The sequence below is a fragment of the Plantactinospora sonchi genome, from assembly GCF_036422035.1.
Lineage (GTDB): Bacteria > Actinomycetota > Actinomycetes > Mycobacteriales > Micromonosporaceae > Plantactinospora > Plantactinospora sonchi.
Genome location: NZ_JAZGQK010000006.1, coordinates 1 through 55,773, shown reverse-complemented (window position 1 = coordinate 55,773; position 55,773 = coordinate 1). Strand labels below are relative to the sequence as shown.

The 55,773-nt window shown below is 71.7% G+C and carries 57 protein-coding genes (1 of these 57 only partly in view); 35 read left to right on the top strand and 22 right to left on the bottom strand.

Annotated features, from left to right (window positions below; all coding sequences use genetic code 11):
• The 4 genes in view from V1633_RS06690 to V1633_RS06675 are tightly spaced (at most 2 nt apart) and all read right to left on the bottom strand, a layout consistent with a single transcriptional unit that may run on beyond the window.
• A protein-coding gene (locus V1633_RS06690; RefSeq protein ID WP_331213306.1) for a ParA family protein crosses the window boundary here: on the bottom strand, nt 1-357 show its beginning. The gene continues 444 nt to the left of window position 1, outside the view; 357 of the gene's 801 nt are visible here — the first part of the coding sequence; it begins with the start codon at nt 355-357; its stop codon lies beyond the left edge, outside the window.
• A gap of 2 nt (nt 358-359) precedes the next feature.
• Nucleotides 360-1,016: an SAF domain-containing protein gene (locus V1633_RS06685; RefSeq protein ID WP_331213305.1), complete on the bottom strand. Its 657-nt coding sequence runs from the start codon at nt 1,014-1,016 to the stop codon at nt 360-362.
• Nucleotides 1,013-1,933, bottom strand: a complete 921-nt coding sequence (locus V1633_RS06680) for a hypothetical protein (RefSeq protein WP_331213304.1) — start codon at nt 1,931-1,933, stop codon at nt 1,013-1,015. Before V1633_RS06680 ends, V1633_RS06685 begins: the two co-directional genes overlap by 4 nt.
• Complete coding sequence (locus tag V1633_RS06675) at nt 1,927-2,442, bottom strand: hypothetical protein (RefSeq protein ID WP_331213795.1); 516 nt, start codon at nt 2,440-2,442, stop codon at nt 1,927-1,929. The genes V1633_RS06680 and V1633_RS06675 overlap by 7 nt, the downstream gene beginning before the upstream one ends.
• A 674-nt stretch (nt 2,443-3,116) precedes the next feature.
• On the opposite strand from V1633_RS06675, the gene V1633_RS06670 reads away from it, so the two are divergent.
• The 3 genes from V1633_RS06670 to V1633_RS06660 all read left to right on the top strand — a co-directional run bounded on the left by V1633_RS06670 (nt 3,117) and on the right by V1633_RS06660 (nt 6,722).
• A complete protein-coding gene (locus V1633_RS06670; protein WP_331213794.1) occupies nt 3,117-3,827 on the top strand; it encodes a prepilin peptidase in 711 nt (236 codons plus the stop codon).
• Between the two features lie 106 nt (nt 3,828-3,933).
• Complete coding sequence (locus V1633_RS06665) at nt 3,934-5,178, top strand: LPXTG cell wall anchor domain-containing protein (RefSeq protein ID WP_331213303.1); 1,245 nt, start codon at nt 3,934-3,936, stop codon at nt 5,176-5,178.
• A 389-nt stretch (nt 5,179-5,567) separates the two neighbouring features.
• Nucleotides 5,568-6,722 carry an LPXTG cell wall anchor domain-containing protein gene (locus V1633_RS06660; RefSeq protein WP_331213302.1) on the top strand — a complete coding sequence of 385 codons (1,155 nt, stop codon included), beginning with the start codon at nt 5,568-5,570 and terminating at the stop codon, nt 6,720-6,722.
• Between the two features lie 63 nt (nt 6,723-6,785).
• On the opposite strand, the gene V1633_RS06655 is transcribed toward V1633_RS06660, so the two are convergent.
• Both V1633_RS06655 and recD2 read right to left on the bottom strand, forming a co-directional pair.
• The gene (locus V1633_RS06655) at nt 6,786-7,364 is read right to left on the bottom strand and encodes a CGNR zinc finger domain-containing protein (RefSeq protein WP_331213301.1); all 579 of its coding nucleotides are present in this window, start codon (nt 7,362-7,364) and stop codon (nt 6,786-6,788) included.
• A gap of 117 nt (nt 7,365-7,481) precedes the next feature.
• Nucleotides 7,482-9,710 carry an SF1B family DNA helicase RecD2 gene (recD2, locus tag V1633_RS06650; protein WP_331213793.1) on the bottom strand — a complete coding sequence of 743 codons (2,229 nt, stop codon included), beginning with the start codon at nt 9,708-9,710 and terminating at the stop codon, nt 7,482-7,484.
• Between the two features lie 130 nt (nt 9,711-9,840).
• Between recD2 and V1633_RS06645 the strand changes: the two genes are divergently transcribed.
• The gene (locus tag V1633_RS06645; RefSeq protein ID WP_331213300.1) at nt 9,841-10,152 is read left to right on the top strand and encodes a hypothetical protein; all 312 of its coding nucleotides are present in this window, start codon (nt 9,841-9,843) and stop codon (nt 10,150-10,152) included.
• Between the two features lie 56 nt (nt 10,153-10,208).
• Here V1633_RS06645 and V1633_RS06640 read toward each other — a convergent pair whose 3' ends face one another.
• Together V1633_RS06640 and V1633_RS06635 are read right to left on the bottom strand one after the other, a co-directional pair.
• On the bottom strand, nt 10,209-10,871 hold the full coding sequence (locus V1633_RS06640; protein ID WP_331213299.1) for a response regulator transcription factor: 663 nt from the start codon (nt 10,869-10,871) through the stop codon (nt 10,209-10,211).
• 123 nt (nt 10,872-10,994) lie between these two features.
• Nucleotides 10,995-12,122 (bottom strand): sensor histidine kinase, encoded by a 1,128-nt coding sequence (locus V1633_RS06635; RefSeq protein WP_331213298.1) that lies wholly within the window; start codon nt 12,120-12,122, stop codon nt 10,995-10,997.
• Nucleotides 12,123-12,264: 142 nt separating this feature from the next.
• Here V1633_RS06635 and V1633_RS06630 point away from each other — a divergent pair, with 142 nt between their 5' ends.
• The 3 genes from V1633_RS06630 to V1633_RS06620 are packed head-to-tail and all read left to right on the top strand — an operon-like array spanning nt 12,265 to nt 15,506.
• Complete coding sequence (locus V1633_RS06630) at nt 12,265-13,254, top strand: carboxymuconolactone decarboxylase family protein (RefSeq protein WP_331213297.1); 990 nt, start codon at nt 12,265-12,267, stop codon at nt 13,252-13,254.
• Nucleotides 13,255-13,263: 9 nt separating this feature from the next.
• Nucleotides 13,264-13,716, top strand: coding sequence for a DUF6220 domain-containing protein (locus tag V1633_RS06625; RefSeq protein ID WP_331213296.1), 453 nt, complete (start codon nt 13,264-13,266; stop codon nt 13,714-13,716).
• Nucleotides 13,713-15,506, top strand: a complete 1,794-nt coding sequence (locus tag V1633_RS06620; protein WP_331213295.1) for a multicopper oxidase family protein — start codon at nt 13,713-13,715, stop codon at nt 15,504-15,506. The genes V1633_RS06625 and V1633_RS06620 overlap by 4 nt, the downstream gene beginning before the upstream one ends.
• Nucleotides 15,507-15,740: 234 nt before the next feature.
• On the opposite strand, the gene V1633_RS06615 is transcribed toward V1633_RS06620, so the two are convergent.
• The 3 genes from V1633_RS06615 to V1633_RS06605 form a co-directional block, all read right to left on the bottom strand.
• Nucleotides 15,741-16,520, bottom strand: a complete 780-nt coding sequence (locus tag V1633_RS06615) for an ABC transporter ATP-binding protein (protein ID WP_331213294.1) — start codon at nt 16,518-16,520, stop codon at nt 15,741-15,743.
• Nucleotides 16,521-16,546: 26 nt separating this feature from the next.
• Complete coding sequence (locus V1633_RS06610) at nt 16,547-17,257, bottom strand: ABC transporter permease (protein ID WP_331213792.1); 711 nt, start codon at nt 17,255-17,257, stop codon at nt 16,547-16,549.
• 268 nt (nt 17,258-17,525) lie between these two features.
• On the bottom strand, nt 17,526-18,542 hold the full coding sequence (locus tag V1633_RS06605) for an ABC transporter substrate-binding protein (protein WP_331213293.1): 1,017 nt from the start codon (nt 18,540-18,542) through the stop codon (nt 17,526-17,528).
• 396 nt (nt 18,543-18,938) lie between these two features.
• Between V1633_RS06605 and V1633_RS06600 the strand changes: the two genes are divergently transcribed.
• The 13 genes from V1633_RS06600 to V1633_RS06540 all read left to right on the top strand — a co-directional run bounded on the left by V1633_RS06600 (nt 18,939) and on the right by V1633_RS06540 (nt 34,442).
• Nucleotides 18,939-19,652 carry a GntR family transcriptional regulator gene (locus tag V1633_RS06600; protein WP_331213292.1) on the top strand — a complete coding sequence of 238 codons (714 nt, stop codon included), beginning with the start codon at nt 18,939-18,941 and terminating at the stop codon, nt 19,650-19,652.
• A 76-nt stretch (nt 19,653-19,728) separates the two neighbouring features.
• Nucleotides 19,729-20,664 (top strand): DUF6282 family protein, encoded by a 936-nt coding sequence (locus V1633_RS06595; protein ID WP_331213291.1) that lies wholly within the window; start codon nt 19,729-19,731, stop codon nt 20,662-20,664.
• Nucleotides 20,665-20,740: 76 nt separating this feature from the next.
• Nucleotides 20,741-21,460 (top strand): PIG-L deacetylase family protein, encoded by a 720-nt coding sequence (locus V1633_RS06590; protein ID WP_331213290.1) that lies wholly within the window; start codon nt 20,741-20,743, stop codon nt 21,458-21,460.
• On the top strand, nt 21,457-22,110 hold the full coding sequence (locus tag V1633_RS06585; protein ID WP_331213289.1) for a 4-carboxy-4-hydroxy-2-oxoadipate aldolase/oxaloacetate decarboxylase: 654 nt from the start codon (nt 21,457-21,459) through the stop codon (nt 22,108-22,110). The genes V1633_RS06590 and V1633_RS06585 overlap by 4 nt, the downstream gene beginning before the upstream one ends.
• Before the next feature lie 324 nt (nt 22,111-22,434).
• Complete coding sequence (locus V1633_RS06580; RefSeq protein ID WP_331213288.1) at nt 22,435-24,054, top strand: fibronectin type III domain-containing protein; 1,620 nt, start codon at nt 22,435-22,437, stop codon at nt 24,052-24,054.
• A 274-nt stretch (nt 24,055-24,328) separates the two neighbouring features.
• The gene (locus tag V1633_RS06575) at nt 24,329-25,360 is read left to right on the top strand and encodes a LuxR C-terminal-related transcriptional regulator (RefSeq protein ID WP_331213287.1); all 1,032 of its coding nucleotides are present in this window, start codon (nt 24,329-24,331) and stop codon (nt 25,358-25,360) included.
• Nucleotides 25,357-26,409, top strand: coding sequence for a hypothetical protein (locus V1633_RS06570; RefSeq protein WP_331213286.1), 1,053 nt, complete (start codon nt 25,357-25,359; stop codon nt 26,407-26,409). The genes V1633_RS06575 and V1633_RS06570 overlap by 4 nt, the downstream gene beginning before the upstream one ends.
• A 176-nt stretch (nt 26,410-26,585) precedes the next feature.
• Entirely contained in the window at nt 26,586-27,569 is a 984-nt protein-coding gene (locus V1633_RS06565) for a helix-turn-helix domain-containing protein (RefSeq protein WP_331213285.1), read from the top strand.
• Nucleotides 27,570-27,668: 99 nt separating this feature from the next.
• A complete protein-coding gene (gene lon / locus V1633_RS06560) occupies nt 27,669-30,011 on the top strand; it encodes an endopeptidase La (RefSeq protein ID WP_331213284.1) in 2,343 nt (780 codons plus the stop codon).
• Nucleotides 30,012-30,318: 307 nt separating this feature from the next.
• Nucleotides 30,319-32,220: an ABC transporter ATP-binding protein gene (locus tag V1633_RS06555; protein ID WP_331213283.1), complete on the top strand. Its 1,902-nt coding sequence runs from the start codon at nt 30,319-30,321 to the stop codon at nt 32,218-32,220.
• 41 nt (nt 32,221-32,261) lie between these two features.
• Entirely contained in the window at nt 32,262-32,837 is a 576-nt protein-coding gene (locus tag V1633_RS06550; RefSeq protein WP_331213282.1) for an RNA polymerase sigma factor, read from the top strand.
• Entirely contained in the window at nt 32,830-33,852 is a 1,023-nt protein-coding gene (locus V1633_RS06545) for a hypothetical protein (protein WP_331213281.1), read from the top strand. The genes V1633_RS06550 and V1633_RS06545 overlap by 8 nt, the downstream gene beginning before the upstream one ends.
• Before the next feature lie 47 nt (nt 33,853-33,899).
• Nucleotides 33,900-34,442, top strand: coding sequence for a hypothetical protein (locus V1633_RS06540; RefSeq protein WP_331213280.1), 543 nt, complete (start codon nt 33,900-33,902; stop codon nt 34,440-34,442).
• Nucleotides 34,443-34,525: 83 nt separating this feature from the next.
• Here V1633_RS06540 and V1633_RS06535 read toward each other — a convergent pair whose 3' ends face one another.
• A complete protein-coding gene (locus V1633_RS06535) occupies nt 34,526-35,071 on the bottom strand; it encodes a TetR/AcrR family transcriptional regulator (RefSeq protein ID WP_331213279.1) in 546 nt (181 codons plus the stop codon).
• 237 nt (nt 35,072-35,308) lie between these two features.
• On the opposite strand from V1633_RS06535, the gene V1633_RS06530 reads away from it, so the two are divergent.
• A complete protein-coding gene (locus V1633_RS06530; RefSeq protein WP_331213278.1) occupies nt 35,309-36,391 on the top strand; it encodes an aldo/keto reductase in 1,083 nt (360 codons plus the stop codon).
• Between the two features lie 80 nt (nt 36,392-36,471).
• Here V1633_RS06530 and V1633_RS06525 read toward each other — a convergent pair whose 3' ends face one another.
• Nucleotides 36,472-37,152, bottom strand: coding sequence for a class I SAM-dependent methyltransferase (locus V1633_RS06525; RefSeq protein ID WP_331213277.1), 681 nt, complete (start codon nt 37,150-37,152; stop codon nt 36,472-36,474).
• A 215-nt stretch (nt 37,153-37,367) separates the two neighbouring features.
• Here V1633_RS06525 and V1633_RS06520 point away from each other — a divergent pair, with 215 nt between their 5' ends.
• Nucleotides 37,368-37,706: a cupin domain-containing protein gene (locus V1633_RS06520; RefSeq protein ID WP_331213276.1), complete on the top strand. Its 339-nt coding sequence runs from the start codon at nt 37,368-37,370 to the stop codon at nt 37,704-37,706.
• Between the two features lie 84 nt (nt 37,707-37,790).
• Here V1633_RS06520 and V1633_RS06515 read toward each other — a convergent pair whose 3' ends face one another.
• Nucleotides 37,791-38,573, bottom strand: coding sequence for an MBL fold metallo-hydrolase (locus tag V1633_RS06515; protein WP_331213275.1), 783 nt, complete (start codon nt 38,571-38,573; stop codon nt 37,791-37,793).
• A gap of 76 nt (nt 38,574-38,649) precedes the next feature.
• Between V1633_RS06515 and V1633_RS06510 the strand changes: the two genes are divergently transcribed.
• The 3 genes from V1633_RS06510 (at nt 38,650) to V1633_RS06500 (ending at nt 40,237) form a co-directional block, all read left to right on the top strand.
• Nucleotides 38,650-39,096, top strand: coding sequence for a MerR family transcriptional regulator (locus V1633_RS06510; RefSeq protein ID WP_331213274.1), 447 nt, complete (start codon nt 38,650-38,652; stop codon nt 39,094-39,096).
• A 51-nt stretch (nt 39,097-39,147) separates the two neighbouring features.
• Nucleotides 39,148-39,573 carry a DUF6924 domain-containing protein gene (locus tag V1633_RS06505; RefSeq protein ID WP_331213273.1) on the top strand — a complete coding sequence of 142 codons (426 nt, stop codon included), beginning with the start codon at nt 39,148-39,150 and terminating at the stop codon, nt 39,571-39,573.
• A gap of 91 nt (nt 39,574-39,664) precedes the next feature.
• The gene (locus V1633_RS06500; RefSeq protein ID WP_331213272.1) at nt 39,665-40,237 is read left to right on the top strand and encodes a hypothetical protein; all 573 of its coding nucleotides are present in this window, start codon (nt 39,665-39,667) and stop codon (nt 40,235-40,237) included.
• On the opposite strand, the gene V1633_RS06495 is transcribed toward V1633_RS06500, so the two are convergent.
• Together V1633_RS06495 and V1633_RS06490 are read right to left on the bottom strand one after the other, a co-directional pair.
• Nucleotides 40,163-41,284, bottom strand: a complete 1,122-nt coding sequence (locus tag V1633_RS06495) for a GlxA family transcriptional regulator (RefSeq protein ID WP_331213271.1) — start codon at nt 41,282-41,284, stop codon at nt 40,163-40,165. The two genes, V1633_RS06500 and V1633_RS06495, sit on opposite strands and share 75 nt — an antisense overlap.
• A complete protein-coding gene (locus V1633_RS06490) occupies nt 41,281-41,718 on the bottom strand; it encodes an ankyrin repeat domain-containing protein (RefSeq protein WP_331213270.1) in 438 nt (145 codons plus the stop codon). The genes V1633_RS06495 and V1633_RS06490 overlap by 4 nt, the downstream gene beginning before the upstream one ends.
• Before the next feature lie 96 nt (nt 41,719-41,814).
• Here V1633_RS06490 and V1633_RS06485 point away from each other — a divergent pair, with 96 nt between their 5' ends.
• Nucleotides 41,815-42,318 carry a hypothetical protein gene (locus tag V1633_RS06485; RefSeq protein WP_331213269.1) on the top strand — a complete coding sequence of 168 codons (504 nt, stop codon included), beginning with the start codon at nt 41,815-41,817 and terminating at the stop codon, nt 42,316-42,318.
• Nucleotides 42,319-42,330: 12 nt separating this feature from the next.
• Here the strand turns inward: V1633_RS06485 and V1633_RS06480 are convergent, their stop codons facing one another.
• Nucleotides 42,331-44,253, bottom strand: coding sequence for an AfsR/SARP family transcriptional regulator (locus V1633_RS06480; protein ID WP_331213268.1), 1,923 nt, complete (start codon nt 44,251-44,253; stop codon nt 42,331-42,333).
• Nucleotides 44,254-44,363: 110 nt separating this feature from the next.
• Between V1633_RS06480 and V1633_RS06475 the strand changes: the two genes are divergently transcribed.
• The 3 genes from V1633_RS06475 (at nt 44,364) to V1633_RS06465 (ending at nt 46,905) form a co-directional block, all read left to right on the top strand.
• A complete protein-coding gene (locus tag V1633_RS06475; protein ID WP_331213267.1) occupies nt 44,364-45,818 on the top strand; it encodes a peptidoglycan DD-metalloendopeptidase family protein in 1,455 nt (484 codons plus the stop codon).
• Nucleotides 45,819-46,007: 189 nt separating this feature from the next.
• Nucleotides 46,008-46,466, top strand: coding sequence for an AraC family transcriptional regulator (locus V1633_RS06470; protein ID WP_331213266.1), 459 nt, complete (start codon nt 46,008-46,010; stop codon nt 46,464-46,466).
• Between the two features lie 10 nt (nt 46,467-46,476).
• Complete coding sequence (locus V1633_RS06465; RefSeq protein WP_331213265.1) at nt 46,477-46,905, top strand: VOC family protein; 429 nt, start codon at nt 46,477-46,479, stop codon at nt 46,903-46,905.
• 37 nt (nt 46,906-46,942) lie between these two features.
• Here V1633_RS06465 and V1633_RS06460 read toward each other — a convergent pair whose 3' ends face one another.
• Complete coding sequence (locus tag V1633_RS06460; protein WP_331213264.1) at nt 46,943-47,443, bottom strand: nuclear transport factor 2 family protein; 501 nt, start codon at nt 47,441-47,443, stop codon at nt 46,943-46,945.
• Between the two features lie 77 nt (nt 47,444-47,520).
• Nucleotides 47,521-48,423 (bottom strand): LysR family transcriptional regulator, encoded by a 903-nt coding sequence (locus V1633_RS06455; RefSeq protein ID WP_331213263.1) that lies wholly within the window; start codon nt 48,421-48,423, stop codon nt 47,521-47,523.
• A 95-nt stretch (nt 48,424-48,518) separates the two neighbouring features.
• Here V1633_RS06455 and V1633_RS06450 point away from each other — a divergent pair, with 95 nt between their 5' ends.
• Complete coding sequence (locus V1633_RS06450; RefSeq protein ID WP_331213262.1) at nt 48,519-49,385, top strand: oxidoreductase; 867 nt, start codon at nt 48,519-48,521, stop codon at nt 49,383-49,385.
• Here the strand turns inward: V1633_RS06450 and sepF are convergent.
• Complete coding sequence (gene sepF / locus V1633_RS06445; RefSeq protein ID WP_331213261.1) at nt 49,382-49,624, bottom strand: cell division protein SepF; 243 nt, start codon at nt 49,622-49,624, stop codon at nt 49,382-49,384. The two genes, V1633_RS06450 and sepF, sit on opposite strands and share 4 nt — an antisense overlap.
• Nucleotides 49,625-49,727: 103 nt before the next feature.
• Between sepF and V1633_RS06440 the strand changes: the two genes are divergently transcribed.
• Nucleotides 49,728-50,378, top strand: coding sequence for a hypothetical protein (locus tag V1633_RS06440; RefSeq protein ID WP_331213260.1), 651 nt, complete (start codon nt 49,728-49,730; stop codon nt 50,376-50,378).
• Nucleotides 50,379-50,423: 45 nt separating this feature from the next.
• On the opposite strand, the gene V1633_RS06435 is transcribed toward V1633_RS06440, so the two are convergent.
• Complete coding sequence (locus tag V1633_RS06435) at nt 50,424-50,792, bottom strand: hypothetical protein (RefSeq protein ID WP_331213259.1); 369 nt, start codon at nt 50,790-50,792, stop codon at nt 50,424-50,426.
• 52 nt (nt 50,793-50,844) lie between these two features.
• On the opposite strand from V1633_RS06435, the gene V1633_RS06430 reads away from it, so the two are divergent.
• The 3 genes from V1633_RS06430 (at nt 50,845) to V1633_RS06420 (ending at nt 53,944) form a co-directional block, all read left to right on the top strand.
• Nucleotides 50,845-51,432: a SigE family RNA polymerase sigma factor gene (locus V1633_RS06430; RefSeq protein ID WP_407951974.1), complete on the top strand. Its 588-nt coding sequence runs from the start codon at nt 50,845-50,847 to the stop codon at nt 51,430-51,432.
• A complete protein-coding gene (locus V1633_RS06425; protein WP_331213258.1) occupies nt 51,429-52,664 on the top strand; it encodes a hypothetical protein in 1,236 nt (411 codons plus the stop codon). The genes V1633_RS06430 and V1633_RS06425 overlap by 4 nt, the downstream gene beginning before the upstream one ends.
• Before the next feature lie 134 nt (nt 52,665-52,798).
• Nucleotides 52,799-53,944 carry a MalY/PatB family protein gene (locus tag V1633_RS06420; RefSeq protein WP_331213257.1) on the top strand — a complete coding sequence of 382 codons (1,146 nt, stop codon included), beginning with the start codon at nt 52,799-52,801 and terminating at the stop codon, nt 53,942-53,944.
• Between the two features lie 48 nt (nt 53,945-53,992).
• On the opposite strand, the gene V1633_RS06415 is transcribed toward V1633_RS06420, so the two are convergent.
• Nucleotides 53,993-54,211, bottom strand: coding sequence for a hypothetical protein (locus tag V1633_RS06415; protein ID WP_331213256.1), 219 nt, complete (start codon nt 54,209-54,211; stop codon nt 53,993-53,995).
• 276 nt (nt 54,212-54,487) lie between these two features.
• On the opposite strand from V1633_RS06415, the gene V1633_RS06410 reads away from it, so the two are divergent.
• Nucleotides 54,488-55,318: an alpha/beta fold hydrolase gene (locus V1633_RS06410; RefSeq protein WP_331213255.1), complete on the top strand. Its 831-nt coding sequence runs from the start codon at nt 54,488-54,490 to the stop codon at nt 55,316-55,318.
• Nucleotides 55,319-55,773: the final 455 nt, after the last annotated feature.

Genomic DNA, 55,773 nt, shown 5'->3' with positions numbered 1-55,773 from the left:
CCTGCCGAGTTCGGTGAAGAAGTCGGCGAACCGTTGCCAGAGCGGGATGACGCTGCCGGCCTGGGCCGGATCGACCACACCGGGCAGCAGCAGCCGTTCCCGTTTCGGTGCGTCGAGGTCGACGAGCTGCGACCAGAACGCCTCCTCCAGGTTGCCGTCCCGCAGCTCGCCCACGGCCAGTTCGCCGATGCCCCGTGGTCCGGGCAGCCCACCGCCGAGGTAGCCGGCCAGCACCGACCCGCCGGCCGGGTCGCACTCGGCGAGGATCACCCGGTGGTGCCAACTGAGGGTGCAGGCGAGGGCGGTGGTGGTGACACCCGGGGACCCCTTGGCCGAGACGAGGGCGATGATGGCCATGGTCAGGCTGCCGCGTTCAGGACGACCGCGATCCGTCCGTCGCTGGCCAGGGCCACCACCGCCGGTACGTCCTTGGTGTTCAACGCGAGGTAGAGGACGACCGTGTTGCTGGCCGGGGTGGCCATGTCGATGACGGTGGCCTGGAACCGGGTCGGCGGGGCGTCGCCCGCGTCGTCCCGTCCGGGGGTGGAGAGCAGCAGGACCTTGTCGCCGGGGCGGAGCCGTTTCGCCGGCACCTCGGCGGGTTTGAGTCCGAGGGAGATCTGCTGCTGTCCGGGGCCGAGCAGCGGCTTGTCGGTGAGCTGCGCCATGGTGAGCAGGGTGCCGGGGGTGAGGGTCACGGTGGCCCGCTTGCCGAGCACCTCACCGATCCGGTCGGCCGGCACCGGGTTGAGCCCCTGGCCACCGGCGACCTGCACGGTCAGTACGTCGTCGGCGCTGAGGGTGGCACCGACCTGCACGGTACGGGCGACCGCCAGGTAGCTGCCGGTGGCCCGTACCGAGGTGACCGCGAACGCCGAGCCGAGGCCGCCGAGCGCGACCAGCAGCACGGCGAGCCCGAGCAGACCGGGCCGCATCCGACGCTGCCGGACGATCCGGGGTGGGCTGACCGGCGCGTCGACCGGCCCGCCTGTGGTGGTTGTCGTCGCCACGGTCACCGGGTCACCACCTGGAGTTCGTCGATCTGAATCGTGGTCTGGGAGATCGGCGACTCGGCCTCGATCGGGTCACCCTCGCCGCCGATGTTGCTGCCCCAGCGCACCGTGTAGTGCTTGATGGCGGTGATCCGGTACTTTCCGCCGTCGACCCCGCTGCTCGGCTGGCCGTACTCGTAGCTGCAGGCGCCGCCGGGGGGCCGTCGGGGGTCGTGGACGTCGGCCCGGAAGGCGACACCCGCGCTGCGGCAGGTACGCCGTTCCCCGTCGCCCATCGTCCAGACGATCCGGGTCGGGCTGGCCTCGATCCAGACGGTGACCCCGCCGATCGGTCCGTCGTTCGCTTCGACCGGATCCCAGCCCGAGGCGTCGTACAGCCAGACCGGTACGCCGACCAGCCCGGGTGCGTCGGCCGGGGCGGTACGGATGTCCGGCGGGGTACGCAGCACCCGGCCGAGCAGGTCGCGGGCCAGTTCCTCGGGGTCGGGCGGGTCGAAGCCGGGTGGCGGGTCGTCGAGGTAGACGATGCTGGCGTTCACCGATCCGCCGTTGCCGCAGCTCTTCAGGTAGGCGGTCTGGCCGGGCGGGGTCTCCGGTGGCTGCTGCGGCCCGTAGACCTTGTAGTAGCAGTCGTCCGCGCTGTTGAACCAGCCGCGGAGGTCGTCGAAACAGGGCACCACGGTGCCGTCGTCCTTCTTGCACTCCCGGGGGCCGCCACCGCCGCCGCTGCCGTTGCCGGAGCCGTTGCCCGAGCCGCCGCCCCCGGTGTTGCCGTTCTCGTTGTCGAAGACGTCGCAGTTGTCCTGCCCGGGTGGGCAGTTGGCGCCCGGGTCGGCGCCGGCCGGGCCGCCGGTCGTCAGGGTCGCGGCCAGCACCAGCACGGTCGCGGCGCCGATGGCGAATGTCCGCCGGGTCAGCACGGCTGGTCCTTGTGTACGGCGCCCTCGCTGATCAGCCACCGGCCGTCGGCGTACCGGACGGCGGTGGCGGTGGCGACGTGCCGGCCGCCGGCGGAGCCGCGTACCACCTTCCGGCTCTCCCGGTTGACCAGCCGGTATCCGGTGGAGTCGAGGCAGTCCTGGATCTGGACGGTCGCCGGTACGGTGTCGAGACTGACCTCGGTCACCGTCGGGTCGGATACGAGTTTTCCGGTACGCATCGCGCCGTGCTCCTTCGCGTCGCGGATGGCCAGCCTGACCCGGGTGAGCAGGGGATCGGCCAGATAGTCCGCCAGTCGCGGATCGTGCGGGTCGCCGTCCGACTCCGCTTTCCGTAGGGCGTCGAGATAGCCGGCGTAGGCGGCGAGGACGGCTTGTTCCGCCTCCGCTTTCCGGGTGTCCGCGCTGGCCGCGGCCACCGCTCCGGGCGGTGCGGCGGTGGGGCCGGCGGGACCGCCGCAGCCGGCGGCGAGCACCAGCATCGCGACCATGGGCAGGGCGACCGGGAGAATGGCCGGTTGCCGGTTTCGCAACGGTTTCTCCCTCCTGCTGCGCTGCCGCAGGATCGGTCCTGGACGCCGGTCCGCCCGGGTCGTCCCGGTGGGCCCGGGGCGGGAAGGTGGGGCACGGCCGCTCCGCCCCGAGGGTCCCTGACGGGACCCGGCGCCGCCGCGTCCACATTCGATCGAGTCGATCTGGAATTCGGGTCGGGTGGTGTGGATTGATCGGTGTGCTGGGATTATGTCGACGGCTGCGCGCCGTCCAAGGGGCGAGCATAGGCTGACCGGCGACGATTCAACAGAGGCTATTCCAGGGAATACGTACGGTTACGATCTCCGTAGTCGATCACCAGGAAGATCATATGACGACAATCGATATGTCCTATGTGATCAATAGTTTGTCGATCCGGCGAGGGTGCGGATCCTTCCGGTCTGATTGTGCCGGTGAGCTGGGGTGAATTGCCATGGATGACGGTGATCTGACAGCTTCCGTACCCGGCCGTTCCGGGTCGCCCGCTGTCGGGGCCGGCCGGACCGCTCGGCGGCCGCCCATCGTCGACGAGGCGCCCGGTCCACTCCCCGACGACCAGCGAAGATCAGATCTCGGCGATCATGGAGTCACCCTCCGTGTCCGAAACTCCGACCGGTTCCGGCGTCGACTCGTGATGATCCTGACCGTGGCGCCGCTGCTGCGCCGACTGGTGGCGGTCGAGGGGGTCCCGGCCGACCGGCCCCGGCGCTCCGGATGCGACACCTGCGGTACGCCGCTCGGCCCGACCGGCCCGCTGCGGGCCGTCTCGCCGCTGGCCAGGTGCGCGGGCTGCGGTGTGCGGCTCGGGGCGGCCCCGTTCGCCGTCGAACTGCTGCTGCTCCTCGCCGTGGCGGTACTGCTGCTCGCGGACAGGCCAGGACCGGAGACCCTGGCGTTCGCCTGGTTCGCCGGCTGCGCCGTACCGCTGGTCCTGATCGACCTGGCCGTGCACCGCCTGCCGGACCGGCTCACCTGCCCCGCCGCCGGCGGCACCCTGGCCCTGCTCGGCCTCGCGGCGCTGCTCGGTGACGACCTCGGCGCCTGGCGGCGCGCCCTGCTGGCCGGTGTCGGCGCGGCCGTGCTGTTCGCCCTGACCACCGTCCTGTTCGGGCGGCGTGGATTCGGGCTGGGCGACGCCAAACTGGCGCTGAGCGCGGTGGCGGTGCTCGGCTGGCTCGGCTGGTCGGCGGTCGTCGTCGGGCTGACACTGGCCTTCCTCGGGTCGGCACTGTGCGGGCTGGCGCTGCTGCTCGCCCGCCGGATCGGCTGGCGGGACCACCTGCCGTTCGGTCCGTTCCTGATCGTCGGAACGTTCGGCGCCCTGGCGCTCTCCTCCGGTTGGTGACCCGATCCCTCCCGACGGAGGGCCGCCGGCCATTTCGATCTCCGATACGGTTCGGCGACAGTTCATCCACTGTTCGTTTCGACGAGCTGTATCAGCGGGGAGAGTCATGACTTCGAGTACGAGGCGTGCCTGGACACGCGTGGGCGCGGGTGCGTTGGCGGTGTTCGCCACCGGCGCGCTGCTCGCCACCGGTGGGGTCGCCCACGCCGAGCCGGCCGGCGCCGACCTCGGACTGACCGTGTCGGACAGCACGATGGAACTCGGCGAGCTGCGCGAGCACCAGGTGATCGTGCGGAACGACGGTCCGGACCCGGTCTCCGGCTGGCACCTGGAGTACGACTTCAGCGGCCTCGACGACACCCTCATCACCCGGATCAGCACCCAGGCCGGGTATGACTGCGAGCTGACCGGCGACAGGATGGTGTGTCCACCGGGCGGGAACCTCGCCCCGGGCGCGAGCTTCGCCCAGACGACCCCGTACTACCTGGAGCGGGCGCACGACCGGCCGGGCGGTGACGCGGGGGCCATCGTCGTCACCGTGGTCTCCGAGGGAGACCCCGAACCGGCGAACAACACCACCAGCTTCGACGTCACCGTCGACATCGTCGGCCCGGTCGTCTCGGTCTTCACCTGGGACGTCTACCAGATGACCGAGGACGGCACGCTGACCGACAAGCCGGTGCCGCCGGGCGGCACCACCCGGGTCCGGGCCGTACTGGCGGGTGGCGGCGACCAGATCGCCAAGGGGGTCAAGGTCCGGGTCCGGTTGCCGCAGTACGTGACCTTCTCCGAGGTCGACCCGAACTGCGTCTACGAGCCCGACAACCAGACCGCCACCTGCGAATACCCCGACATCGTCCTGCTCACGCCGGCGCTGGACAAGCCCGGTTACGAAGACGGCGTCTCGGCCGTCTACGTCTACTTCCCGGTCAGGGTCGCGGACGACGCGCCCGGGCCGGTCGTGGCCCCCGGCGGTCTGATGGCCGTCGACCACCTCGGTGTCCTGCCGCAGGCCGAGGCCGCCGGCACGGCCCGCGGGCGGAGTGCCGAACTCCCCGACGGCGTCGAGGTGGCGCCCGCCGAGAACCTCGGGACGCTCCCCGACGACTGGGACGACCACGACGGGCACGGCGACGACCTCTGGCCGTTCTCCGCGCACATCGCCGGCCCGGCCGGTGACGGTAACGGCGGTGGCGGCGCCGGTGATGGCCTGCCGGTGACCGGTGTCCAGGCCGGTCTGATCGGTGGGATCGGTGCCGGTGTACTGCTGGTCGGCGGGTTGCTGCTCTTCCTCGCCCGACGGCGGCGGGTGGTCCTGGTGGCCCCCGGCGACGAGAAGCCGACCGCCTGACAGGTCCGGTCGGACCGACGTGTCCGACCGACTGACAGGTCCGGTCGACGGCTACGGGCGAGGTGGCGCTGTCCGCCCCGCCCGTAGCCGTTTCCGTCGGTCGGTCAGGTGCCGTCGACAGTGGCGGAACGCCCCCGGACGGTCGACCGACTCCGTGCCAGCCGGCCGGGTTTTCCCACCCAATCGACCGGCGGCTATCCCGTCAAATGCGGCGCAGATCGGCGTATCTTTCGGTCCGCTATCTGAAACGCCGTGTCGAGGCGGTCGCGAGGGAGTTTTGTCACCGGTACGGTACGTCGGTCATTGCACTCTGATTCGCAATCACCGGGGGCAATATGATTCCGCGTACCCGTCGTGCCCGGACGCGTACAGGCGCTGGCGTACTGGCGGTGTTCGTCGCCGGTGCGATGATCGGGACCGGCGGTGCGGCGTACGCCGCGGAGGGCGTCGACCTGGCGCTGAGTGTCTCGGCCCGGACGGTGGCCGCCGGCGACCCGCTCGCCGCGCACAGGGTGGTCGTGCACAACGACGGGACCGTCGAGGTTCCGGCCGGCTGGCATCTCGAGTACGACCTGACCGGTCTCGACGAGCGCGTGGTGCGCCGGGGCGGCGACCCGGCCAAGGGCTGCACCGGGGACGGCGACAGGATCGTCTGCGCGATCCAGGAGGGTCTCCCGGCGGGTCAGCGCCTTGAACTGGCCACCCCGTTCACCCTCACCGGGGTCGCCGGCCGGCACGGCGCGGCCGGCAGCTTCACCGTCGCCGCCGTCGCCGAGCAGGACACCGACCTGGCGGACAACACCGCGACGGTCGACGTCGAGGTGCCGGCGCTCGGCGTCGACCTGGCGGTCCAGGCCGACGACATCCACCGGGTGACCGCCGGGGGTGAGGCCACCGACGAGCCGGTGCCGCCGGGCGGCGAGACCTTTGTGTTCGGCGTCGTCGGCAACTTCGGCGATACCATCGCCAAGGGCGTCCGGGTGCGGGTCACGCTGCCCGAACACGTCACCTTCGCCGAGCTGGAGCCCGGCTGCGCGTACACCTCCGAGCGTCGGACGGTGACCTGCGACTACCACCAGATCACCCTGGTGCCGGTGGACCGGGACACCAGCGAGGAGGACGACGTCATCTCGGTCCTCGGGGTCTACTTTCCGGTCGAGGTCGACCGGGACGCGCCCGGCCCGGTCGTCGTCCAGGGTGGTGAACTGTACGCCGCCGCGCTCGGCGCCGGGGACGGGACGAGCCCGGCCGTCCTGGCCCGGAGCGGGAGCCCGGCGCTGCCGGAGGGGGTCAGGGCGCTCTCCGCCGAGGAGATCGAGGACGCCGAGCCGAGCGACAACTCGTACCCGTTCGCCGCGCACATCGCCGGACCGTCCGACGGCTCCGGGGGCGGCGGCGGTGGCCTGCCGGTGACCGGTGTCCAGGCCGGCCTGATCGGCGGGATCGGTGCCGGTGTGCTGCTGGTCGGTGGGGTGCTGCTCTTCCTCGCCCGACGGCGCCGGGTCGTCCTGGTGGCGCCCGAGGACGAGAAGCCGAACCCCTGAGCTGTTAGGAAGGGCCCCTTGTTATCGCTTTTTGTATAACAAGGGGCCCTTCCTAACAGCGGGTCAGTTCGGTGGGGTGGGGCGGCGGGTCGAGTGCCCGGCCCGGTAGGCGCGCATCTTGGCCCGGCTGCCGCAGATGCTCATCGTGCACCAGCGACCCCGCCCGGCCGGGCTGTGGTCGTAGTACACCCACTGGCAGCGGTGCGCCGCACAGGCCTTGAGCCGGGGCCAGGTGCCGGCGGCGACGGCGTCGAGGATGGCGGCCGCCACGTGGGCGACCAGTGCGGCGGCTCCGTCGAGGCCGGCCGCCGGTACGGCCCGGGCGGCGCCGTTCCCGTCGATGCTCAGGATCAGCGGTGCGGTACCGAGGGCGTGGCGCAGCATGGCGACGGCCGGGGTCGGGACCGGGGCGCCGGCGTGTCCCCGGCAGGCCTCCCGCAGGGCGTCCCGGAACCGCCGTAACTGGGTGACGTCGGAGTCGCCGAAGGTGAGTCCGGTCGGGCCGTACCGGGTGGCGAAGGCGGTCAGCTCCGCGATGGTGCGCAGCCGGTCACGTCCGGCCTCGATGTCCACCGTGTTGAGCAGGTTCTGCACCAGCGCGAGCGGTCCGGGTGCTGGTGCGCGGTCACCGGGCTGCCTCATGGCGCCACCGTACGCAGCCGTTGCCAGCCGATGGTACTAGTTAACGATATATGACAATACATCGATACCTGGCGGTTCGGACAGGAGTGGCCGGCCGACCGACCGTCCGGCCCGGGCTCAGGGTGCGTCGAGCCGGTGGGTGAGCGCGGTGTGCCGACGCCCCGTGCCGGCGGTGCGGACCGCGATGGCGAGCGCCTTGCGGGAACCGACCAGGACGACCAGCTTCCGGGCCCGGGTGACCCCGGTGTAGAGCAGGTTCCGCTGCAGCATCGTGTACGAGCTGATCGTCACCGGGATGACCACCGCCGGGTACTCACTGCCCTGCGACCGGTGCACCGTGATGGCGTACGCGTGCTGGAGTTCGTCGAGCTCGTCGAAGTCGTACCCGATCTCCTCGTTCTCGTCGGTGCGGACGGTGAGCTGGCGCTGTTCGAGGGAGAGGTCGGTGACCACCCCGACCGTGCCGTTGAAGACCCCGGCGACGCCCTTGTCGTAGTTGTTGCGGATCTGGATGACCTTGTCGCCGACCCGGAAGACCCGGGCGCCGTGCCGGCGTTCCGGACGGCCCTCCCGGTACGGGGCGAGCGCCTGCTGCAGCGCGGTGTTCAGGTTGCCGGCTCCGGCCGGCCCCCGGTGCATCGGAGTGAGGACCTGGATGTCCCGGGGATGCAGGCCGAACTTCCGGGGTACCCGCCGGGCGACGATGTCGACCACCAGCTCGGCGGTCGCCTCCGGCTCGTCGGCGGGGAAGAGGAAGAAGTCCGGGTACTCGCCGAGCAGTGGCGGCTGGCCGTTGTTGATCCGGTGGGCGTTCACCACCACCCCGGACTCCTGCGCCTGCCGGAAGATCTTCGTCAGGCGTACCCGGGGGACCGCCTCGGCGGCGAGCACGTCCCGGAGCACCTCGCCGGCCCCGACCGAGGGGAGCTGGTCGACGTCACCGACCAGCAGCAGGTGCGCGCCGGGTGGTACCGCCTTGATCAGCTTGTTCGCCAGGATCAGGTCCAGCATGGACGCCTCGTCGACAACGATCAGGTCGGCGTCGATCGGGTTGTCCCGGTCGTGGGTCGGGTCACCGCCGGGCCGCAGTTGCAGCAGCCGGTGCACGGTGGCGGCCGGGTGGCCGGTCAGTTCGGTCATCCGCTTCGCGGCCCGGCCGGTCGGTGCCGCGAGCATGATCTTCGCCTGTTTCGCGGCGGCGAGCTGGATGATCGACGAGACGGTGAACGACTTGCCGCAGCCGGGTCCGCCGGTCAGCACCGCGACCTTCGAGGTCAGCGCGAGCCGGACCGCGGTCTCCTGCTCCGGGGCCAGGTCCGTCCCGGTCCGGGTACGCAGCCAGGCCAGCGCCCGGTCCCAGGCCACGGTGGCGAAGGCCGGCATCCGGTCGGCCGAGGTACGCAGCAGCCGCAGCAGGCTGTTCGCCAACGCGGACTCGGCCCGGTGGAACGGCACCAGGTAGACGGCGGGGATCGTGCCGCCCTCGACGGTCGGGTTCGGCACCGCCTCCCGGACCACGCCCTCGTCGGCGGCGAGGTCGTCGAGACAGGTGCGGACCAGCTCCACAGGTACGCCGAGGATTTCGGCCGCGTCCGCGACCAGGTTGGGTTCGGGCAGGTAGCAGTGGCCGGCGTCGGCCGCCTCGGAGAGGGTGTACTGGATGCCGGCCTTGACCCGCTGCGGGCTGTCGTGCGGGATGCCGACGCCCTTGGCGATGGTGTCGGCGGTCTTGAAGCCGATGCCCCAGACGTCGGCGGCGAGCCGGTACGGCTCGTTGCGGACGATCGAGATCGAGCCGTCGCCGTACTTCTTGTAGATGCGTACGGCCAGCGAGGTGGAGACGCCGACGCCCTGGAGGAAGACCATCACCTCCTTGATCGACTGCTGCTCGGCCCAGGCGGTGGCGATCATCTTCGTCCGCTTCGGCCCGAGGCCGGGCACCTCGACCAGCCGTCCGGCCTCCTCCTCGATGACCCGCAACGTGTTGGCGCCGAAGTGGTCGACGATCCGGGTCGCCATCTTCGGCCCGATGCCCTTGATCAGCCCGGAGCCGAGGTAGCGCTCGATGCCCTGGATCGTCGCCGGCAGCACGGTGGTGTACGACTCCACCTCGAACTGCCGCCCGTACTTCGGGTGCGAACCCCAGCGCCCGACCAGCCGTACGCTCTCCCCGGGCTGTACGCCGAGCAGCGAGCCGACGACGGTGAGCAGGTCGGCGCCGCTGCGGTCGGTGGCGAACCGGGCGATCGTGTAGCCGGTCTCCTCGTTGGCGTAGGTGATCCGTTCCAGCACCGCCTCCAGCACCACGCCGCCGGGGCGCTGTCCGATGCCGGGGGCCTGCTGCACGGTCACCCGAGCATCATGCAGCACGCCTTCCGCCCCGCCCTCGCCCGCCACTGCGGCACCGCCCGCCCCGGCGGTCGCGACCTGCGGTGATCCGGGTCCTGATCCGGTCGCCCCGATCTAGCGTGGTGCCATGGACGATGCCGGGAACGCCGAGCGGGCCGTGGTGATCGACGGGGAGTTGCACGATCTGTTGGTGATGCTCGCCAGCTACCGCAACCAGTCGCCGCTGGAGGCCGCCACCGAGCTGATCGAGGCCGAGTTCGAGCGGATCGAGCCGGGTCTGCTGGACGACCTGCGCCGACCCGGCGCGGCGATCAAACGCCTGTACGCGGCCACCGGCCGGCCGGTGCCGGCAGTGTTCCAGGAGACGGTACGCCCCGAGTTCGGTCGAGCGGCACTGCTCCGGGAACTCGACGAGACCGGCGAACTGCACCGGATCTAGTCGGTTACCCCGGCCGGGTCCGGCGTCTCCGGCGACACCGTCGCCGGCCGGAGTGGTCACCGGCGACGCGGCGTGACCAGCCCCGACTCGTACGCCCAGACGACCAGTTGCGCGCGGTCGCGGCAGTGCAGCTTGGTCATCGCCCGGTTGACGTGTGTCTTGGCGGTCGACGGACTGATCACCATGCGTTCGGCGATCGCGTCGTTGCTCAGCCCCCGGGCGACGAGTCCGACGATCTCCTGCTCGCGGGCGGTCAGCACGGTACGTCCGGCAGAAGGGTCGGCGGGCGGCGGGGCGGCGACGAACTCGCTGATCAGCGAGCGGGTGACCGCCGGGGCGAGCAGCGCGTCGCCGCGCGCCACGACGGCGATGGCCTGCAGCAGGTCGGCGGGGTCGGCGTCCTTGAGGAGGAACCCGCTGGCGCCGGCACGGAGTGCGGCGAAGACGTAGGAGTCGAGCCCGTAGTTGGTGAGGATGAGGACCCGGACCGCCGCGAGATCGGGGTCGGCGGCGATCCGCCGGGTGGCTTCGATGCCGTCGAGTCCCGGCATCTGCACGTCCATCAGTACGACGTCCGGGCGCAGCCGTCGCGACAGTTGGACGGCCGACGCGCCGTCAGCGGCCTCGCCGACGACATCCAGATCGTCCTCGGCGTCGAGCAGTGCCCGGAACCCCGCCCGCATCAGCGCCTGGTCGTCAACCAGCAACACGCGGATCATGTCGGCTCCGCCCTCCGGTTGGAGCCGCCACGATCCGTGGCCGACTGGGCTGCTCGGACCTCGCGCAGGCGCTCGGTCATGTCGGCTCCGCAGGGGTGGACCGAGCTGGTCGCGGTCGCCCGGTCATGTCGGCTCGTCCAGCGGGAACGTGGCCCGTACCGCGAAGCCGCCGCCGTCGCGGGCGTCGGTGTGCAGCGTGCCGCCCAGCCCAATGACCCGTTCCCGCATGCCGCGCAGCCCCACCCCCGGGGTCACCGGTCGGAGCGGTGACGCCTGGCCGTCGTCGGTGACCGAGACGGTCAGCTGTGCCGGGGCGTACTCGATGTTGATCCGGGCGGTGGCGGGACCGGCGTGCCGGGCCACGTTGGTCAGGGCCTCCTGGACGACGCGATACCCGGCCTGGTCGACCTCGGCGGGCAGGTTCCGCTGACCGGTGACGGTCACCTGCACCGGTACGCCCGCCGCGCGGGTCCGCTCGACGAGTTCGTCCACCTGGGCCAACCCGACGCCGTCGCCGTCGGACGGTGCGCGCAGGACGTCCAGCGTCGCCCGCAGTTCCCGCATCGCGGCGCTGCTGGCCTCCTGGATCGCCAGCAGCGTCGCCGACGGTTCCTCGCCGTGCTTGCGGGCCAGGTGCAGGGCGATTCCGGCCTGCACCTTGATGACGGAGATGCTGTGGGTCAGCGAGTCGTGCAAATCCCGGGCGATGCGCAGGCGCTCCTCCCCGGCACGGCGCAACGCCACCTCCTCGCGGGTGCGTTCGGCCTCGAACGCCCGCTGCTCCACCTGTTCCAGGTACGCCCGACGGTGCCGCGCGACGAGGCCGGCGACGTTCGCCGCCACGAACCAGCCGAGCAGCAGGGAGGTCCGCTCGGCGATCTGCTGGGCGGGCTGGTCCGCGGGCGCGACCGTGAAGTCGCGGGCCAGGAAGCAGCCGAGGAAGACGAGGCTGGCCAGGGCGGCGGCCGCCCGGTGCCCCCGCCAGGCGGCGAGGTAGACGGTGCCGAGCACGGGGAACGTGGCGGACACCCCGGGGTGCACCCGGACGTGGAGGGCCAGCATGGCGGTGGTCACCACGCCCAACGCCACCACCGGGTACCGACGGCACACCGCCAGGGCCGCCACCATGGCCAGCACCAGGGCGACGTCGGCCGCCCGTACCGGCCCGGCGTCCGGCGCGAGTGCGGCGTTGCCGAGCAGGAGGGCGCCGAGGGGGAGACCGCCGAGCGCGTACGGGAGATCGCGGCGCATGGACGCACTGTAGAGCGGGTGTCACCAGGGTGCATCCCGCCTCTGTGGTAGCCGCGGCGTACCACGGACGCGGTATCGGCGGCCGGGCAAGTGTCCACAGCGACACGACGTTTTCCCGGCCCGTCCGGACGAGCATCGAGCCATGGTTTACCGCTTCTTCCGACCCGTCCCGACGAGGACGGCGACCGGTCTCACCGCGGAGGTCTACCGGCAGCTGCGGAACGAGTTCCTCGGGCCGTTGCCCACCTTCCAGGCGCTGTCGGCCGTACCGGAGGTGCTGGCCGCGACCTGGGCGCTGATGCGTGAGTCCCTGCTCGCCGGGGAGGCGTCCCGGGTCGACCGCGAGCTGGTCGCGTCGGCGGTCTCCCGGGCCAACCACTGCCGGTTCTGCCTCGACGCCCACGTGATGCTGCTGCACGCACTCGGCGAGCACGAGCTGGCCGAGGTCATCGCCGGTGGCGGGACACCGCCGGAGCCGAGGTACGCCGCACTCGTCGCCTGGGCCGAGGCCAGCCGCAACCCCCGGGCGGCCACCTGGCACAGCCGGTACCGACCCGAGATCACCGGCACCCTGCTCACCTTCCACTTCATCAACCGGGTCGTCTCGGCGTTGCTCGACCCGGATCTGCTCCCCGGCGGCCTGCAACGTCTGCCGGTGGTGCGGACCGTCGGAGGTCGGCTCGCCGCGCGGACGGCCCGGCAGCCGAAGGAGCCCGGAGGCGGCCTCCCGCTCGTCGGAGCCGGCAGCACGGCGCCACCGGCCTGGGCCGGGGACAGCCCGGTCGGCGTCGCGTACGTGGCGTTGCGCGACGCCGCCAGGCAGGGCGGAACCCTGCTCGGCGAAACGGCGCGCGAGACCGTCACGGCCACCGTGCGCTGGGAGGACGGGCGGCACCCGGACCACCCCGCCGAGTGGGTCGCCGAGCTGGTCCGGGAGCTGCCCGACACCGATCGGACCGGTACCCGGATCGCGCTGCTGGCGGCGTTCGCGCCCGCCGCGATCAGCGAGGGCGACGTCGCCTCCTGGCGGCTCTCCCATCCGGCCGACGCCGACCTTGTGCGGCTGGTCGCGTACGGCGCGATCACCGCCACCGACCACGTCGCCCGGGCCCTCGCCCCGGCTCACCCCTAGGAGGTCACCATGCGCAAGGCCCTGGTCGTCGTCACCCTCGTGTTGCTCGTCGCGTTCGCCGCACAGTTCGTCTTCGCCGCCGTGGGCGCGTTCACGAAACCCGGCGGCGACGGCGCGTACGTCCTGCACAGCGTCACCGGGATGGTCATCATCCCGCTTCTCACCCTGCTCACCATCCTGCTCGCCGTGCTGGCGAAAGCGCCGGGCCGGCTCGTCGGACTGGCGAGCCTGCCGCTCGGGCTCGTCGTCCTGCAGGCCCTCATCGCCATGCTCGCGAGGGCGTCCACCGACGCGGCGGGCGCCAGCACCGTGGTCGGCCTGGTCATCGGCGGGCTGCACGCGCTCAACGGGATCATCGCGGTACACGTCGTGGTCGCCGTCCACCAGGCGGCGCGGAAGCTGGCCGACCCGGCGCCGGCCGGCGCGACCCAGGTCGGCGTCCGGGCAGCGGAGCCGGCATGACCACCGGCTCGCTGCTCGTGATCGACCTGGTGATCGCGGTCCTCGCGGCCGCCGGGTGGCTGGGCGGCGGCGCGGCGTCCGCGGCCCGACGGCGTCGGCTCACCCTGGCGCTGGCCGCCTTCGCGCTGCTCGCCACGGTCGCCCGGGCGGTCACGGTCACCGCGCTCGCCCGCGCCGGCTGGTGGTTCGCGGCGGAGAAGGTGCTGATCGCCGCGCCACTGTCGCTCGCGGCGGTGGTCGTCGTCGCGCCACGGCTGCTCAGGACCCCGCCCGACATCCGGTCCGTCGCGGTGCCGCTGCTTTTCGCCGGGTACGCCGGGAGCGCCGCGCTGCTCGTGACGGTCCTGCACGGCTATCCGGCGTCGATGGGCGCGGGACTGCTCGCGGTCGCCGGGGTCGTCGCGGCGACCGCCGTCTCGTGGCGGGCCCTCGGCGCGCGCCCGTCCCGGACGGTGTCCCGGTCGGCCCTCGCGGTGGCGGTCACCGCGCTGGTGACCGGCGTCGGGTTGGCCGTCGCCCCGGGCGCCGCGCCCGCCGTACCCCATGGACATGGGTACCGGGACGCGGAGGCGGTGGGCGAGCCGACCCGGCGGTTCACCCTGACGGCCGGCACCGCGACCGTGGACGTGGCTGGCCGGGACGTGCGGGCGTGGGCGTTCAACGGGCAGGTGCCCGGGCCGGAGTTGACCGCCACCGTCGGCGACGTCTTCGAGGTGACCCTGCACAACCGGGACATCGGGCGCGGCGTCACCCTGCACTGGCACGGGTACGACGTGCCGAACAGCCAGGACGGGGTGCCCGGGGTGACGCAGGCGGCGGTGCTCCCCGGCGAGGAGTTCGTCTACCGGTTCCGCGCTGATCAGGTCGGCACGTACTGGTACCACACGCACGCGGTGTCCGACGTCGGCGTGCGGATGGGGCTCTACGGCGTCCTGGTGGTACACCCCGCGCCGGCGGCCGGCGTCGACGCCACCACGCCAGCAGCCGGTGTCGACGCCACCACGCCGGCGGCCGGCCTCGACGTCACGGTGCCGGTGCACACGCTGGCCGGGCTTCCGCTGCCCGTGGCGCGGGTGGAGCCGGTCGAGGCGGGGGTGCCGGTGCGGCTGCGTTTGATCAACACCGACAGTACGACCCACCGGTACGCCCTGGCCGGGACCCCGTTCCAGGTCGCCGCGATCGACGGATCCGACCTGCGGGGGCCGACCCCGCTGGTGGACACCGCCGTGCTGATCCCGGCCGGGGGACGCTACGACCTGGTGTTCACCGCCCCCGCCACACCGGTGGCGCTGTTCGTCGGCGGACGGGCGGTCTGGTCGACCGGACCGGTGTCGACGGCGACCGGGGCGTGGCCGGTGCTGGACCCGCTCAGCTACGGCGTCGGCTCCCCGGTGCCGTGGTCCCGGTTCGACCGGGAGTTCACCCTCGTCCTCGACCGGGGCCTCGACCTGCGCGGACTGCTTCCCCGGTACGCGCACACCGTCAACGGCGCCGCCGACCCGGACATCCCGTCCCAGGTCGTACGCCTCGGCGACATCGTCAGGTTCACCATCGTGAACCGGTCACTGGAGGTGCACCCGTGGCATCTGCACGGCCATCACGTCCTGGTGTTGTCCCGCAACGGGGAGCCGGCCCGGGGAAGCCCGTTGTGGCTGGACTCGTTCGACGTACGACCGGGTGACGTCTGGGAGGTGGCGTTTCTCGCCGACAACCCCGGGATGTGGGCGAACCACTGCCACAACCTGCCCCACGCCGACGCAGGAATGGTCCTGCACCTGATGTACGAGTGAGCGGCGCTGTGCCGGGGGTTGGGACTCCGCGACGGCTGATCACCCGTACGTCACCGGCGGTTCCGGTCGGCGGCGGTCCGTCCCGGGCCCAGCCGGGGCGGTCCGCTGCGCGGAATCGGGCAGCGCGGTGGAGGGCAGCACGTCAGACCGGGTCGCCGTTGGCCCAGCGGCGCCCCGGTCACGACCGGTGACGAAGGCCCAGCGGCCGGCGTCGTCCGCCGTGCCGCCGGTGCGTCACTCGGCGGCGGGCTTCGGCAGGTACTCGTTGCCGAGCAGCAGCTGGTGCAGCTCGGCGGAGGTGGCGGCGACCTGCTCCATGTGGGCGTTGTGCCCGAACGAGCGCGGACGCGGAATCTCCACCTCGACCAGCTTGTTCAGTCGTCCCGGTCGGGCGCTCAGTACCGCGACCCGGTCGGCGAGCAGCACGGCCTCCTGGATCGAGTGGGTCACGAAGACCACCGTCGTACCCAGTTCGATGTGGATCCGCTGCAGCTCGACGGCGAGTTCCTCCCGGGTCAACGCGTCCAGGGCGGAGAACGGCTCGTCCATCAGCATCACCTTGGGACGCTGGATCAGTGCCCGGCAGAGCGAGACCCGCTGCTGCATGCCGCCGGAGAGCTCGTGCGGCAGCCGCTTGGCGAACCCCTCCAGGCCGGTCATCTCCAGCAGTCGCATCGCGTGGTCGCGGTGCTGCGCCCGCTTCATGCCGAAGATCTCGACCGGCAGCAGGACGTTGTCCAGCACGGTGCGCCACGGCAGCAGTGCCGGCCGCTGGAACACCATCGCCACGTCACGACGGGGACGGGTGACCCGCTCACCGGCGACCAGCACCTCGCCCTGGGACGGCGGGATCAGGCCGGCGATCAGGCGTAGCAGGGTCGACTTGCCGCAGCCGGAGCGACCGATCACGGCGAGGAACTCGCCGTTGCCGATCTCCAGGTTGAGGTTCTGCAGCGCCTCGACGGGGCCGCTCTTGCCCTTGAATGTTCGGGACAGTCCGGCGATCTTGATCATTGGGCTCTCCATGAGGGGATACGCGGTCAGGACGAGATCGCCCGCGCCCACGGCACGAGGACCCGCTCAAGAGCCGCCACGGCGTAGAACAGGGCGGCACCCATAATGGCGAGCAGGGTCAGCGCGGCAAAGGCCATCGGGGTGTCGGCGGTCTGGACGGAGCTGACGATGACCGAGCCGAGGCCCTTGTCGGGGTTGATGACCTCGCCGATGATGGCGCCGATGATGGCCAGCGCGGTCGCCACCTTGAGCCCGACGAAGAGCTGCGGCAGGGCCCAGGGGAGCCGGACCTTCACGAAGGTCTGCCACCAGGAGGCGGAGAGCGAGCGGGACATCTCGCCGAGGTCACTCGGGGTCGAGCTGAGCCCGGCCATGGTCGAGACCAGGATCGGGAAGAAGCAGAGCAGCAGGGCCATCAGGACCTTGGTCTCCGGGCCGAATCCGACCCAGACCAGGAACAGCGGGGCGAGCGCCACCTTCGGGATCGCGTTGATTCCGGCGATCGTCGGGAAGGTCATCCGCTCGATCGTCCGCGAGGCGGCGAGCAGGATCGCGAGCAGGATCGCGCTCACCGTGGCGAGGCCGTAACCGACGAGCGTCTCCAGGAGGGTCACCTGGGCCTGTTCGAGCAGGTACGTGGGGAGCCGGGTGAACGCCTCGACCACGTCCGGCGGTGCGGGCACGAAGAAGGGGTCGGCGTCGAAGACCCAGGTGGCGGCCCACCAGAGGCTGATCATCAGCACCGTACCCAGTGTGGGTAACCCGAGATTCGACCACCGTTGGGGCGGTCGGGAACTGTCAGTCATGGTGATTTCCCTGAGGGATGGGAGTGGGGGCGGCACGGGCCAGCATCACCGTGACGCGCAGGCGCTCGCGCCGCGAGAGGGTCGGTGGCGGGACGGCGGCCATCACGCGGCCACCGTCCCGACCGTCAGGTACGCCTGCCGTCGCGGCAGGTGGTCCCGACCGCGGTCGGAACCGGTTCGTGCTGGTGGAACGGTGTCGTCAGGGCTTCTTCACGAAGTTGAAGTCGACGACGTTCGCCGGGGTCAGCCCCGACGGGATCAGGCCGGAGCCCTGGAGCACGGCGATGGTCCGGGCAACCCGCTGCTCGTCCATCACACCGACCGGCGCACCACCGGCCGGCTTGACGTACGGGGCCATCGCGTCGATCTCGCCCTTGCCCGCCGCCACGGTGTAGGTCGGCTTCACCTTGTTCAGGATCGTCGCCGCCTCCTCCGGGTTGTCGATGCTGTACTGCAGACCCTTCAGTGCCGCGCTGGTGAACCGCTGCACCAGGTCGGGGTCGTCCGCGATGAGCTTCGGCGTGGTGATGATCGCGTTACCGAACAGGTCCCGCAGGTAGTCGCTGTACGGCAGGATCACGACCTCCTTCCTGGAGGCCGTCGCCAGGGCGCCCCGGCTGAGCAGGAAGGTGCCGAGCGCGTCCACCTGCCGGCTCGCCATCAGACCGTTGAGCGCGGTGGTCTGCACACCCTGGATCTTCACCGACTTCGGGTCGAGCCCGGCCAGCTGGGCGTACGCCGGGAAGAGCAGCTCGGTGACCGAACCGGCACCCGTCGCCATCGTCTTGCCGGCGAGGTCCTTCGGGGTGGTGATGTTGGTGTCCTTGGTGGTCATCACCGAGATGAGGGTCTGCTGGTGCACGGCCGCGATGGCCCGCCAGTCGGTGAACTCACCCTTACCGGCCTGGATCACCGCACCGGTGAAGTCGAGCGCGGCGAACTGGACCTGGCCCGCCTTGAGCGCGGTCAGGTTCGGCTGGTTGCCCGCACCCTCCTTGATGTCGACCTCGATGCCGACCTCGGCGAAGAAGCCCTTCTCCTTGGCGACCCAGGCGAACGCGTCCCGGCCGACGGCGCCGAACGCCGTGATGTAGGCGACCTTGTCGGTCTCCTTGTTGCCGGCGTCACCGCCCTTGTCGTCCGACCCGCTGCAACCGCTCACGGCCATCGCCGTAGCCAGCAGCCCTGCTGCCAGCACGCGCGAGCGTCTGATCATTGTGAATGCCTCCAGCTTCAAACGTGTGGACGGGCAGCCAGCCGCCGGTACACCCGCGCAGGCCGGACATCTCAGGATCGGCGCCTGTGCGCGCTCGGCTCTCGCCCGGTCGAGAATCGTAGATGACCCGGGTTGCGCCTGTCACCGAGGAGATCCACAAAGTTGTGGCAAACGCCCGATGTTTTCTTGGCTGTAATGGATTTCCGCAGCTCAGCGTTGTGTTGACATTGGTCGGTCAGGCGGCGATCCTGTGAGCAGGATTGTAAATAATCTTGGAGACAATGTTGCGGATGGCGGCACCCGACCACGGCTCGGCACCCTCTCGTCCCCTGGCTGACCAGGGACATCCCGGTTGTCCCGGGCCGGATACAGCGCACCGGCACGGAGGGTGACGCGGTGACAACCGAACCACGGGAGACGAAGTCCACAGTGCAACGTTCTTCGACGCGCACCGCCGACGAGGCGTACGAGCAACTGCGCCAGGCGATCCACAGTGGTGAGTTGATGCCGAACGAGCGACTCATCGAGGTGGAGTTGGCGGCGCGACTCCAGGTCAGCCGCGCCGTGGTGCGTACCGTGCTGGTCCGGCTCGGGCAGGACGGGCTGGTGGTGCTCACCCCGAACCGTGGTGCCCACGTACGGCTGGTTACCGAGGCCGAGGCGGTCGAGATCCTCCAGGTGCGGGCGGTGCTCGAAGCGCTCACCGCCCGCCAGGCGGCGGTCAACGCCACGGCCCGGGAGATCGCCGGCCTGCGGCGGGTGCTGAACCGGATGACCCAGAAGCTGGAGCAGGACGACCTGCTCGGCTACTCCGAGGGCAACGCGAGCCTGCACAAGGCGATCATCGCGGCGGCGCGGCACGAGACCGCCGCCCGGCTGATCAGCGGACTCCGTGCCCAGCTCGTCCGGTTCCAGTACCGGACGATCCTGGTGCCCGGCCGGCCGGCCCAGTCGCTCGGCGAGCACACCGACATCGTGGCCGCGATCGCCGCCCGCGACCCGGACGCCGCGGAGGCCGCGATGCGTCGTCACCTCGGCCATGTGGAGCTCACCCTGTCCAGCACCGCCCGGGCACGCTCCGGTCCGTCAACCGTCCTGCGTCCGTCCTGAACCGATCGTTCCGAACCGATCGTCCCGGCCGCCCGTCCTGAACCGACCGCGCCGGCAGAGCCCCTCAAGGAGCAGCATGTCCGATCATCCCGTTCCGTCCGCGCGTGCGCGTGCCCTGGTCACCGGGGCGTACGACACACACGTGCACGTGGCCCCCGACGTGATGGCGCGTCGGATCGACGACCTCGACCTGGCGCGTCGGTGCGTCGAGGTGGGGCTCGCCGGTTTTGTACTGAAGTCCCACTACGTGGCGACGGCCGAGCGCGCGGCGGTGGTCCGCAAGGTGGTGCCCGAGGTCGACGTGCTCGGCGCGATCACCCTCAACGGCTCCATGGGCGGGATGAACCCGGCCGCCGTCGAGGTCGCCGGACGCCAGGGCGCCCGGATCGTCTGGATGCCCACGGTGGACTCCGGCAACCAGCGCCGCAGCACCGCCACCGACCTGCCCGGCGCCAAGCCGGCGATGTGGGGTGCCCTCCAGGCCGACCTGCAGGCCCAGGGCATCGTGCCGGACGTCGTCGAGGTCGTCGACGACGAGGGACGGGTCCTCGGACGGGTACGCCAGGTGCTGCGGGTGATCGCCCGGCACGACATGGTGCTCGCCACCGGACACCTCAACGGCACCGAGATCCTCGCGGTGGTCCGGGCCGCCAAGGAGGAGGGGGTACGCCGGGTCGTGGTCACCCACCCCGAGTTCACCTCGCAGCGGCTGCCGGTGGAACAGCAGCGGGAGTTGGCCGAGGCGGGAGCGCTGCTGGAGCGCTGCTTCACCACCCCGCACACCGGGAAGGTCGCCTGGGCGGACCTGGTCGCCAACATCCGGGCGGTCGGCCCGGAGCACTCGATCCTCTCCAGTGATCTGGGGCAGCCCTTCAACCCGCCGGTCGAGGACGGTCTGGCGCTCTTCGCCGACCACCTGCTGGAGGCCGGCTTCACCGAACAGGAGATCCAGACCATGGCGGTGGTCAACTCGCGCCACCTGGCGGCCGCGAAGGCCGAGGTGTCGGCATGAGCGAGCGTAGCGAGCGAGTCATTGGGTGCAGTGCGGTTGTGCCTCATGGCGGCACGCAGCGGAGCGGAGTGTCGGCATGAGCGAACGGCGTCGGATGTTGGTGGTCGGGGCGCACTCGGCCGACTTCGTGTGGCGGGCCGCCGGGGCGGTCGCCAAGCACACCGCGGCAGGGGGCGAGGCGCTCGTGGTCGCCCTCTCCTACGGCGAACGCGGCGAGTCCGGCGAGCTCTGGAAGGACCCGGACCAGACGATCGAGAACGTCAAGCGGCTCCGGCACGCCGAGGCGGAGCGCGCCGCCGCCGCGGTCGGCGCCACCTTCGAGGCGTTCGACCTGGGTGACTACCCGCTGCGGATCCGGGACGAGGACATCGACCGGCTGGCCGGCCTGATGCGGGAGTACGCCCCGCACGTCGTGCTGACCCACCCGGACCGGGACCCGTTCAACCCCGACCACCCGGTGGCGCACGCCGCGGTGGCGACCGCACGGCAGCTCACCGCCGGCGCCGGGGTGTCCAGCGGGTTCAAGACCGCGCCGCCCTCGGAGTTCCTGATCTTCGAGCCGCACCAGCCCGAACTGTGCGGCTTCGTCCCCACCGTCTTCGTCGACATCACCGAGGTGATGGCGGCGAAGCAGGAGGCGATGGCGGCGATGGGCGCCCAGGGCTACCTGCGGGAGTACTACACCCAGCGGGCCGACCAGCGGGGCAACCACGCGCGCCGGGTCAGCGGCAACGCGGCCGTCAAGCAGGCGGAGGCGTTCCAGCGGCTCATCCCGAACGTGGTGGGCACGCTGTGAGCGCGGCGGACGCGGTCGCCGTCGACCCGGCGGTGCTCGACACGCTGGCCGCCGCCGGGGTGGCCACCGTCTACGAGGCGTCCGGCCGCAGCGGTCTGGTCGACGCGGAGCTGGCACAGATCGTTCCGGGTACCCGGGTCGCCGGCCCGGCCCGGACCGTGCTCTGCGGCCAGGACGACAACCGGACCGTGCACGAGGCGATGACCCGGCTGCGGCCGGGTGAGGTGCTGGTGCTCACCATGCCGGAACCGGCCCCGGTGGCCCTGGTCGGCGAGCTGCTGGCCACCCAGGCCAAGGTGGCCGGCGCGGTCGGCGTACTGGTGGACGCCGCCGTCCGGGACGTGGACGAGCTGCGGGATCTCGGCCTGCCGGTCTGGGCCCGCTACCGCCGGGTCCGTGGGGCGACCAAGCGCGAGCGGGGCTCGCTCGACGTACCGGTGCGGGTGGGCGGCGCGACGATCAACCCGGGGGACGTCGTGGTGCTCGACGCCGACGGCGCCGTGGTCGTCGCGCGGGAAAGCGCGGCCGGGGTGGCCGCCGCGACGACCGCCCGGCTCGCGAAGGAGACCGGGCTGCGGGCCCGGCTGGAGGCCGGCGAACTCAGTTACGACCTGCACGGCATGCGGGCCGAGGACGAGCCCGCCGGATGAGACGAGCCGTCCCGGGCTGGCCCAGCAGCCCGGGACGGCTTCCCCACGTGGTCGAGCCGTCCCGGGCCGAGCGGGACAGCCCCGCCGGCCGAAAACAGCCCGATCGCTCTCGGCGGCTAGCTCGTACGGGTGTTACGCGACACCGAATCCATCGCCCATCATGAATTCGTGGCGTCGGCTGGTCCGGCGCGACGAGTCCGGTCCCGGCCGCGCCGTGCCGAACGGCCGACCGCGCCGGACCGGACGGCCCTCCCGAGGAACCTCCGAGGGGCGGCCATTCGTGGTGATGGATAGATGTCGTCGTAGCGAGAGCGAGGAGCCACCGTGCGAGCTGTTCCGTCCCGAAGAACCCGGTTGAACATCCGGGACCTGGTCGTCGCCGTCGTGTCGGCCGGCCTGGTCGCGGCGTTCGCCACCCCGGCGTACGCCGCCGCCGAGGACACCGAACCACCGACCGCGCCCGGGCCGGTGACCGTCGTCGAGTCCACAGAGACCTCGGTCGTCCTCACCTGGACACCCTCCACCGACAATGTCGGCGTGGTCCGCTACCAGGTCAACCGGTTCTACACCGACATGGGCTACAGCTACACCACCGACACCAACAGCATCGAGATCACCGGACTGCGGGCGTCGCAGACCTCCTTCTACTCGGTCGTCGCCGTCGACGCCGCCGGCAACCGGTCCCCCTACTCGGGCACGGTGAGGGTGACCCAGCCGCCCGGGGACAGCCAGCCGCCGACGGTGCCCGGACAGCCGGTCGCCTCGGAGATCGGCAAGACGAGTGTGCTGCTGACCTGGCCCCGCTCCACCGACAACATCATGCTCAACCGGTACGAGATCCTGCGGGTCACCGACGACGGCAGTACGGTCGTCGGCGACGCCTCGCAGCACCCGCCGGGCCGGGACCAGTTCAGGGTCTCCGGGTTGACCCCGGACACGACGTACACCTTCGCGGTGCGGGCGGTGGACGACGCCGGCAACGTGTCGGGTGCGTCCCCGACGGTCACCGTGACGACCCTCGACGCGGACGCGGACACCACGCCGCCGAGCCGGCCCGGTGAGATCACCGTCGTCGAGGCCACCGGGACCTCCGTCCTGCTCACCTGGGCCGCGTCCACCGACGACGTCGGCGTCGACCGGTACGAGGTGAGTCAGATCTTCACCGACGTGGCGGTGCTGCACCGGACGGACACCAACAGCATCCGGTTGACCAACCTGCAGCCGTCGCGGGCGTACACGTTCAGTGTCTTCGCGGTGGACGCGGCCGGGAACCGTTCGACGTCACCGCCGTCCCTGCGGTTCATCGCACCGCCCGGGGACGCCGAGCCGCCGACTGCCCCGTCCGGTCTGGCAACCACCGTGGTGGGCCGGGAGGAGGTCGGCCTGACCTGGTCCCCGTCGCGTGACAACGTCGTCCTGCAGCGGTACGAGGTCGTCTCCGTCACCCCGGACGGCAACACCGTGGTGGCCGTCGTCAACCTGCTTCCGCCCGCGCCGCCGAGTACGGGTGCGGTGGTGCGCGGGTTGTCCGAGGGGACGACGTACACCTTCGCGGTGCGGGCGGTGGACGAGGCCGGCAACGAGTCCCCGCTGTCCGCGCCGGTGACCGTGACCACCCGGAGCGGGCCGGAGGAGGGCTGCACGGCCAGCTACGACGTGGTGTGGTGGCCCGGCGGCATGCTGGTGAACATCAAGATCCGCAACACCGGGTCGACGGTGTTCGACGAGTGGACGTTCGGCTGGACCCTGCCGGCCAGCCAGCAGCTTCACAGCGTCTGGGGAGCCGAGTTGCTGAGTCGCGGCGGGGACAGCGTCATCGTGCGGCACCCGAGGTACCGCCCGACCCTCGAACCCGGTGACACCGCGACGATCTCGTACACCGCCTCCGGCTCGACCGGGCCGTCCGGGCCGATCCTGAACGGCATCGCCTGCCAGGCCGGCTGACCACCGGGCGACCGGAACATGGCCCGGGGGACGGTCCTCGGGGTGGAGGGCGCGCCGGAGCGTGCGCGCCCTCCACGACCACCACGGCCCCCCGGAGCCCGGTGCTGTCGGGTTCACAACCATCCCGAGGTACCGCGTGTCCTACGCCATCAATCAGCGTTTTCTTAGGTAATCGCACCTGTTCGCGGTTGTCGATTGACAGGAATGCCGATTTGGCGGAGGAGTGGACAGACGGCCATGCGCCCATCGTCTGACCAGGTGACCAGGTGACCAGGTGACCGGGCTACCGGCAGGGGCCGCCGAAATCGCCGCCGAAACCGATCGGGTGGTGTCGTCGCCGACCGACATCGAGGAGCGGGTGGCGGAACTCTTCACGGTGTTGCGTCGGCTGATGCCCTTCCAGGCCGGCACGTTGCATCTGCTGGATCCGGAACACCGCGGGTTCACCGCGGTCGGCGGTTTCGGCTACCCGGAGGCCGCCGCCGCGTACCAGCGTGGGGCGGAGCACTACCGGGAGATGGAGCTGCTCGGAATGGACCGGGACCGGCCGCCGATGCGGGTCCGGGACGCCCCGGTGCCCCTGGCCGAACTGGTCTCCTGGACCACACACTTCGCCCCGGCCGGATTCAGGGAGGGCATCGGGGTCGGTCTGTTCGCCGTGGGTGGTCGACACGTCGGCATACTCAGCCTGCACACCGACAGCGCGGAACATCCGACCGACGAGGTCCGGGACTTCCTCGGTCTGCTCGCTCCGGTGATCGCCGAGGGAGTGGACCCGATGCGGTCCATCGTCACCCTGTCGAGGATCGTCGCTGGCGCGACGGCGGGGGTGGTGCTGACCCGCGCCGGGAACACGCTCGAGTTGGCGGGGCTGCCGGATCACCCGGTGCTTCGGACCGGCTCGCCCGTGCTCGGCGCGGCGGCCGAGAGCCTGGCGGAGGGGGAACCGCACTCCGCGTTCCTGTGCCCGTACTCCCCGGGCGCGGGGAACCGCGGGTTCCTGCGGGTCAGCGTGTTGGCCTGTCCGGACCACGTACCGGCGTACCTGCGTGCCGTGGTGCTGGTATCCCCCTCCGGTGACCTGCACGGCCTGACCCGCAGGGAGCTGGAGATCCTCGGCATGCTGATCGAGGGCTGGTCCAACCAGCGGATAGCCGACACCCTGGTGATCGCCCAGCGGACGGTCGCCGCGCACATCGAACACATCCTGGCGAAGCTGGCGGCCCCCTCCCGCACCCTGGCCGCGGTACGCGCGGTCCGGCTGGGCCTGTACCTGCCGCGATCTCTGACCCGGAGCATCCGATGACCCGTGGGTCCTCGCTACCCGACATCGTCCGCCAGGCGGCGGCGATCACCGCGAGTCCGGTCGGTGCCGACCGGCCGGCCCAGTGGCTGTCCCTGCTGCGCCAGGTGGTCCCCTACGACGCGGCCTGGCTGTCCCTGGCCGACGATCGGAGCCACCGGTTCGTCGAGGTGACGTCCACCGGCTACCCCGAGCGGATCCGGAACTACTTCGGCACCCGGGCGTCGATGGAACAGGCCGAACAGGCGGGCCTGACCGAGTCGCCCGTTCCGCAGTGCGGCCGGGACCACCCTTTACCGGCCGTCGAGTATCCGATCTGGAGCGACTACTACATGCCGGCCGGGTTCCGGGAGGGGCTGGCGGTCGGCCTGCTCAGCCCGGATCGCCGCCACATCGGCATGCTCGCGCTCAGCACCGAGGACGCGGGCCACCCCACCGACGCGGAACGGGACGTTATCGGGGTGTTGGCACCCCGGATCGCGGCGACGTTCGACCCGTTGCGGTCGCTGTCGGTACTGGCGCGTGTGGTCCACGACGCCATCGCCGGGCTGGTGCTGACCCGTGCGGGCGAGCCGATCCTCCTGTGCGGCCTGCCGGGGCACCCACTGCTGGTGCCCGGGTCGCCGTTGCGTGCGGTGATCGACGATCTGGCCCCTCGGGGCGATGGTTCGGTGTCCTTCCTCTGGCCCGTCCGGCAACGGTCCGAACCGGTGCGGGACGTCCCGGAGGCCGTCGACGGTCTGCTCCGGGTCGTGCTGCTGGGCTGCGCCGCCGCGCCGGCGCCGGTGTGCGGCCTGGCGTTGCTCGCCCCGCTGCCGACCGGCTGGTCCGTACTGAACCGGCGCGAGTTGGTGGTGCTGGGTCTGTTGTTGGCCGGCTGGACCGACGAGCGGGTGGCGGTCGATCTGGAGCTGCCGCTGACCACGGTCGCCGACGCGGTGGAGTGGAGCATCGTCGCGCTTCAGGCGCCGGACCGGCACGTGGCCCTGCTGCGGGCGGCCCGGCGGGGCTGGTTCATCCCACACCGGCCCGGGACGGTGCCACGGGCCTGACCGGACCGCCGGATACGGAGGGTCCCCGCCGTCCGGATGTCCTGGGTTCGGATTCTGACCCCTGGTGCCTCCCTGCCGCCGTCTCGCACTGGAAGGTTGCGACCATGATCGGCTCTTCGCCTACCCCGAACGGGCAGCGGCCTGCGGCGCCGCCCGCCGCGTCGGGCCATTTCGCCGTGTCGACCCTTCTCGCCGGTCAGGCGTCCGACAGGTTGAGCCAGCTCCACCAGGTGGTGCCGACCCGGGCCGCGCTGCTGGCCGCGTTCGACGACGAGCGGCGTCGGTACGTCGAACTGTCCAGCCTCGGATTCGACCGCCGGACCCGGGAGCACCTCGGCAGATCCTCGGTCCTGGACCGGATGGAATCCATCGGGGTGACCGCCACGCCCGCGCCGCGGTGCAGCCGTGACTCGTTGGTGCCGCTCCAGGAGGTGGAGGTGTGGGCGGAGTACTACCTGCCGGCGGGCTTCCGGGACGGGCTGGCGGTCGGCCTGTTCACTCCGGACCGGCGGCACGTCGGGCTGCTGGTCATGTGCGCCGACCGGTCCGGCTTCCCCACCGTCGGCCAGCGGAGCCGGATAGCGGCGCTGGCGCCGCTGATGGCCGCCGCCGTCAACCCGGTGTCGGCCCTGACGGCGCTGGCCAAGGTCGTGCAGGACGCCCGGGCCGGGGCGATCCTGGACCGGGCCGGCGACGGTCTGCCGCTGCCGGGCCTGCCCGGTCATCCACTGCTCAGGCCGGGCTCGGAGCTGCTGTCCGTGGCGTTGGGCCAGACCGTCGAGGGACAGGGCTGGGCGAGGTTCCTGTGGCCGGCGACGGCCGGCGAGGATGACGGTCGAACCGCGCTGGTCCAGGTCAGCGTGCTGGGCACCGGCAGGACCCTGCCGGAGGTGGCCGGCGTCGTGGTGCTCTCCCGGTCGCCCGGTGACCCGTGCCTGCCGGCCCGTCGTGAGCTGGTGATGCTGGGTCTGCTGATCGAAGGTTGGTCGGAGGAGCGGATCGCGACGGCGTTGAAGGTGCCGCTCGGTACGGTCGCCGGCATGGTGGAGCGGGTCGTGGCCCTGCTCGGCGCCCGGGACCTGCACGCGGCCACGCTGCGAGCCGTCCGTCGTGGGTGGTTCATCCCGTTCAGCCGGAGGACCGACCTTTCGGCAGGTTGACGAGCCGGATCAGCGAGGTGGCGTGGGTCACAAGCCGGAACATGGGACACCGTTTGTTACTTGAGTCGTACAAGCTCAACTAACGATGGCAGGTGTTTGATGGCAACTCTTCCGGTTCTTCCGCTGACCGACGCTGTCCTTCTGCCCGGCATGGTCATTCCGGTGACCCTCGACGCGACCACCCAGTCCGCGGTCGACGCCGCCCGGGCCACGGGTGACAAGAAGCTGCTCGCCGTACCCCGGGTCGACGGGGAGTACGGCTCCACCGGCGTGATCGCCACGATCGAGAAGGTCGGCCGGCTGCCCAGCGGCGAACCCGCCGCGGTGGTCCGTGGCCTGTCCCGGGCCCGGATCGGGTCCGGCGTACCCGGCCCCGGTGCGGCGCTCTGGGTGGAGGCGACCGAACTCACCGAATCCGCTCCCGCCGGGAAGGCGAAGGAGCTGGCCCGGGAGTACCGGGCGCTGGTCACCTCCCTGCTCCAGGAGCGGGGAGCCTGGCAGGTCATCGACGCCGTCGAGCGGATGACCGACCTGTCGGAGCTGGCCGACTCGGCCGGCTACGCGCCCTGGCTGACCCTGGAACAGAAGATCGAACTGCTCGACGCGTCGGACGTGACCGCCCGACTGGAGCTGCTGGTCGGCTGGGTGAAGGACTACCTGGCCGAGCAGGAGGTCACCGAGCGGATCAACAACGACGTACGCGAGGGGCTGGAGAAGTCCCAGCGTGAGTTCCTGCTCCGCCAGCAGCTCGCCGCGATCCGCAAGGAACTCGGTGAGGACGAGCCGGACGGCTCGGCCGACTACCGGTCCCGGGTCGAGTCCGCCGACCTGCCCGAGAAGGTCCGCGAGGCGGCCCTGCGCGAGGTCGGCAAGCTGGAACGGGCCAGCGACGCCTCCCCGGAGGCGGGCTGGATCCGGACCTGGCTGGACACCGTGCTGGAGATGCCCTGGAACACCCGGACCGAGGACAACACCGACCTGGCGCAGGCCCGCGAGGTGCTGGACGCCGACCACGCCGGCCTGGCCGACGTGAAGGACCGGATCCTGGAGTACCTGGCGGTGCGCAACCGGCGGGCGTCCCGCAACCTGCAGGTCGTCGGCGGTCGCGGCTCCGGCGCCGTACTGGCCCTGGCCGGTCCGCCCGGGGTCGGCAAGACCAGCCTCGGCGAGTCCGTCGCCCGGGCACTCGGCCGGAAGTTCGTCCGGGTGTCGCTCGGCGGCGTACGGGACGAGGCCGAGATCCGTGGCCACCGCCGGACGTACGTCGGCGCGCTGCCCGGCCGGATCGTCCGGGCGCTGCGCGAGGCCGGTTCGATGAACCCGGTCGTGCTGCTCGACGAGGTCGACAAGCTCTCCGTCGGGTACGCCGGTGACCCGGCCGCCGCCCTGCTGGAGGTGCTGGACCCGGCGCAGAACCACACCTTCCGGGACCACTACCTGGAGGTCGACCTCGACCTGTCGGACGTGCTCTTCCTGGCCACCGCGAACGTGGTGGAGACCATCCCCGGCCCGCTGCTGGACCGGATGGAACTGGTCACCCTGGACGGCTACACCGAGGAGGAGAAGGTGGCGATCGGCCGGGACCACCTGCTGCCGAGGCAGGTCGAACGGGCCGGGCTGACCGCGGACGAGGTGAGCGTCTCCGACGCCGCGCTGGCCGCGATCGCCGCCGAGCACACCCGCGAGGCCGGCGTACGTCAGCTCGAACGCGCTCTGGCGAAGATCCTCCGCAAGGTCGCGGTGGCGCTGGAGTCGACCGAGGCCCCGATCCGGGTCGACACCGACAACCTGGCCAGCTACCTGGGGCGGCCGAAGTTCACGCCGGAGTCGGCGGAGCGGACGGCGGTGCCGGGCGTGGCGACCGGGTTGGCGGTGACCGGTGCCGGTGGTGACGTGCTGTTCATCGAGGCGACCAGCATGGAGGGCGAGCCGGGGCTGACCCTGACCGGGCAGCTCGGTGACGTGATGAAGGAGTCGGCGCAGATCGCCCTCTCCTACCTTCGGTCGAACGGGCGGAAGCTGGGGTTGGACCCGAACGCCCTGGCCGGACGGCGGATCCACCTGCACGTGCCGGCCGGTGCGGTGCCGAAGGACGGCCCGAGCGCGGGCATCACCATGGTCACCGCGCTGGCGTCGCTGGCCAGTGGTCGACCGGTACGGCCGGAGTTCGGGATGACCGGCGAGGTGACCCTCTCCGGTCGGGTGTTGCCGATCGGCGGGGTGAAGCAGAAGCTGCTCGCCGCGCACCGGGCGGGCCTGACCGAGGTGATCATCCCGGCCCGGAACGAGCCGGACCTGGACGATCTGCCGGCCGAGGTACGGGCGGCACTGACCGTGCACACCCTGGCCGACGTCGCCGACGTCCTCGCGCTGGCCCTGCGGCCGGCCGAGGACCTGGGCGACCTTGGCAAGATCGACGGCCCGGCGCTCGCCGCTGCCTGAGCGGCTGAGCGGTGTCGTGAGACGGTGGGCGCCCACAACGTGGTGGGCGCCCACCGTCGTCTCCGTGTCCGCCGTCGTGCCCCCGCCCACGGTGTGGATGGTGGCGGTCCGGCCGGGGTGCGTGCCGCCGAGGCCGGTGTCCCGACGAGTGACCTCGGCCCCGATGATTGACCTGAACAATGGTTGAGGTCCTACTGTCGGACCTCACCGGTACGGTCCGAACGGTCCGTGCGGGCGGGCCGTGTCGGCCGGACCGGTTTCTGCCGGCCGGACCGGGGCCACCGCGGCCGGGCGAAGGGGTGTAGCGATGAGCATGGAAGTCACCGCGTGGAACTCGATGTACCGCATGATCCACGCGCAACGCGACAAGCGGCCGTTCTCGAAGGCCACGCTACGCCGTATCGGGGGTTTCGCCCGGCCGCACCGTCGGCGACTCGTCGGATATCTGCTGATCAGCGTCGTGTTGGCGGTGCTGGCGGTGGCCACACCGGTGCTCGCCGGCCGGGTCGTCGACACCATCGTCGGCGGCGGTGACCCCGACCTGGTGGTCCGGCTCGCCCTGCTGATCGCGGCGGTCGCGCTCGTCGAGGCCGGGCTCGGGCTGTTCAACCGCTGGCTGTCGGCGAGCCTCGGCGAGGGGCTGATCCTCGACCTGCGGACCGCCGTCTTCGACCACGTGCAGCGGATGCCGGTCGCGTTCTTCACCCGGACCCGGACCGGCGCCCTGGTGAGCCGGCTCAACAACGACGTGATCGGGGCGCAGCGGGCGTTCAGCGACACCCTCTCCGGGGTGGCCGGCAACCTGGTCACCCTGCTGCTCACCCTCGTGGTGATGCTCGGCATCTCCTGGCGGATCACCCTGTTGGCGCTGGTGTTGCTGCCGGTCTTCGTGCTGCCGGCCCGGCGGATGGGCAACCGGCTGGCCCGGTTGGGCCGCGAGGCGGCGGAGCAGAACGCGACGATGGGCAACCAGATGACCGAGCGGTTCTCCGCCCCGGGCGCCACCCTGGTGAAGCTCTTCGGCCGCCCCGCCCACGAGTCAGCCGAGTTCGCCGTCCGGGCCCGCCGGGTCCGCGACATCGGGATCCGCACCGCGATGGTCCAGACCGTCTTCGTCACCGCGCTCACCGTGGTCTCGGCGCTGGCCCTCGCCCTGGTGTACGGCCTCGGCGGCTGGTCCGCGTTGCGCGGTGACCTGGAGCCCGGGGCGGTCGTCGCGCTCGCCCTGCTGCTCACCCGCCTCTACGCACCGCTCACCGCGTTGGCCAGCGCCCGGGTCGAGGTGATGAGCGCGCTGGTCAGCTTCGAACGGGTCTTCGAGGTGCTCGACCTGAAGCCGCTGATCACCGAGAAGCCGGACGCCCGGCCGGTGCCGGACGGACCGGTCTCGGTCGAACTGGACGGGGTCCGGTTCGGCTACCCGTCGGCCGACAAGGTCTCGCTCGCCTCGCTGGAGGAGGTGGCGACGCTGGACACCCGGGGCGGGGTCGAGGTGCTGCACGACGTCTCGTTCCGGGTCGAGCCGGGGCAGCTGGTGGCCCTGGTCGGCTCCTCCGGGGCGGGCAAGTCCACCATCGCCCAGCTGGTGCCCCGGCTCTACGACGTCGACGCGGGCGCGGTACGCCTCTCCGGTGTCGACGTACGGGAGCTGACCGCCGACTCGATCCGGGACACCCTCGGCCTGGTCACCCAGGACGGGCATCTGTTCCACGACACCATCCGGGCCAACCTGCTGCTGGCCCGCCCGGAGGCGACCGAGGACGAGATCTGGGACGCGTTGCGCCGGGCCCGGCTCGCCGAGCTGATCGACGGGCTGCCGGACGGCCTGGAGACGGTGGTCGGCGAGCGCGGCTACCGGCTCTCCGGCGGCGAACGGCAGCGGTTGACCATCGCCCGGCTGCTGCTGGCCCGCCCCCGGGTGGTGATCCTCGACGAGGCGACCGCGCACCTGGACTCGACCTCCGAGGCGGCGGTGCAGGAGGCGTTGGCCGAGGCGCTCGCCGACCGTACCGCGCTGGTGATCGCGCACCGGCTCTCCACCGTCCGGGCCGCCGACCAGATCCTGGTGATCGAAGCCGGACGGGTCGTGGAACGCGGCACCCACACCGAACTGCTCGCCATCGACGGCCGGTACGCCGAGCTGTACCGCACCCAGTTCGCGCAGGACGCCCCGGCGCAGCTTGAGGACGGCGAACTGGTTCCGGGCTGAACCCTGGGGAACACCGGACCGGCGATCGGTCAATAACAGGCATGACACGACAGAGCCGGGCCGCCGTGGCCGGGGCCGAGCACGCGGGCGACGGGCGGCTGGATCTGACGCGGCTGTTCGAGCGGTCCGCCGGAGAGCTGCTGCGCTACTGCGCGAGCCGGGTCGGGCAGGCCGCCGCCGAGGACGTGGTGGCGCAGACCTTCCTCACCGCCGTCGAACAGCAGCGGCGGTACGACCGGCGGCACGACGATCCGCGGCCCTGGCTGTTCGGGATCGCCACCAACCTGCTGCGCCAGCACCGGCGGGCCGAGGTACGCGGGCTGCGGGCGATGGCGCGTACCGGAATCGATCCGCTGGTCGCCGACGGCCTCGCCGAACGTACGGCGGAGTCGGTCGACGCCCGGGTCACCACCCGGCGGATCGTCGGCGCACTGGCCCGGCTCCCCGCCCGGCAGCGGGACGTCCTGCTGCTGTACGCGATCGCCGAACTGTCGTACGCCGAGATCGCCGCCGCGTTGGTGATCCCGGTCGGCTCGGTGCAGTCCGCACTGCACCGGGCCCGGACCAAACTCCGCGCCGAGCTGCGCCACGAGCCCAGGGGGCCGAACCATGAGTGACGACCGTGACCTGATCCTGCTCCGGGAGACCCTTCCGGCACGGGCCGCCCCGGAGTCGGAGGCGCTTCCCCGCACCTGGCGGCTGATCGCCGAACGGCAGCGGGCGCCCCGGACCCGTACCCGGGTCCGGTTGTCGGGCCGGCTCGTCCCGGTGGTGGCGTTCGCCTCGGTGGTCGCCGTCGCGGCCGCCATGGTCTGGGTCGCCGCCGGGCCGTCGGAGCGGGCACCCCTGGCGTACGAGTTCGCCGCGCCGCCCGAACTGCCGCCGGCGGAGGCCTTCGGCGAGCTGGCGGAGGCGGCGAGGACGGCGACACCGATCCGGTTGGAGCCCGGTGAGTTGCTGTACGTCCGGGCCGACGGAGCGATGGCCAACCTGTCCGGGCGGCCGGTGATCCAGTTCTACCGGCACGAGCAGTGGCTCGACCCGGCGGGGCTGCTGCCGCTGCGGATCCGGCGTTTCGACGGCGAGAGTGCGCAGCCCAGTATCGACAACCGGACCCCGGACACCGTGGCGGACCGGGAGGCGCTGGCGACGGGTGGCCCGAGCCTGGGGACCCCGACCGCCGAGTGGATCGCGGGCTGGCCGACCGATCCGGACGCGGTGTTGGCGCTGCTGCGGGAGGGCAGCCGGTCGAACCGGGGCAACTGGTCGGAGAACTACGGCATCTGGGACGGGGTGGCCTACTTCCTCGAACGAGCCGATCCGCTGATCCCGCCGGAGGTCCGGACCGCCCTGTACACGGCACTGTCCCGGCTCGACCGGCTGACGGCGTACGAGATCACCGCCGACGGGCGGCGGCTCTACGCGATCCGGCGTACCGAACGCGACGACATCCGGGAACTGCTCTTCGACGCCACGACCGGCCGGTTCGCGGGTACCGGCAGCGGCGCGCCGGGCGGGCGGTACGTCACCGATCGGCAGCAGAACGTAACGGACATCCCGCTTCAGCCGGACGTCTCCTTCCGCTGCCTCGTCAGTTGGGCGACAGTCCCGGACGTCGAGCATCCCGGGTGACGGATTCGGCGTGGCAGTTCGGGGCGGAATGGTCGGACAATGGCTCGGTGACAATCGAGCCACCCCGTTCCGGGCAGCCTGCGCCATCGCTCTCCGGGTCGGTCCCCGCCCAGCCCTCCCCGCCCGAGACGACGCCTCCGCCGGAGACGGCCCCGCTGCCGTCTCCGGCGCCGGCCCCGGAGACGTCGCCGCTGCCGGAGCCCGCCCCCGCACCGGAGGTGGCGCCGTCCCTGGAGCCGCCGGCCGTGCCGACCGGTTCGTCGGGTCCGGCCACCGTGCCGCCCGGTGGGTCGGCGCCGAGCAGCGAGTCGTCCGGCGGCGAGACCTCGGCGGCCAAATCAGACGACAAGGACTCACACCAGACGAAGGTGCGGATCGACACCCCGGGCGCCACGATCGAGATCGAGGCGAACGAGCCGCTCTCCGAGGTGGTGGCGACCGCGTTGCGACTGTTCCACGAGGCCGGCGGCTGGCCGCAGGTGCCGTACCGGTCGGCCGGGTTCGCCCAGGCCGAACGGCGGGACACCCTTCCGGTCCAGCCCAGTTCGATGCCGTACGGGCCGGGTTCGTACCCGATCCAGATGCCGTGACCGGACCGGCTCTGGCCGGCCCGGTCGCCCGTCCCCGGCGGCGGTGGTCACCGCCGCCGGGGCGGTGATCATCCGGCGGCGTACTACTCGAGTTTGAGGGTGTCGCCGGCCACGGCGCTGATGGTTGCCGCGACGTCCGCCCCGTCGGTCTCGGCGGGCAGCGAGAGTACGGGAATCATGATTGCGCCGATGGTGGCCCTGGCCCGGACGACCTGGGCCGGTTGGGCCTGCGGGCCGACGAGCAGGGCGACGGTGCGGTCGGTGAGTTCGTGCATGCGCTGCTTGACGGCGTGCTTCGTGACCGAGCGGTCGAAGGCGAGGACCGTCACCATGCGCCGCTGACCGAGCAGGTGTGTGGTGAGCGCGAGCAGCAGCGTACGCAGTTCGTCCGGGGCGTGGGGGCGGGCTTCGGCGTCGGTGACGATGCGTTGGAACCCGTCGAGGAACGGGGCGCTGATCTCTTCGAGCAGCTCGTCCTTGGTCTTGAAGTAGTAGTACAGCGCGGCCTTGGTCAGCCCGAGCCGGTCGGCGATGTCCTGCAGGGTCGTGGTGCCGTAACTCTGTTCGTCAAAGAGTTCGAGCGCGGCCGCCTTGATCCGCTCACGGGTTCGGACCTTCCCGGGGCTCATCCGGTCTCCTCCTTCTGAACTGCCACCGGAGGGTGTGGCAGGGCGCTCTTCTACTTGTTGACTAGTAGAAATCTCTCCGTCAGCTTGCTAGCCAGCTAGTAAAAATCTACTGGCTGGCTAGTAAGGCCGTAAGTTTAGCCAAGGCCCGGCATGACCTGCCCGATCCAACCGGCCGGATGCGGGAAAGCCCTCACCAGCGAAGCCAGTGCGAAGCGCCTCTGCGCAAGGAGAAATGTCATGTCTCTGACGTCCTACGTCACGCTCGGCCGTACCGGCCTGCGCGTCAGTCCGTTCACGCTCGGCGCGATGACCTTCGGGAACGACCACGGCTGGGGCAGCAGCCCGGAGGAGTCCAAGGAGATTTTGGCCGCCTACCTCGACCGAGGCGGCAACTCCGTCGACACGGCCAACATCTACGTGAACGGCCACTCCGAGGTGATCATCGGCGAATACCTCGCCGCCAACCCGAGCCTGCGTGACCGGATCGTGCTCGGCACCAAGTTCTTCTGGAACCTGAACCTCGGTGACCCCAACGGCGGCGGCCCCGGCCGCAAGGGCGTCATCCAGCAGCTGGAAAACTCGCTGCGCCGCCTGCGCACCGACTACGTCGACATCTACTGGCTGCACAACTTCGACCCGGTCACCCCGGTCGAGGAAACCCTGCGCACCCTGGACGACCTCGTCACCGCCGGCAAGATCCGCTACATCGGTTTCTCCGACGTACCCGCCTGGGCGACCGCGGAAGCGGCCACCATCGCCCGGTTCCGCGGTTGGGCGGGCATCGCGGCGCTCCAACTCGAATACTCGCTGCTCGAACGGACCTCCGAGGGTGAACTCATCCCGATGGCCCAGGCCATGGGGATGGGAGTGCTGCCCTGGAGCCCACTGCGCAGCGGCTTCCTCTCCGGGAAGTACTCCAGCACCACCACCGGCGCCGTCGACACGACCCGGGGCGACATCGTCGGCACGCCGCGCCCGGAGGACTACCCGGTGATCGACGCCGTGAACGAGGTCGCCGCAGAGCTCGGCGTCTCGTCGGCGGCGGTGGCGCTGGCCTGGGTACAGGGCCGGCCGGGAATCACCTCCACCCTGATCGGTGCCCGGCGGATGAGCCAGTTCGAGGCCAACCTCACCGCCCTGGAGCTGACGCTCGGCGATGACCACCGGCAGCGGCTCGACGAGGTCTCGGCCCCGCGACTGAACTTCCCAGCCGAGAACAACGCCATGCTGGCGCGGATGGCGCAGAACGGCGGTACGACCGTCGACGGCGCGCCCACCCCGGCGTACCCGGCGCTCACCTCCGGCGTACCGGTCTACTGAACCGGTCTGTCCCCGTCCCGACCGGCGCCGATGTCGGTCGGGACGAGGGCATTCCGTCGGCCGCCGCCACCAGGGAAGGGTCAGGGCATCGGTGGGAGTCGGTAGACCGAGACGTGGGAACGGGACTCGGCGGTGAACTCGCCGCCGGTCCAGTCCGCGTGCCGGCTCTCCAGTTCGAACCCGGCCAACTGGGCCATGAGGTCCAGCTCCGCCGGCCAGATGTACCGGTGCGGGCTGCGGAACAACCGGGCGTCGGTGTCCTCGCCGAACCGGGAGTGGTGTGACACGACCTGCTGCCGCAGTACGTCGTAGGTGTCCAGCCCGACGTACCCGGCCTCGGAGTGCCAGACCACGGCCTGCTGGCCCGGAGGCAGTTTGCGCAGCTCCGGTACCCACAGTTCGATCACGAACCGACCACCGGGGCCGAGGTGCCGGGTCGCGTTGCGGAAGCACGCCACCTGGCCTTCCTGCGTCAGCAGGTTGGAGATGGTGTTGTAGACGAGGTAGACGAGGGTGAAGTCGCCGGGTGCCCCGGCGCTCGCCATGTCGCCGGCGACCACCGGGATCGTCGCCTCGTCCACCTTCAACCGGAGCTGGTCGACCATCGGCTCGGACAGTTCGATGCCGGTGACCGGAACGCCCCGCTCGGCGAGCGGTACGGCGACCCGTCCGGTGCCGATGGCGAACTCCAGCGCCGCCCCACCCCCGGCCAGCTCGGCGAGCCGGTCCACGGCCGGCTCCAGCACCTCGGGCGCGAACATGCCGCTGCCCGGGGTGTCGTAACGCCCGGCCTGGCGGTCGTTTGTCGCCGGCAGCCGCCGGTAGCGCCGCCTGACGCGTTGTCGCAGGCGATCCTCGGTGGTAGGGCCCGCTGGCTGGGGCAGGACGGCGTCCTGCCCCAGACGCTGACAACGGCTGTCGTCCGGGCGGAACAACGTGGGGTGCCGGACGTCGGACGGTCGACTAGGCTTCCGCGATGCGGATCATCGATGGTGCCGGAGTGTGGACGCCGCCGCCCACCGGGGAGGCCAACGACTGGGTGGAGCACCTGCGGGTGCCAGCCCTGTCGGTGGGCACGTACTGCATTCCGGCCGGTGGGGTCGACAACCAGAGCCCACACACCGAGGACGAGATCTACGTGGTCAGCACCGGACGCGCCACGATCGTGACACCGGACGGTCGCGCCGAGGTGGGTCCCGGCTCGGTGATTTTCGTACCGGCCGGCGAGGAGCACCGGTTCGTCGAGGTGACCGAGGACCTGACCCTGCTGGTGGTGTTCGGACCGGCGTACGGCTCACTCGCGCCGCAACGGTAGGTCCGGCGGCCCTCCGGCGCCGGGTGGTTCACCAGGGTCGCAGCCGTTCGGAGCTTGCGGCGACGAGGCATGGTTCCGGCCCGGTCAGACCGTCGGCCCCGCCAGATGACGTCGCAGCTCCCACGGGTCGTGCGCGGAGAAGACCGACACCTCGTCCCCGTGGTCGCGGACGAGTTCCCGCAGCCGCGCCTGGGTGCCGAGCCGGAGGTCGTGGTGGGCCTCCGAACGGCTCTGCACGATGTCCATGATCGGGTGCGGGTGGTGGTCCCCGTCGAGTTCCCGGTGGTAGTAGTACGCGTCGCCGCAGTGCAACAGCCAACGGTCGCCGTCGCGTACCGCCACCCCGGTGTGGCCGAGGGTGTGCCCGCCGAGCGGAATCAGCCGGATCTCCGGCGGTAGCCCGGCCGGCTGGATCGAGGTGAAGCCGTACCAGTCCGGGCCGGAGCCGGCCGGGTAGGTGACCCACTTCGGGCCATGCGCCCAGTGCGCGGGGCGGTACCGGAGACTCGGCGCCTCCCCGAGCGCCGTGTCGAGTTCGGCGGCGAGTACGTGCACCCGCGCGTCCGGGAAGTCGGGCAGACCGCCGCAGTGGTCCACGTCGAGATGGGTCACGACGATGTGGCGTACGTCGTCCGGCGAGTAGCCGAGCCGGGTGACCTGTCGTACCGCCGTCTCCTCCTCGTCGAGTACCGGCTGGACCATCTCGACCCAGCCGGCGTCGAGGCTGCCGGCCAGGTTCCGTACGTCGTCGAGCCCGAGACCGGTCTCGACCAGGACCAGGCCGGCGGAGTCGGTCTCGACCAGCAGGCAGTGGTTGACGGCCGGCGCGGGCGTCGGACCTTCGTAGGTGGGCTCGAGCTGCCGCATCGATCCACAGTTCAGGTGATGAATCTTCACCGGGCTACCCTCTGACTTGAACCGCGATTCAAGTCAAGGAGGCGGGATGAGCGAGCCGCTGCTGGACATCGCCGAGGTGGCCGAGCGGGCCGGCGTGACCCCGTCGGCGCTGCGGTTCTACGAGCGGCGGGCGCTGATCTCGCCAGCCGGGCGCCGGGGGCTGCGCCGCACCTACCGGGCGGACGTACTCGAACGCCTGACGTTCATCGCCTGCGCCCAGAACGCCGGGTTCACCATCGCCGAGATCGCCCGGTTCCTGGTCTCCACCCCGGACGACAGCCAGATCCGGACGCGGATGGCGGAGAAGGCACGCGAGCTGGAGGAGAACATCCAGCGGCTCAACCGGATGCGGGCTAGCCTGGAACACGCCTCGACCTGCATGCACGAACTGCTGGTCGAGTGTCCCGCGTTCCGGGCCGCCCTCGCCCGCCCCCGTACCGGTGATTCCGCCCTGGCCGACCTACCCGCGACTGACGCCGAGAGCGCCGCCTGAGCCCGGCGGCCCTGTCCGGTCATGTCGGTCGGGGCTGCGAGGATCTCCGCCATGGCCACCCTTCCTCAACCCGATGACCTGACGTCGCTGCTCCTGCGCACCGACTTCCGTGACGACGCCGCCTGGGACGAGGTGGTGACAGCGGTGAACGGGCAGGAGGAGTACCCGCACGCCACCTGCGTCAGCGACCCGGCGTACGCGGAGGTGAGCGTACAGAGGCTGGTCGAGATCGACACGGCGGCGGGCGACGACGCGGCGTTGACGTACCTCTTCCTCGCCGACGCCACCACGATGACCGACGACGAACGTCCACTGCTCGCCGTCGATCTCTACGACGAACCAGGGCGGACGTTCCGGGTGCCGCCGCAGTGGTTCGCCGAGATCTCCGCCAACCTCTGCATCGCGAACCTGGACTTCGCCGACTTCGCCGACGACGTGGACGCGTCGGGGACGTACCGGGGACTCGGCGAGGCGTAGGGCCTGGCGAGGCGGACGGCTACCCCAGGAATCCGGACCACCCGGCGGCTCGGCCTCGACCCGTCCCGCCCGGACAGGCAGTGTCAGATGTATGGATACCTCAACATCCGCCGCCCTCCGGGGCGACGCGTCACACCGGCCGGCGATCCTGCACCGCTGGCCGAGTGCGGTGGGGCTGACGGCGGCCGTCCTCGTCCTGGCCACCGGCCCGGATCGGCAGACCCTGTCGATCACGGTCTGCGCGGCCACCCTCTGCTATCTCGGTGCCGCCGCACTCGCCCGACCCTGGGTCGCCTGGGCAGCGGTGCCCGGGTTCAGCCTGGTGATCATCGCCAGTCGGGTGCTCGGTCTGCCCTGGTGGGCCGTCGCCGGCATCGCCGCGCTCATCCTGGTTGTCGTCGGCCTGGTCGGCCGGGTGTCGTACCCGGCGCTCACCGCCCAGGCCGTGGCGGTGGCGGGCTTCGGCGGCCTCGCGGTGGCCGCGCTCCTGATCGCCCCGAGCTTCGGTCTGGTGCTGGCCGGTCTGGTCCTCGCCTCCCACGGGATCTGGGACGCCGTGCACTACCGGCGGAACGCCGTGGTGCCCCGGTCACTGGCGGAGGCCTGCATGCTGCTGGACGTGCCGCTCGGTCTCGGCTTCATCGTCCTCGCGGCGCTGCGTTGACCGGCCCCGCTCGGCGGACCGCCGGCCCGAACCGGTCACGGACCGCTGATCGGAGCCGCCGGTCAACCGTCCACCGAGGCTGGTGACGAAGCTCGACCGGTAGAGCGACGGGGTGACGCCGTACCGGTCGACAAACGCCTGCCGAAGCGTCTCCGCCGAGGTGAAGCCGCAGCGGGCGGCGACCCCGGCCAGCGGCAGCCGGCTCGACACCAGCAGGTGGGCCGCCGCTTCGAGGCGTACCGTGCGGACGTACCGGGCCGGGGTCTGACCGAGGTGGGTGACAAAGAGCCGGGTCAGGTGCCGTTCGCTCACCGCTGCCCGGGTGGCCAGTGCGGACAGGCTCAGGTCGGCGTCCGGCGCGTCGCGGATCAGGGTGACGAGGTCGCGTACCAGATCGTCGTCCGGCACCGGCGCGGCGAGGAACATGCTCATCTGCGCCTGGTTGCCCGGACGCTGCAGGTACGTCACCAGCCCGCGCGCGACGTGCCGGGCCGCCTCGCCGCCCAGGTCCTCCTCGACGAAGGCCAACGCCAGGTCGAGAGCGCTGGTGACCCCGGCGGCGGTGGTCAGGTCGCCGTCCCGGATGTAGATCGGCGCCGGATCCACCTCGACGGCGGGATACCGGGCGGCGAGCAGGTCGGCGAACATCCAGTGCGTGGTGGCGCGATGTCCGTCCAGCAGCCCGGTGGCGGCGAGCACCCACGCGCCGGTGCAGACCGAGGCGACCCGCCGGGTCTCCCGGGCCAGCCGGCGTACGTGCGCGACCAGCCGGTGGTCCTCGGCGGCCGCGACCGCACCCTCCCCGCCAGCGATGATCACCGTGTCGACCGGACCGCGCAGCCGCTCGATCGGTGCCTGCGCGTTCAGGGTCAGCCCCGACTGACAACCGATCGGCTGCCCGGCCGGTGACACGACGAGAGTCTGGTAGTGCCGGCCGGCCCGGTTCGCGTAGTCGAACGTGGTGGTCAGGCATGCGATGTCCAGCAGTTCGGCCCCGGGATAGGCGACGACGACAACCGTTCGTGGCTTCTCCACCGGCAGGTTCACGACCGGTCCCGGTGAGCCTGGTCGGTCGTACCGGCCGCCGACAGGAGTTCGTACGTCGTGTGCCGGTCCGCGCGTCGCGCCCATTCCGCCGCGGTGGGACCGGTCCCGTTGTCCTCCCGCAGTCGCGGGTCAGCACCGGCGGCGAGCAGCTCCCGTACCGTGTCGTCGTGGCCCCAGACGGCGGCGGCGCACAACGGCAGCCCCTCGTCGCCGGAGCCGCTCTCCACGTCCGGTCGCGCCCCGCCGGCCAGCAACACCCGGACGATGCCCGCGTTGCCGTGCACACTCGCCCGGTAGAGCGGGGTGCTGCCGTCCCGGTCGGGTCGGTTCGGGTCGGCGCCCCCACGCAGCAGTTTCGCCACCTGTGACGAGGTCCCCCAGATGACCGCGGTCATCAGGCGGTTCTGCAACTTCTTGCGTTTCCGGGCGTTCACGGTCACCAGCTTGCCGCATCACCGCGCTCCGGCACATCGGCGTATCCGCCGCCGGAGTCTGGTCGGGGTCGCTCGGCGAAGCTAAGGTATCCGGTCATGTCGGGACAGTCGGGTCGCGTGCTCGGAATCCTGGCCGTCGGACTCCTCGCCTTCGCCTGCTGCGGCTGTTTCTCGGACTGGTTGACGACGTGGCAGGCCCTGGTGGTCGGCGCCGTCGCGGCGTGCCTCGCCGTGGCCTGGCTGGCGGTGAACACGACCCGGGGGCTCCGGGAACGGGGTCCCGCGCAGGCGACGGCCGCCGCCCACCTCGACGCGGTCGTCGCGCAGGAGTACCCGACAGCGCACGGGCTGCTGACCGAGGAGCGCCGGGGTCAGATGACCCCGGCGGAGTTCTCGGAACGGTACGCCGGAAACGACCGGATCACCGACTACACCATCGACGGTACGACGATCGTCGGTGGTGGCGGTCAGCTCCGAGCCGAGGTACGTGGCCAGGTGCGGTTCCTCACCGGTGAGGTCGCCCCGCTGCTCGTACTGCTGGTCCGGGAGGCCGACGGCCGGTGGCGGGTCGCCGACTCCGGTACCGGCCGCCGCTGGTAAACCGGTCGGAGTTCAGCAGAGCGGCATGAGCAGGGCGGCGGGCCGGGTCTGCGGCGGAGCCGCGTCACGTTCGAGTTCCACCGCGTAGCTCCGGAGCAGCCTGTTCATCTGGTAGCGCCGTGGGGCGGATTCCGTGATCAGGTGGACGCTGCGCAGTTCGGCGAGCAGCCGTTCGATCTCGCGGGAGGGTTCGCCGACGATTTCGCTCAGCGACTCGACCGTGGCCGGCCCGGTCAGGTGCGGGAACCGCCCCACCTTGCGGAAGAGGTCGGCCGCCGCGCCACTGAGCGTCGCGTAGGAGCGGGAGAAGACGATCCGCAGATCGGTTGCCGGATCGCGGGTGGCGAACGCGGCGAGGCCGTGGGCGACGGCCAGTTCGGTCGCGATGACGGCGAGCGGAAAGGTCGGCCGGGTCGCCGCCCGGGCGGCCACCACCGACAGGGCGAGCGGCAGTCGTCCGCAGTACCGGACGATGGCCCGCACCGCCACGGGTTCGGCGCTGACCCGGTCGGCACCGAGCCGGCAGGCGAGCAGTTCGCGGGCTTCGGCGGGGGAGAGCACGTCCAGCGTCAGGAAACCCGCACCGTGCGAGGTGATCAGACTGGACAGATCGGTGCGGCTGGTGATGACCACGCTGCAGCCACCACCACCCGGCAACAGCGGACGGATCTGGTCGGCGTCCCGGGCGTCGTCGAGAACGACCAGCATGCGTCGGTCATGGGTGAGGCTGCGGTACAGCGCGGCCTGTGCGTCGAGGCTCTGCGGCACCTGACGCCAGGCGACACCCAGCGCGCCGAGGAAGTCGGTCAGGATGCCGGTGACTGGGGCGACGCTTCCGTCGGGCGCGAAACCGCGCAGGTTCGCGTAGAGCAGTCCGTCCGGGAAGCGGTCCATCGCCCGGTACGCCCACCGGACCACCAACGCCGTCTTGCCCGCGCCCGCCGGCCCGCAGATCGTGGCGAGGGTGCTTGTCGCGATCCTCGACGTCCCGCCGGTGCCGACCGGTGTGGCTGCCGGGATCAGCATCCGGTCGAGCTGACCCAGTTGTTCGACCCGGCCGACGAAGTGGGGCAGGTCGGACGGTAGCTGGACCGGCCTGACCTCGGCCGCCCCCGACGGGGTGGCCGGGCCGGTGCCGGGACGGGACGGTGTGTTCCGGTGACCGGCCCGGGCCGCCACCGATCGCTGTGACTCACTCAGCAGAAGCTCGTGGCGGCGACGCAACTCCGGGCCGGGATCGGCGCCGAGTTCGTCGGCGAGACGTTGCCGTACGGCGCCGAAGGTCTCCAGCGCCTCGGCCGAGCGGCCCTCCCGGCGCAGCGCGTCGATCAGATTCACCGCGAGCGGTTCGACCAGCGGATAGCGGTCGAGCATCGGACGAAGCAGGTTGATGACCGTCCCCGTCCGATCCAGTTCGAGTTGGCTGGTGGTCCAGAGCAGCAACGCGTCCACGTGCTGCTGGCGCAGTGTCCGCCGCGTCCGCTGGATCCATTCGCCGCGCAGGTCGGCGAAGGCCTCGCCGCGCCACAGGTCGTTCGCCTCGTCGAGCAACTCGACCTTGCGGGCCGCCAGCGGCTCGGCCCGGGCCCGGTCGCACAACGCCTGGAAGCGGTGCAGGTCCACGGCGTCGTGGGGCACGTCGAGCAGGTATCCGCCCGGTTGGGAGAACAGTCGGGCGGTGCCGCCACCGTCGGTGGCGGCCTCCAGGAGCCGCCGCAGGCGGGCGATGTAGCTGTACAGGCCGCTGCGGGCGCCGCCAGGCGGCGTGTCGTCCCAGACCCGGTCGATGATGGTCTCGGGCGACACCACCGATCCGGCGTCGACGGCCAGCGCCGCGAGAACGGTACGTTGCCGGGCGGGCCCCAGGTCGACGGGCCTTCCCGCGACGGTGCACCGCACCTGGCCAAGTACACCGAACATCATCGTTTCCGACATGCGACTACCCCCGTAGGTCGCCAAAGGAACGTTCAAGGATTATCCAAGATCATCTAATGGTCCGGAACCCCATGCTTGCTCTCGAAGTGGTCACTCTCGAGGTAGGAGCTATGGGCAGAAGGTTATCTATTCGGGCGGTACTGACATCCGCCCTGGCGTCGACGCTGGTGGTCGGTGCCATGGTCGTCCCGGCGGAGGCGGCCGGCCCGCGTCCGTTCTTCCAGGCGCCGTTCCAGTGCGGGTCCAGGGTCAAGTTCGGCACGTACCCCGGACACGGCGACTACGAAATCGACATGATCGTCGGCGAGGGCACCCCGGTGCTCGCCGCCGCCGCCGGACGCGCCTACCGGGGCCACAGCACGACCGGTGGCTACCAGGTCAGCATCCTGCACGGCAACGGCTGGCGGACGCTGTACCTGCACCTGAAGGCGAACACCTACCAGTTCAACGACGGCGACTGGGTCGCCCAGGGCCAGCGGGTGGCCAGCTCCGGCAACACCGGCACCAAGACCAGTGGCCCGCACCTGCACTTCGAGCAGCAGAACCAGTTCGACGGCAGTTGGCGCGCGGTGCACGCCTGGTTCAACGGCAGGGCCTCGGACATCACCGACGACGCCCGGGCCAACAGCTACTACGAGACCAGCCAGAACGGTTGCGCCCCCGCTCCGCCGCCGCAGGCGTTGCAGGTGTCGGCGGTGCACGCCGACACGGTGTCGCACACGGTTCGTACCCACGACGGTGCGTGGGACGAGTGGGGTGCGGTGGAGTCGCAGGCGGGCGCGCTGTCGGATGTGCATGGGATGGCGAGTGCGGTGGTGAATGGTGAGTTGCATCTTGTTGCGGCTCACGGTGACGGGATCTCGCACACGATCCGGCATGCGAATGCCAGGTGGGAGCCGTGGCGCAGTGTGGAGACGCCGGCCGGGAACCTGCCTCGGTTGACGGGGTTGACGGCGGTGGCGACGGGTGTGGATTTGCAGGTGGTGGCGGTGCACGGGGACGAGATCCTGCATACGGCGCGGTACGGCAGGACGGCTGCCTGGGAGCCGTGGCGCAGTGTGGAGACGGCGACGGGGGGTGATCTGTCCGGGGTGACCGAGGTCGCCGCCGCGTCGGTGAGCAACGAGTTGCAATTGGTGGTGGTGCACGGTGCCGGGGTGTCGCACACGGTTCGGCGGATCAGCGGCCAGTGGACCGGGTGGGGCGACGTGGAGCGTGCGGCGGGTGCCCTCGGCACGGTCACCGCGGTGACCGCGGCGGGTACGGGTGCCGACCTGCAGATCGTGGTGGTCGACGGTGACCAGCTCAAGCACGCGGCCCGGCACGGCAGCAACGGTGGCTGGCTGGCGTGGGGAAACGTGGAGTCGCAGGCGGGCAGCGTTGGTGGGATCACCGGGGTCGCGGCGGCGAGTGTCAACAACGAGTTCCAGTTGTTGGTGGCCAACGGTGACCGGTTGTCGCACACGGTCCGACACGTGAACGCCCGATGGGAGCCCTGGGGCAACGTCGAGGGCGAGGCCGGCAACCTGAACCCCGTCACCAGCCTCACCGCCACCGGCGGCTGACCAGGGTTGACGGCTGACCCGTGGGCGACCGCCGTGACCCGGTGGTCGCCCACGAGGCACCGGTGTGCTCGTGGCCCCGAGACACCGGTGCCGTCGCCGGCCGGCAGACGTGGTCGCCGCCGCGGACCTCGGCACGCCGCCGGCGGAACCATGCCTGAGCAGTGCTTTCACCCGGTAGACTGGCGCACCGTGACGGTCGGGCCGCGTCGGGTGCCGGGTGACCTGCTGGTGCACCTGCGCCGGGCCCGCGACCACGCCGACCGCCACTACACCGAGCCGCTGGACCTCGCGACACTCGCCGCCGTCGCCGGCCTCAGCAAGTTCCACTTCCAGCGGCTCTTCACCGCCACGTACGGCCTCTCGCCCGCCGCCCACCTGTCCCGTCGTCGGGTCGAACGCGCCCAGGACCTGCTCCGGGCCACCAACCTCAGCATCACCGAGGTCTGCCACGCCGTCGGCTTCACCAGCCTCGGCTCGTTCAGCAGCCGGTTCCGGGAGCTGGTCGGGGAGACGCCGAGTGAGTTCCAGCGCCGCTGGGCGGCGAACGGCGCACCGCGCATCCCCGGCTGTTTCGTCTTCATGTGGGGCCTGGCCGAGCGGCGCGACCGCGCAACCGAGGAGAAGCCCGGGCCGGCCGACACCTCCTAGCCTCGGTCACATGATTACCAACATCTCCATCACCAGCGTTTTCGTGAAGGACATCGACGCCTCCAAGGCGTTCTACCTTGACGTACTCGGTTTCGCCGAGCACACCGACATCACCCTCGGTGACGGCTACCGCTGGTGCACCGTCAACCATCCGAGCCAACCCGAACTGCAGGTCCACCTGACGCACCCCGGTCCGCCGTACTCGCCGGAGATGGTCGACGCGATCAACCGGGCCATGGACGAGGGCGGTGTCTTCGGCCTGGGCCTCAGCGTGGACGACTGCCGGAAGACGTACGACGAACTCCAGGCCAAGGGCGTCGAGTTCGTCAATCCTCCAGAGGAGCGCCCGTACGGCGTCGAGGCGGTCGCGCGGGACAACTCCGGCAACTGGATGGTCCTGGTCGAGCCCCGGGAGTTCACCCCGGCCGCCTTCGACTGACCCGACCGCCGCCGCCCTCCGGTACGGCGGCGGTGTGTCAGGCGTACTGGAGGTCGGCGGTGGTGATCGCGGTGGCGGTCATGGTGAACCGGTAGTGCGCCCGCCAGCCGGACGATCCCCGGGGTGCCCAGTGCACCAGCAGGTCCTGGCCCCCGGGCATCGCCGCCACCTCCAGCACCCGCAACGTCCCGCCGATCACCTCGGCGCCGGCCCAGGCACGGATCGCGTCCCGCCCCTCGATCCGTCGGCTCACGTCGACGACCAGCCCCTCCGGGGCGAACGCGGCGACCAGCGCGTCGAGGTCACCGGCGTTCACCGCGTCGACGTACGCCTGTGCTGGCCCGGCCGTCACCGGGCCCGACCCCGGGGCCGTGGTGACCGACCCGGCAGAGCCGGCCGGCACCGGGCCGGTGGTTGTGGTCGTCCGCCCGGACGTGGCTCCGTCACCGCAGCCGCCGCCGAGTACGGCCGCGATCACGAGCAGGCCGACCATCCTGGTTCCGCCACCCCGACGGGTACCGGCAGTGGACCGTGTCATCACCGTCTCCCTCCGACGCCGACGAGCGTGCCGGACGCCGACCCGGCCGGTCCAAGACCCGCGTCGATAACCGACGGTTATCCGGCGTCGAGCGAGCGTCGTACCGCCTCGACCAGGGTGTGCAGCAGCGGGCGGCGATCCTCGACCCGCCAGGCGAGTACCAGTTCGCTGGGGAGCAGCCCGGTCACCGGTCGGATGGTGATCCCGTCCCGGGCGACCAGGGGCACGTTGCCGGCGGCGACCAGACACACTCCGAGACCGGCGGCCAGCGCCTCGACCACCTCCTCCGCGTTCGCCACCTCGGCGCCGACCAGCGGCGGGCGGCCCGCCCGGGCCTCGACCGCCAGCCAGTGTTCACGCAGCCCACCGCTGCCGGCCGGCAGCGCCAGGAACGGCTCGTCGAGCAGTTCGCTGATGTCGACGCTGACCTGGCCGGCGAGTCGGTGGTCGGCGGGGAGGGCGACCAGCCGGGACTCGCTGGCCACGGTCAGCCACCGGTAGCGCTCCGGATCCGGCATCGGCAACCACACGAACGCGGCGTCGGTCCGGGCCGGCCCGTCGGCCGCCAGCCCGCCGGTCGGGTCGTCCCACGACACCTGCCGCAGCCGCAGTTCCGCCTGCGGCACCGCCGTGCCGAACCGGGCCCGTACCGCCGGCAGCAGCCCCCGCCCGACCCCGGTGCTCATCCCCACGACCAGGGTGGCGGCCTGCGTGGCGGCGGCCACCGCGACCGCCTCCTCGGCACGCCGCCAGCCGTCGAGGAGGAGGCGGGCTCTCGGCAGCAGTGCGGCACCGGCCGGGGTCAACCGCACCTCGTGGTGGTCGCGCTCGAACAGCGGCGTACGCAGTTGCGCCTCCAGCGCCCGGATCTGTTTGGAGAGCGCCGGCTGGCTGACGAACTGCGCCTCGGCGGCCCGGGTGAAGTGCAGGTGCTCGGCGACCGCCACGAAGTACCGCAGGTCCCGCAGGTGCACGTCCATTCCATCTGGTTATCACGGCCGGTCTTGGCCACCAAGCCGGGTGCGGGCGCACCCTGGACCGGGCCGCACCCCGCACCCCGCACCAAGGAGCAAGCATGATCCAGAACGGCGCCGTCTCCACCACCGCCGTCCGAGTGTGGCTGGTGACCGGGGCCGGCAGCGGCTTCGGACGCGCCATCACCGAGGCCGCCGTCACGGCCGGGGAGATCGTCGTGGCCACCGCCCGCCGCCCGGAAACCCTCGACGCGTACGTCAGCGCGCACCCCGACCAGGTCGAGGCGCTGCGGCTGGACGTCACCGACAGCGTCGCCACGGCCCGACTGGTCGCCGACGTCGAGGCGCGGTACGGCCGGATCGACGTACTGGTGAACAACGCCGGGCGGGGTCAGGTCGGCGCGGTCGAGGAGACCACCGACGCCGAACTGCGCGACCTGTTCGAGTTGCACGTGTTCGGCCCGGCGGCGCTGGTCCGGGCGGTCCTGCCCGGGATGCGGTCCCGGGGCGGCGGCGCGATCGTGCAACTGTCGTCGTTCGGCGGTCAGGTCGCGTACCCCGGTTTCTCCGCCTACTGCGCGACCAAGTTCGCACTGGAGGGCTTCTCGGAGGCGTTGGCCGCCGAGGTCGGCCCGTTGGGGATCAAGGTTCTCGTGGTGGAACCCGGTGCGTTCCGGACCGGATTCTCCGGCGCCGGCCTGGTCGAGAGTGCCCCGCTGGCGGCGTACCAGGAGACCGTCGGGCCGACCCGCACCATGATCAAAGGTATCGACGGTGCCCAACCCGGTGATCCCGCCCGGGCCGCCGCCGCGATCCGAGCCGCCCTCGACGCGGACCGGACACCCCTGCGGCTACCGCTCGGCGACGACGCGGTCGACGGCATCCTCGGCCACCTGACGGCGGTGGCCGCCGAGGTCCGCGCCTGGGAACCGCTGTCCCGAAGCACCGGCTACGGGCTGCCGGGCTAACCGACCGCGACCGCGCCCGACCGGGCCATCCGCTTGGGCTGGAGCAGGAACACCTTCGGCGCCACCCGCTCCATGCCACCGTCCCGGGCCACCACCAGACCGGCGGCGAAGTCGACGAGGTGCAGAGCCTCCTCATTGGTCAGACCGGTCAGGTCCATCACCACCGGAAAGCCCTGGCAGAAGTAGTGTCCGACGTAGAACACCTCGCTGTAGTTGCGCGGCCGTACCGTCTTGACCATGGGGTCAGTCTGCCCGGCCCAGCGCGGACGTCAAGTTGCCTGCTCACGGGCGCCGATCCGGCCACCACGGCGACGCGGCTCCCGACAGGTAGGATCACCGGCCGTGACGGAATCCGCAGCGGACGATTTCGAGTCGGACGAGGACGACTCCGAAGAGTTCGATCCTGGCGAGACGTACGTGGCCGCCTGCCCTGTCGACGCCGGGCTGGCCCGCCGGATCGTCGACCTGGCCGACCTCACCTGGCCCGACGGGGAGACCACCCGCCAGGTGATGCGCGGGTTCGGCTGGCGCGACGGCGAGGCGGTACCGGTCGACGAGGGCGGGTTCGTCACCGACCAGGGGCACGTCGTCTTCGGCATCGGCTGTTTCTACATGCCGTTCGCCCACTTCTACCGGATCGACGGGGAGGTCTGGACCAGTGACTTCTGGGGATCGCTGCCCGGCTGGTCCAGCGAGAAGGGCGCGTACCGCCCGGAGTTCGACGGGTACGTCGACTCCGCGATCACCCGGTTCACCGAACTGCTCGGCCCGCCGGAACGCGACGGCCGGGTCCAGGGCCGGACCATCTCGGTCGGCTCCTACTCGTGGCGGTACGCGGCATGGCGCCGGGGCGGCAACATCCTGGTCGTCGGCCAGACCCTCGAAGGCTTCTCGTACAGCCAGTTCGAGGAGGCCGTCGTTTTCGTCGGTGCCCTGCCGGCGGAGACGCCGCTACCGGAGGTCGCCGAACTCCCCCGGCTCATGAAGTGGTAGGACCGGCCGGCGTACCGCCCACCTGACGGTCGGCGGCCCGGATGGTCAACCGGGCCGCCGCCGGCCGAGGAACACCTCCCGGTGCAGTTCCGCGAAGCAGGACTCCCGGAACGCCCGGATCCGCTCGGCGTCGCCGGTGCCGGCGAGCCGTTCCACCCGGTCGCCGAGCATCAGGTTGGTGACCACGGCGGTCGCCCCGCACAGGAACGCCAGCAGCCCGATCGGCACGACCAGGTAGAACAGTCGCTGGTCGACGGGGTGCGGCAGGTCCCCGGCGACGGCCGTCAGGACCAGGCACAGCCAGAGCAGGTTCAGGGTGTGCGTCAGCCGGGTGCTCCACAGGGCCCGGCGGTAGAGCGGCAGCCGCACGAGCTGGTCGTACCGGGCCCCGGTCAGATCGTCGTCCCACCCCACGCCGCCCTCCACTCCGCCCCGGCCCGCCACCTGGTAGGGCGTACGGACAACGATGGACGTGCCAGCGTGGGACGTGCAACCGGGCGGTGGACGTCGCTCGTTCAAGTCGCGACACCGCCGTGAGGAGATGCGCATGCGGGCCGAGGCGCAGCAGGACTACATCGAGTACGTGACGGGGCGACTGCCCCGGCTCCGACACCTGGCGTACCTGCTCTGCGGCGACGAACACCGTGCCGACGACCTCGTCCAACAGACCATCACCAAGCTGTACGTACGCTGGCGACGGATCCGCGACGTCGAACATCTGGACCAGTACGTCCGGACGATGCTGCTCCGGACCTTCCTCGACGAGCGCCGCCGGCCATGGTCACGGGTCGGGCTGCTGGCCGAACCACCCGAGCCGCCACCGGCACCGGACTGTCGGGTCGAGGACGCCCTGGCGCTGCGGGCCGCGCTCGCCCGGGTGCCCCGGCGTCAACAGGCGGTCCTGGTGCTGCGTTTCCTCTGCGACCTCGGCGTCGACGAGGTGGCGCAGATTCTCGGCTGCTCCGCCGGGACGGTGAAGAGCCAGTCGTCCCGGGGGCTGGCGACGATGCGCCGGCTGCTGGACGGGACCGAAGCACAGACGGTGGGAAGGTGAGCATGGACCCCGACGAGAAGTACGCCGAGTCGTTCCTGCGGCCGTTGGCCGGTGAGCCCCGTACCCCCTCGGTGGTGGACGTCGACCGGGCGATCGCCGACGGCGAGCGACGGCTGCGCAGGCTGCGGACGGCTGGTGCCGGCGCGGCCGCCGCCGTGTTGGTGCTGGCGGTGACCGGTGGCTGGGTGCTGCTCCGGACGGACGCACCCGTCGGCCCGCCGGACCGGGTCGCCATCGGTCCGTCGCCGACCAGCCCGACCGGGAGCCCGTCGTCGTCGGCCCCGGCGGTCACGCCGCCGACGAGCTGTACCGTGCACCGCCTCGACGTGCCGGCCGGGCATCCGCCGAGAAGTGTGGTCACCGGTGCCGACCCCACCGGCCGGTACCTCCTGGGCCGGTCGTACCCGGGCTCCGGACCCCGGCCGCTGATCTGGGACAACGGGCGGGTGAAGGCGGTCGGGATCTCCGGCGACGACCCGCAGCTGGTGGACGTCACGTCGACCGGCGTCGCCGTCGGGTTCAGCTTCGTCGACGCTTCCAGCGGACGGACCGCGGCATGGGTGTACCGCAGCGGCCGGCTCAGCCGGCTCGCCGGCGACAACACGACGGCGAGCGGGATCAACGATCGGGAGGTGATCGTCGGGTCGGTGGACGGCAGGCCGGCGGTCTGGTCCTCGCCGACCAGCAGGCCGACGATGCTGTCGACCCCCGACCGGGGCTGGACCGGTGCCGCGGTCGGCATCGACGAGGACGGCACCATCGTCGGCGCCCTGCAGGGTCCGTCCGACCGCGAGCCCGACGGCTACCTGTGGCGGCCCGACGGCACGCTGGAGAAACTGCCGGTGCCGACGCTGCGCGGCAAGCCGGCGACGACCTACACCCCGCACGCGATCCGACACGGCTGGATCGTCGGCTGGTCGGCGCTGGACGAGCGGGGCGCGCGGTACATCGGCGCCCCCCGGTGGAACCTGCGTACCGGTGAGGTCGAGCCCTTCGATGCCGCCGGGAGCACCGAGGCGGTCAACCGGTACGGCTGGACGGTCGGGGTCGGCCCGGCCGGCGCCCAGTTCCTCGCCGACGGCACCAGCGTCGACCTGCCCGACCTCGACAGGAACGCCAACCGGGACGGCACCCGGGTGCTGACGGTCAGCGACGACGGCAGGACGCTCGCCGGGCAGGCCGACTGGGGGGAGGAGGAGGAACCGGTCGCCGTACGGTGGCGGTGCCGCTGACCCGTACCGGGTGATCTCGACCGGACGCCGTACACCGGCCCGGCCGAGATAGCCCGGCAGCGCCGGGGCGGTCGAGGTCGCCCGGCGGCGCCGGGGCGGTCCGGCGCGGCGCCTTCGGCGTAAGGTGTGGCTCCATGGGGAACCCCTTGCAGAGCCGCACTCTGGCGCAACTCCGGACGCGGACCAGCGAGAAGTGGCGGCGGTACCCGGAAGACGTACTTCCGGTCTGGGTCGCCGAGATGGACGTGCCACTCGCCGAGCCGGTCGCCCAGGCGCTCACCGAGGCGATCGCCCGGGGAGACACCGGCTACCCGATGGCCACGGACTACCTCGAGGCACTCGCCGACTTCGCCACCCGACGCTGGGGGTGGACCCCGGACGTCGACCACGCCCGACTCGTCCCCGACGTGATGATCGGCATCGTCGAGGTGTTGAAGCTGGTCACCGGAGACGGCGACGCGGTGGTGCTCAACCCGCCCGTCTACCCGCCGTTCTTCGACTTCGTCGCCGGGGCCGACCGCCGGGTGGTCGAGGCACCCCTCGGCGCCGACCACCGGCTCGACATCGAGGCGCTGGACCGGGCGTTCGCCGAGGCGGTGGCGGGTGGACGCCGGGCCGCGTACCTGCTGTGCAGTCCGCAGAACCCGACCGGCACCGTACACACTCGGGACGAACTCCGGACGGTGGCCGGGCTCGCCGACCGGTACGGGGTGCGGGTCGTCGTCGACGAGATCCACGCCCCGCTGGTGCATCCCGGTGCGACCTTCGTGCCGTACCTCTCGGTGCCCGGCGGCGAACGCGGTTTCACCCTGCTCTCCGCGTCGAAGGCGTGGAACCTGGCCGGGGTGAAGGCGGCCGTCGCGGTGGCCGGACCGGCCGCCGCCGCCGATCTCGCCCGGATGCCGAAGGTGGCCGGCGACGGGGCGAGCCACCTCGGGGTGATCGCGCACAGCGCCGCACTCCGGTACGGCGAACCGTGGCTCGACGCGCTGCTCGCCGGCCTCGACCAGAACCGTCACCTGCTCGGCGCCCTGCTCGCCGAACACCTTCCCGAGGTGTCGTACCGTCCGCCGGACGGCACCTACCTGGCGTGGCTGGACTGCCGGGCGCTTAACCTGCCCGGCGACCCGGCCGAGGTGTTCCTGGACCGGGGGCGGGTCGCGCTGGTGCCCGGCCCGGACTTCGGCACCGGCGGTGCCGGGCACGCCCGGTTCAACCTGGCGACCTCGGCCGAGATCATCACCGAGGCGGTACGCCGGATGGCCGCCGCCCGCGGCTGAACCCGCGCTGGCGCGTCCCGGACCGCGGCCTCGGCCGACGAACCGCGATCAGAAGTCCCGCCACTCGTCGAACCAGTCATCGGCCCGGTACGCCGCCCTGGCGACCCCGGGCAGCCGGTCCCACCGGCGTTGCCAGACCACCTGCATCCGCGGGTAGTCCCAACCGGTGGCTGTTCGACGTCGCGGGATCCCCGGATGCAGCGGCAGCTCGCCCAGCCAGACCAGGTCCGGCGGAACCGTGTGGTACTGCCGGGAGACGTGGACCACGGCCGGCGCGCCGGAGTGCGCGTGGTGGTCCGGACACAGTGGACCGATCCCGGTGAGCTTGGGCCGGTGTCGGCAGTTCAGGTGAGGACCAGTCGAGCGGACACACCAGCGCGCTCCCGGCGCTGACGGCCACGACCTGGCAGGCGCCGTACCCGCCGAGGGGCAGTGGCATCGCGGCCACGGCGCCGGGCCGGAACCGGTGGTCGGATCGGGGCTCCGGCACGCCGTGATGCTGGGACGACGGTACGACGGGCGGCCGATGGCAGACTGCTGGACATGAGCGGCGGAGACAGGGCGACGCCCGAGGTGTGGACCCGGCACGGCGTACGACTGCACGGTGGTGGCGGCGAGGGCGGTGCCAGCGTCGGCCGTCCGGTACTGCTGCTCCTGCACGGGATGGGAGCCACCGGCGACGTGTGGTCCGCCTGGTCGGAGCTGCTCGCGGCGCGTTGGCCCGGCCGCTGGCTCGCCCCCGACCTGCCCGGACACGGCGGTTCGGCCCCGCTCGACGAATACTCCTTCGACTCGCTGGCCGCCGGGCTCGCCGAGATGCTCGACCCCGACGACCGGGTGGTCGTGCTCGGCCACTCGCTCGGCGGGGTGGTCGGGCTCGCCCTGGCCGCCCGGCTCGGCGCCGACAACCACGCCCGGATCGAGGCGGTGCTGGGCCTCGGGGTGAAGGTCGCCTGGACCCCGGACGAGCTGGCGAAGGCGGCCGCGCTCGCCGGCCGGCCCGTCGCCTGGTACGACTCCCGGGACGAGGCGGCGCGGCGACACCTCCGGGTCTCCGGCCTGGCCGGCCTGCTGACCGCCGACGACTCCAGAGTGGACGCCGGGATTCGGACCGACGGCGGACGGTGGCGGCTCGCCATGGACCCACGGTGCTTCGGTGTCGGCGAGCCGGCGATGGCGGACCGGCTGGCCCGGGTCCGGGTGCCGGTACTGCTGGCCCGGGGCGAACACGACCCGATGGTCGGGGACGCGGACCTGGCCCGGCTCGGCGTACCGGTCCGGACCCTGGCCGGTCTCGGGCACAACGCGCACGTCGAGGATCCGACGGCGGTGGCGGCACTGCTGGAGCCGTACGGGCTGCGACCCGCAGGCTGAACCGGCGAGCCCTGGGCGCACCGCGTCCGGTGGAGTCGGAGCCGGTCTCGCGGGCCAGCCGGGTGCGCCGGACGCCCCGGCCCGGTCAGGCCGGGTCGGTCAGCCACCGACCCGGCTGCGTGCTTCCGTGCCCGTTGTCCGGATCCGGTGGCCCGGTCGGGGGTTCGGGTCGGGGAACATCCGCGGGCGGGTCGCGGTTGTATCCCCCGTACGACCGCAGCAGCGGGCGACATCACCGGCCTGTCCCGGCGTTTGTGCTCGGATGGGTGTGGTGTCCGGTTTCCGGGTCGTGATCGACTCGGCCGGGTGGGCGGATCCGTGGAATGCTCACCACCCGCCGACGGTTGTATCCCCGGTACGACCGCAGCAGCGGGACAGCCCCTCCGGTTTCCCCACCGAGAGCAGGGCATCCTCTTCTCTCCCGTTTTCGACCCACGCTCCCTGTCGGGGGTGTT

Coding starts and splice junctions, on each gene's coding strand:
- V1633_RS06590 (WP_331213290.1), top strand. CDS start 20,741: ATGAGCGAACGGCGTCGGATGTTGGTGGTCGGGGCGCACTCGGCCGAC.
- V1633_RS06640 (WP_331213299.1), bottom strand. CDS start 10,871: ATGATCCGCGTGTTGCTGGTTGACGACCAGGCGCTGATGCGGGCGGGG.
- V1633_RS06475 (WP_331213267.1), top strand. CDS start 44,364: ATGGGCAGAAGGTTATCTATTCGGGCGGTACTGACATCCGCCCTGGCG.
- V1633_RS06595 (WP_331213291.1), top strand. CDS start 19,729: ATGTCCGATCATCCCGTTCCGTCCGCGCGTGCGCGTGCCCTGGTCACC.
- V1633_RS06620 (WP_331213295.1), top strand. CDS start 13,713: ATGACCACCGGCTCGCTGCTCGTGATCGACCTGGTGATCGCGGTCCTC.
- V1633_RS06535 (WP_331213279.1), bottom strand. CDS start 35,071: ATGAGCCCCGGGAAGGTCCGAACCCGTGAGCGGATCAAGGCGGCCGCG.
- V1633_RS06545 (WP_331213281.1), top strand. CDS start 32,830: ATGAGTGACGACCGTGACCTGATCCTGCTCCGGGAGACCCTTCCGGCA.
- V1633_RS06505 (WP_331213273.1), top strand. CDS start 39,148: ATGGCCACCCTTCCTCAACCCGATGACCTGACGTCGCTGCTCCTGCGC.
- V1633_RS06410 (WP_331213255.1), top strand. CDS start 54,488: ATGAGCGGCGGAGACAGGGCGACGCCCGAGGTGTGGACCCGGCACGGC.
- V1633_RS06570 (WP_331213286.1), top strand. CDS start 25,357: ATGACCCGTGGGTCCTCGCTACCCGACATCGTCCGCCAGGCGGCGGCG.
- V1633_RS06625 (WP_331213296.1), top strand. CDS start 13,264: ATGCGCAAGGCCCTGGTCGTCGTCACCCTCGTGTTGCTCGTCGCGTTC.
- V1633_RS06520 (WP_331213276.1), top strand. CDS start 37,368: ATGCGGATCATCGATGGTGCCGGAGTGTGGACGCCGCCGCCCACCGGG.
- V1633_RS06655 (WP_331213301.1), bottom strand. CDS start 7,364: ATGAGGCAGCCCGGTGACCGCGCACCAGCACCCGGACCGCTCGCGCTG.
- V1633_RS06510 (WP_331213274.1), top strand. CDS start 38,650: ATGAGCGAGCCGCTGCTGGACATCGCCGAGGTGGCCGAGCGGGCCGGC.
- V1633_RS06465 (WP_331213265.1), top strand. CDS start 46,477: ATGATTACCAACATCTCCATCACCAGCGTTTTCGTGAAGGACATCGAC.
- sepF (WP_331213261.1), bottom strand. CDS start 49,624: ATGGTCAAGACGGTACGGCCGCGCAACTACAGCGAGGTGTTCTACGTC.
- V1633_RS06485 (WP_331213269.1), top strand. CDS start 41,815: ATGTCGGGACAGTCGGGTCGCGTGCTCGGAATCCTGGCCGTCGGACTC.
- V1633_RS06550 (WP_331213282.1), top strand. CDS start 32,262: ATGACACGACAGAGCCGGGCCGCCGTGGCCGGGGCCGAGCACGCGGGC.
- V1633_RS06500 (WP_331213272.1), top strand. CDS start 39,665: ATGGATACCTCAACATCCGCCGCCCTCCGGGGCGACGCGTCACACCGG.
- V1633_RS06615 (WP_331213294.1), bottom strand. CDS start 16,520: ATGATCAAGATCGCCGGACTGTCCCGAACATTCAAGGGCAAGAGCGGC.
- V1633_RS06555 (WP_331213283.1), top strand. CDS start 30,319: ATGAGCATGGAAGTCACCGCGTGGAACTCGATGTACCGCATGATCCAC.
- V1633_RS06525 (WP_331213277.1), bottom strand. CDS start 37,152: ATGTTCGCGCCCGAGGTGCTGGAGCCGGCCGTGGACCGGCTCGCCGAG.
- V1633_RS06630 (WP_331213297.1), top strand. CDS start 12,265: ATGGTTTACCGCTTCTTCCGACCCGTCCCGACGAGGACGGCGACCGGT.
- V1633_RS06645 (WP_331213300.1), top strand. CDS start 9,841: ATGGACGATGCCGGGAACGCCGAGCGGGCCGTGGTGATCGACGGGGAG.
- V1633_RS06420 (WP_331213257.1), top strand. CDS start 52,799: ATGGGGAACCCCTTGCAGAGCCGCACTCTGGCGCAACTCCGGACGCGG.
- V1633_RS06455 (WP_331213263.1), bottom strand. CDS start 48,423: ATGGACGTGCACCTGCGGGACCTGCGGTACTTCGTGGCGGTCGCCGAG.
- V1633_RS06460 (WP_331213264.1), bottom strand. CDS start 47,443: ATGACACGGTCCACTGCCGGTACCCGTCGGGGTGGCGGAACCAGGATG.
- V1633_RS06480 (WP_331213268.1), bottom strand. CDS start 44,253: ATGTCGGAAACGATGATGTTCGGTGTACTTGGCCAGGTGCGGTGCACC.
- V1633_RS06430 (WP_407951974.1), top strand. CDS start 50,845: ATGGACGTGCCAGCGTGGGACGTGCAACCGGGCGGTGGACGTCGCTCG.
- V1633_RS06605 (WP_331213293.1), bottom strand. CDS start 18,542: ATGATCAGACGCTCGCGCGTGCTGGCAGCAGGGCTGCTGGCTACGGCG.
- lon (WP_331213284.1), top strand. CDS start 27,669: ATGGCAACTCTTCCGGTTCTTCCGCTGACCGACGCTGTCCTTCTGCCC.
- V1633_RS06450 (WP_331213262.1), top strand. CDS start 48,519: ATGATCCAGAACGGCGCCGTCTCCACCACCGCCGTCCGAGTGTGGCTG.
- V1633_RS06665 (WP_331213303.1), top strand. CDS start 3,934: ATGACTTCGAGTACGAGGCGTGCCTGGACACGCGTGGGCGCGGGTGCG.
- V1633_RS06610 (WP_331213792.1), bottom strand. CDS start 17,257: ATGATCAGCCTCTGGTGGGCCGCCACCTGGGTCTTCGACGCCGACCCC.
- V1633_RS06675 (WP_331213795.1), bottom strand. CDS start 2,442: ATGGTCGCGATGCTGGTGCTCGCCGCCGGCTGCGGCGGTCCCGCCGGC.
- V1633_RS06635 (WP_331213298.1), bottom strand. CDS start 12,122: ATGCGCCGCGATCTCCCGTACGCGCTCGGCGGTCTCCCCCTCGGCGCC.
- V1633_RS06670 (WP_331213794.1), top strand. CDS start 3,117: ATGATCCTGACCGTGGCGCCGCTGCTGCGCCGACTGGTGGCGGTCGAG.
- V1633_RS06515 (WP_331213275.1), bottom strand. CDS start 38,573: ATGCGGCAGCTCGAGCCCACCTACGAAGGTCCGACGCCCGCGCCGGCC.
- V1633_RS06530 (WP_331213278.1), top strand. CDS start 35,309: ATGTCTCTGACGTCCTACGTCACGCTCGGCCGTACCGGCCTGCGCGTC.